General features: G+C 61.1%; 60 protein-coding genes (2 of these 60 cut by a window edge). 39 read left to right on the plus strand and 21 right to left on the minus strand.

Annotated features, from left to right (window positions below; genetic code table 11):
• From ND528_RS05765 to pilG, 4 genes are all read right to left on the minus strand, one after another.
• Positions 1 to 70 carry the beginning of a methyl-accepting chemotaxis protein gene (locus ND528_RS05765; RefSeq protein ID WP_101161207.1) on the minus strand. Its footprint begins 1979 nt before the window's first position, so the window shows 70 of its 2049 coding nt (coding positions 1–70); the start codon lies at positions 68 to 70; its stop codon lies beyond the left edge, outside the window.
• Between the two features lie 141 nt (positions 71 to 211).
• Entirely contained in the window at positions 212 to 751 is a 540-nt protein-coding gene (locus ND528_RS05770) for a chemotaxis protein CheW (RefSeq protein ID WP_130910563.1), read from the minus strand.
• Between the two features lie 10 nt (positions 752 to 761).
• Positions 762 to 1127 carry a twitching motility response regulator PilH gene (gene pilH / locus ND528_RS05775; RefSeq protein ID WP_016772744.1) on the minus strand — a complete coding sequence of 122 codons (366 nt, stop codon included), beginning with the start codon at positions 1125 to 1127 and terminating at the stop codon, positions 762 to 764.
• Between the two features lie 60 nt (positions 1128 to 1187).
• Entirely contained in the window at positions 1188 to 1592 is a 405-nt protein-coding gene (gene pilG, locus ND528_RS05780) for a twitching motility response regulator PilG (RefSeq protein WP_016772743.1), read from the minus strand.
• A 225-nt stretch (positions 1593 to 1817) separates the two neighbouring features.
• Here pilG and gshB point away from each other — a divergent pair, with 225 nt between their 5' ends.
• The 7 genes from gshB (at position 1818) to ND528_RS05815 (ending at position 7896) form a co-directional block, all read left to right on the plus strand.
• Entirely contained in the window at positions 1818 to 2789 is a 972-nt protein-coding gene (gene gshB / locus ND528_RS05785) for a glutathione synthase (RefSeq protein WP_042606571.1), read from the plus strand.
• Positions 2790 to 2928: 139 nt separating this feature from the next.
• Positions 2929 to 3828, plus strand: a complete 900-nt coding sequence (locus ND528_RS05790; RefSeq protein WP_039757551.1) for an energy transducer TonB — start codon at positions 2929 to 2931, stop codon at positions 3826 to 3828.
• A gap of 170 nt (positions 3829 to 3998) precedes the next feature.
• A complete protein-coding gene (locus tag ND528_RS05795) occupies positions 3999 to 4571 on the plus strand; it encodes a YqgE/AlgH family protein (RefSeq protein WP_150636915.1) in 573 nt (190 codons plus the stop codon).
• Positions 4571 to 5008 (plus strand): Holliday junction resolvase RuvX, encoded by a 438-nt coding sequence (gene ruvX, locus ND528_RS05800; RefSeq protein ID WP_016772738.1) that lies wholly within the window; start codon positions 4571 to 4573, stop codon positions 5006 to 5008. The genes ND528_RS05795 and ruvX overlap by 1 nt, the downstream gene beginning before the upstream one ends.
• A gap of 81 nt (positions 5009 to 5089) precedes the next feature.
• Entirely contained in the window at positions 5090 to 5596 is a 507-nt protein-coding gene (pyrR, locus tag ND528_RS05805) for a bifunctional pyr operon transcriptional regulator/uracil phosphoribosyltransferase PyrR (protein ID WP_263469895.1), read from the plus strand.
• Between the two features lie 27 nt (positions 5597 to 5623).
• On the plus strand, positions 5624 to 6628 hold the full coding sequence (locus ND528_RS05810; protein ID WP_263469896.1) for an aspartate carbamoyltransferase catalytic subunit: 1005 nt from the start codon (positions 5624 to 5626) through the stop codon (positions 6626 to 6628).
• Positions 6625 to 7896, plus strand: coding sequence for a dihydroorotase (locus ND528_RS05815; RefSeq protein WP_263469897.1), 1272 nt, complete (start codon positions 6625 to 6627; stop codon positions 7894 to 7896). The genes ND528_RS05810 and ND528_RS05815 overlap by 4 nt, the downstream gene beginning before the upstream one ends.
• 95 nt (positions 7897 to 7991) lie before the next feature.
• Here ND528_RS05815 and ND528_RS05820 read toward each other — a convergent pair whose 3' ends face one another.
• Positions 7992 to 8426 carry an NINE protein gene (locus ND528_RS05820; RefSeq protein ID WP_016772734.1) on the minus strand — a complete coding sequence of 145 codons (435 nt, stop codon included), beginning with the start codon at positions 8424 to 8426 and terminating at the stop codon, positions 7992 to 7994.
• Between the two features lie 248 nt (positions 8427 to 8674).
• Between ND528_RS05820 and ND528_RS05825 the strand changes: the two genes are divergently transcribed.
• Entirely contained in the window at positions 8675 to 9292 is a 618-nt protein-coding gene (locus tag ND528_RS05825) for a C40 family peptidase (protein ID WP_024014657.1), read from the plus strand.
• Positions 9293 to 9386: 94 nt separating this feature from the next.
• Here the strand turns inward: ND528_RS05825 and ND528_RS05830 are convergent, their stop codons facing one another.
• The gene (locus ND528_RS05830; protein ID WP_016772732.1) at positions 9387 to 10421 is read right to left on the minus strand and encodes a type IV pilus twitching motility protein PilT; all 1035 of its coding nucleotides are present in this window, start codon (positions 10419 to 10421) and stop codon (positions 9387 to 9389) included.
• 56 nt (positions 10422 to 10477) lie between these two features.
• On the opposite strand from ND528_RS05830, the gene ND528_RS05835 reads away from it, so the two are divergent.
• The 10 genes from ND528_RS05835 to ND528_RS05880 all read left to right on the plus strand — a co-directional run bounded on the left by ND528_RS05835 (position 10478) and on the right by ND528_RS05880 (position 17871).
• A complete protein-coding gene (locus tag ND528_RS05835; protein ID WP_263469898.1) occupies positions 10478 to 11164 on the plus strand; it encodes a YggS family pyridoxal phosphate-dependent enzyme in 687 nt (228 codons plus the stop codon).
• 23 nt (positions 11165 to 11187) lie between these two features.
• Entirely contained in the window at positions 11188 to 12006 is an 819-nt protein-coding gene (proC, locus tag ND528_RS05840; protein ID WP_016772730.1) for a pyrroline-5-carboxylate reductase, read from the plus strand.
• Between the two features lie 11 nt (positions 12007 to 12017).
• On the plus strand, positions 12018 to 12608 hold the full coding sequence (locus ND528_RS05845) for a YggT family protein (RefSeq protein WP_263469899.1): 591 nt from the start codon (positions 12018 to 12020) through the stop codon (positions 12606 to 12608).
• 205 nt (positions 12609 to 12813) lie between these two features.
• The gene (gene metX / locus ND528_RS05850; RefSeq protein ID WP_130910558.1) at positions 12814 to 13953 is read left to right on the plus strand and encodes a homoserine O-succinyltransferase MetX; all 1140 of its coding nucleotides are present in this window, start codon (positions 12814 to 12816) and stop codon (positions 13951 to 13953) included.
• A 7-nt stretch (positions 13954 to 13960) separates the two neighbouring features.
• Positions 13961 to 14581 (plus strand): methionine biosynthesis protein MetW, encoded by a 621-nt coding sequence (gene metW, locus ND528_RS05855; protein WP_024014659.1) that lies wholly within the window; start codon positions 13961 to 13963, stop codon positions 14579 to 14581.
• Positions 14582 to 14607: 26 nt separating this feature from the next.
• Positions 14608 to 15042: a DUF4426 domain-containing protein gene (locus ND528_RS05860; protein ID WP_016772726.1), complete on the plus strand. Its 435-nt coding sequence runs from the start codon at positions 14608 to 14610 to the stop codon at positions 15040 to 15042.
• The gene (gene rdgB, locus ND528_RS05865) at positions 15039 to 15635 is read left to right on the plus strand and encodes an RdgB/HAM1 family non-canonical purine NTP pyrophosphatase (protein WP_263469900.1); all 597 of its coding nucleotides are present in this window, start codon (positions 15039 to 15041) and stop codon (positions 15633 to 15635) included. Before ND528_RS05860 ends, rdgB begins: the two co-directional genes overlap by 4 nt.
• Entirely contained in the window at positions 15632 to 16837 is a 1206-nt protein-coding gene (gene hemW / locus ND528_RS05870) for a radical SAM family heme chaperone HemW (protein WP_263469901.1), read from the plus strand. The genes rdgB and hemW overlap by 4 nt, the downstream gene beginning before the upstream one ends.
• Before the next feature lie 22 nt (positions 16838 to 16859).
• The gene (locus tag ND528_RS05875; protein ID WP_008083808.1) at positions 16860 to 17183 is read left to right on the plus strand and encodes a DUF3392 domain-containing protein; all 324 of its coding nucleotides are present in this window, start codon (positions 16860 to 16862) and stop codon (positions 17181 to 17183) included.
• 139 nt (positions 17184 to 17322) lie between these two features.
• Entirely contained in the window at positions 17323 to 17871 is a 549-nt protein-coding gene (locus ND528_RS05880) for an RNA 2'-phosphotransferase (RefSeq protein ID WP_130910555.1), read from the plus strand.
• 129 nt (positions 17872 to 18000) lie between these two features.
• On the opposite strand, the gene trmB is transcribed toward ND528_RS05880, so the two are convergent.
• The 4 genes from trmB to ND528_RS05900 form a co-directional block, all read right to left on the minus strand.
• Positions 18001 to 18726, minus strand: a complete 726-nt coding sequence (gene trmB / locus ND528_RS05885; protein ID WP_024014663.1) for a tRNA (guanosine(46)-N7)-methyltransferase TrmB — start codon at positions 18724 to 18726, stop codon at positions 18001 to 18003.
• 9 nt (positions 18727 to 18735) lie between these two features.
• On the minus strand, positions 18736 to 19530 hold the full coding sequence (locus ND528_RS05890) for a thiazole synthase (protein ID WP_007964131.1): 795 nt from the start codon (positions 19528 to 19530) through the stop codon (positions 18736 to 18738).
• Between the two features lie 60 nt (positions 19531 to 19590).
• Complete coding sequence (thiS, locus tag ND528_RS05895) at positions 19591 to 19791, minus strand: sulfur carrier protein ThiS (RefSeq protein ID WP_161984075.1); 201 nt, start codon at positions 19789 to 19791, stop codon at positions 19591 to 19593.
• A 71-nt stretch (positions 19792 to 19862) separates the two neighbouring features.
• Positions 19863 to 20243 (minus strand): DUF423 domain-containing protein, encoded by a 381-nt coding sequence (locus ND528_RS05900; protein WP_016772719.1) that lies wholly within the window; start codon positions 20241 to 20243, stop codon positions 19863 to 19865.
• Between the two features lie 74 nt (positions 20244 to 20317).
• Between ND528_RS05900 and mtgA the strand changes: the two genes are divergently transcribed.
• The gene (mtgA, locus tag ND528_RS05905) at positions 20318 to 21040 is read left to right on the plus strand and encodes a monofunctional biosynthetic peptidoglycan transglycosylase (RefSeq protein WP_016772718.1); all 723 of its coding nucleotides are present in this window, start codon (positions 20318 to 20320) and stop codon (positions 21038 to 21040) included.
• Positions 21041 to 21219: 179 nt separating this feature from the next.
• On the opposite strand, the gene rpoH is transcribed toward mtgA, so the two are convergent.
• The 4 genes from rpoH to ftsY all read right to left on the minus strand — a co-directional run bounded on the left by rpoH (position 21220) and on the right by ftsY (position 25364).
• The gene (gene rpoH, locus ND528_RS05910) at positions 21220 to 22074 is read right to left on the minus strand and encodes an RNA polymerase sigma factor RpoH (RefSeq protein ID WP_016772717.1); all 855 of its coding nucleotides are present in this window, start codon (positions 22072 to 22074) and stop codon (positions 21220 to 21222) included.
• Positions 22075 to 22189: 115 nt separating this feature from the next.
• On the minus strand, positions 22190 to 23215 hold the full coding sequence (ftsX, locus tag ND528_RS05915) for a permease-like cell division protein FtsX (protein WP_053124717.1): 1026 nt from the start codon (positions 23213 to 23215) through the stop codon (positions 22190 to 22192).
• Entirely contained in the window at positions 23212 to 23883 is a 672-nt protein-coding gene (ftsE, locus tag ND528_RS05920; RefSeq protein WP_016772715.1) for a cell division ATP-binding protein FtsE, read from the minus strand. Before ftsE ends, ftsX begins: the two co-directional genes overlap by 4 nt.
• On the minus strand, positions 23880 to 25364 hold the full coding sequence (gene ftsY / locus ND528_RS05925) for a signal recognition particle-docking protein FtsY (RefSeq protein ID WP_263469902.1): 1485 nt from the start codon (positions 25362 to 25364) through the stop codon (positions 23880 to 23882). The genes ftsE and ftsY overlap by 4 nt, the downstream gene beginning before the upstream one ends.
• A 344-nt stretch (positions 25365 to 25708) precedes the next feature.
• Here ftsY and ND528_RS05930 point away from each other — a divergent pair, with 344 nt between their 5' ends.
• From ND528_RS05930 to ND528_RS05955, 6 genes are all read left to right on the plus strand, one after another.
• Positions 25709 to 27064, plus strand: coding sequence for a M16 family metallopeptidase (locus tag ND528_RS05930; protein WP_263469903.1), 1356 nt, complete (start codon positions 25709 to 25711; stop codon positions 27062 to 27064).
• A complete protein-coding gene (locus ND528_RS05935; protein ID WP_263469904.1) occupies positions 27057 to 28547 on the plus strand; it encodes a M16 family metallopeptidase in 1491 nt (496 codons plus the stop codon). The genes ND528_RS05930 and ND528_RS05935 overlap by 8 nt, the downstream gene beginning before the upstream one ends.
• The gene (gene rsmD / locus ND528_RS05940) at positions 28547 to 29149 is read left to right on the plus strand and encodes a 16S rRNA (guanine(966)-N(2))-methyltransferase RsmD (protein WP_212617362.1); all 603 of its coding nucleotides are present in this window, start codon (positions 28547 to 28549) and stop codon (positions 29147 to 29149) included. Before ND528_RS05935 ends, rsmD begins: the two co-directional genes overlap by 1 nt.
• A 110-nt stretch (positions 29150 to 29259) precedes the next feature.
• Complete coding sequence (locus tag ND528_RS05945; protein WP_263469905.1) at positions 29260 to 30603, plus strand: M16 family metallopeptidase; 1344 nt, start codon at positions 29260 to 29262, stop codon at positions 30601 to 30603.
• Positions 30596 to 32068 carry a M16 family metallopeptidase gene (locus ND528_RS05950; protein ID WP_130911988.1) on the plus strand — a complete coding sequence of 491 codons (1473 nt, stop codon included), beginning with the start codon at positions 30596 to 30598 and terminating at the stop codon, positions 32066 to 32068. The genes ND528_RS05945 and ND528_RS05950 overlap by 8 nt, the downstream gene beginning before the upstream one ends.
• A 69-nt stretch (positions 32069 to 32137) precedes the next feature.
• Positions 32138 to 33145, plus strand: coding sequence for a hydrolase (locus tag ND528_RS05955; protein ID WP_137214317.1), 1008 nt, complete (start codon positions 32138 to 32140; stop codon positions 33143 to 33145).
• 252 nt (positions 33146 to 33397) lie between these two features.
• Here the strand turns inward: ND528_RS05955 and ND528_RS05960 are convergent, their stop codons facing one another.
• Positions 33398 to 34252, minus strand: coding sequence for a sulfurtransferase (locus ND528_RS05960; protein WP_263469906.1), 855 nt, complete (start codon positions 34250 to 34252; stop codon positions 33398 to 33400).
• A gap of 31 nt (positions 34253 to 34283) precedes the next feature.
• On the minus strand, positions 34284 to 34955 hold the full coding sequence (locus ND528_RS05965; RefSeq protein WP_016772708.1) for a TetR/AcrR family transcriptional regulator: 672 nt from the start codon (positions 34953 to 34955) through the stop codon (positions 34284 to 34286).
• 147 nt (positions 34956 to 35102) lie between these two features.
• On the opposite strand from ND528_RS05965, the gene ND528_RS05970 reads away from it, so the two are divergent.
• From ND528_RS05970 to ND528_RS05990, 5 genes are all read left to right on the plus strand, one after another.
• Positions 35103 to 36533, plus strand: coding sequence for a coniferyl aldehyde dehydrogenase (locus ND528_RS05970; protein WP_263469907.1), 1431 nt, complete (start codon positions 35103 to 35105; stop codon positions 36531 to 36533).
• Between the two features lie 27 nt (positions 36534 to 36560).
• On the plus strand, positions 36561 to 37106 hold the full coding sequence (locus ND528_RS05975) for a twin-arginine translocation pathway signal protein (RefSeq protein ID WP_263469908.1): 546 nt from the start codon (positions 36561 to 36563) through the stop codon (positions 37104 to 37106).
• A 131-nt stretch (positions 37107 to 37237) separates the two neighbouring features.
• Complete coding sequence (locus ND528_RS05980) at positions 37238 to 38833, plus strand: GMC family oxidoreductase (protein ID WP_263469909.1); 1596 nt, start codon at positions 37238 to 37240, stop codon at positions 38831 to 38833.
• A gap of 115 nt (positions 38834 to 38948) precedes the next feature.
• Positions 38949 to 39428, plus strand: coding sequence for a pantetheine-phosphate adenylyltransferase (gene coaD / locus ND528_RS05985; RefSeq protein WP_003229157.1), 480 nt, complete (start codon positions 38949 to 38951; stop codon positions 39426 to 39428).
• Positions 39429 to 39590: 162 nt separating this feature from the next.
• Positions 39591 to 39842: a YfhL family 4Fe-4S dicluster ferredoxin gene (locus ND528_RS05990; RefSeq protein ID WP_003195146.1), complete on the plus strand. Its 252-nt coding sequence runs from the start codon at positions 39591 to 39593 to the stop codon at positions 39840 to 39842.
• A gap of 125 nt (positions 39843 to 39967) precedes the next feature.
• Here the strand turns inward: ND528_RS05990 and ND528_RS05995 are convergent, their stop codons facing one another.
• From ND528_RS05995 to ND528_RS06005, 3 genes are read right to left on the minus strand one after another with little or no spacing between them, the layout of a single operon-like run.
• Complete coding sequence (locus ND528_RS05995) at positions 39968 to 40291, minus strand: multidrug transporter (protein ID WP_076564452.1); 324 nt, start codon at positions 40289 to 40291, stop codon at positions 39968 to 39970.
• Positions 40292 to 40347: 56 nt separating this feature from the next.
• Positions 40348 to 41160 carry a bifunctional DNA-formamidopyrimidine glycosylase/DNA-(apurinic or apyrimidinic site) lyase gene (mutM, locus tag ND528_RS06000; protein WP_016772703.1) on the minus strand — a complete coding sequence of 271 codons (813 nt, stop codon included), beginning with the start codon at positions 41158 to 41160 and terminating at the stop codon, positions 40348 to 40350.
• A gap of 12 nt (positions 41161 to 41172) precedes the next feature.
• Entirely contained in the window at positions 41173 to 41985 is an 813-nt protein-coding gene (locus tag ND528_RS06005; RefSeq protein WP_178083688.1) for an HDOD domain-containing protein, read from the minus strand.
• A 228-nt stretch (positions 41986 to 42213) separates the two neighbouring features.
• On the opposite strand from ND528_RS06005, the gene ND528_RS06010 reads away from it, so the two are divergent.
• The 6 genes from ND528_RS06010 to ilvD all read left to right on the plus strand — a co-directional run bounded on the left by ND528_RS06010 (position 42214) and on the right by ilvD (position 49948).
• Positions 42214 to 42753: a type 1 glutamine amidotransferase domain-containing protein gene (locus ND528_RS06010; RefSeq protein ID WP_263469910.1), complete on the plus strand. Its 540-nt coding sequence runs from the start codon at positions 42214 to 42216 to the stop codon at positions 42751 to 42753.
• Between the two features lie 177 nt (positions 42754 to 42930).
• Positions 42931 to 44127, plus strand: a complete 1197-nt coding sequence (locus tag ND528_RS06015) for a class I SAM-dependent rRNA methyltransferase (protein ID WP_016772700.1) — start codon at positions 42931 to 42933, stop codon at positions 44125 to 44127.
• A gap of 450 nt (positions 44128 to 44577) precedes the next feature.
• The gene (locus ND528_RS06020; RefSeq protein ID WP_263469911.1) at positions 44578 to 45651 is read left to right on the plus strand and encodes a SagB family peptide dehydrogenase; all 1074 of its coding nucleotides are present in this window, start codon (positions 44578 to 44580) and stop codon (positions 45649 to 45651) included.
• The gene (locus tag ND528_RS06025) at positions 45648 to 46625 is read left to right on the plus strand and encodes a diiron oxygenase (protein WP_130911245.1); all 978 of its coding nucleotides are present in this window, start codon (positions 45648 to 45650) and stop codon (positions 46623 to 46625) included. Before ND528_RS06020 ends, ND528_RS06025 begins: the two co-directional genes overlap by 4 nt.
• A complete protein-coding gene (locus ND528_RS06030) occupies positions 46618 to 47850 on the plus strand; it encodes a multidrug effflux MFS transporter (protein ID WP_263469912.1) in 1233 nt (410 codons plus the stop codon). The genes ND528_RS06025 and ND528_RS06030 overlap by 8 nt, the downstream gene beginning before the upstream one ends.
• A 256-nt stretch (positions 47851 to 48106) precedes the next feature.
• Positions 48107 to 49948 carry a dihydroxy-acid dehydratase gene (gene ilvD / locus ND528_RS06035; RefSeq protein ID WP_263469913.1) on the plus strand — a complete coding sequence of 614 codons (1842 nt, stop codon included), beginning with the start codon at positions 48107 to 48109 and terminating at the stop codon, positions 49946 to 49948.
• 191 nt (positions 49949 to 50139) lie between these two features.
• On the opposite strand, the gene ND528_RS06040 is transcribed toward ilvD, so the two are convergent.
• The gene (locus tag ND528_RS06040) at positions 50140 to 51195 is read right to left on the minus strand and encodes an HAD family hydrolase (RefSeq protein WP_263469914.1); all 1056 of its coding nucleotides are present in this window, start codon (positions 51193 to 51195) and stop codon (positions 50140 to 50142) included.
• Between the two features lie 239 nt (positions 51196 to 51434).
• On the opposite strand from ND528_RS06040, the gene ND528_RS06045 reads away from it, so the two are divergent.
• On the plus strand, positions 51435 to 52826 hold the full coding sequence (locus ND528_RS06045; protein WP_042606536.1) for an L-cystine transporter: 1392 nt from the start codon (positions 51435 to 51437) through the stop codon (positions 52824 to 52826).
• A 94-nt stretch (positions 52827 to 52920) separates the two neighbouring features.
• Here ND528_RS06045 and ND528_RS06050 read toward each other — a convergent pair whose 3' ends face one another.
• Positions 52921 to 53433, minus strand: coding sequence for a dihydrofolate reductase (locus tag ND528_RS06050; protein ID WP_263469915.1), 513 nt, complete (start codon positions 53431 to 53433; stop codon positions 52921 to 52923).
• Positions 53434 to 53518: 85 nt separating this feature from the next.
• On the opposite strand from ND528_RS06050, the gene ND528_RS06055 reads away from it, so the two are divergent.
• Together ND528_RS06055 and ND528_RS06060 are read left to right on the plus strand one after the other, a co-directional pair.
• Complete coding sequence (locus ND528_RS06055) at positions 53519 to 54892, plus strand: DUF2868 domain-containing protein (RefSeq protein ID WP_263469916.1); 1374 nt, start codon at positions 53519 to 53521, stop codon at positions 54890 to 54892.
• On the plus strand, positions 54885 to 55330 hold the 5' portion of the coding sequence (locus ND528_RS06060; protein ID WP_263469917.1) for a GTPase/DUF3482 domain-containing protein. It continues 931 nt past the right edge of the window; only the first 446 of its 1377 coding nucleotides appear in the window; its start codon is at positions 54885 to 54887; its stop codon lies off the right edge, out of view. The genes ND528_RS06055 and ND528_RS06060 overlap by 8 nt, the downstream gene beginning before the upstream one ends.

Genomic DNA, 55330 nt, shown 5'->3' on the forward strand with positions numbered 1-55330 from the left:
TAAACAGCACGATGATCTGCGCACGACTGCGCGATGCTTCTGCCGACTTGCCTGTTTTTGCTGTTGTCATCGGTCCTCGCCTATGAAACCTGCCATGGCCTCTTGTGGGAGCGAGCCTGCTCGCGAAGGCGGTGGGTCAGCCAGCATCAATGTAAAGGGCAGACCGCATTCGCGAGCAGGCTCGCTCCCACAGGGGACGGTGTTGAATCTGTTATATCGCCACACCCATGAATACCGGGGATCTGGCCAGTGCAAACAGGCTGAACACCCGCCAGTTCTGTTCGCGGCGGAAATAGCCTTTGACGAATTCGGCCTTGGAGCCCTGGCGCTTGCTGATCGACAGCGGCTCGAAACTGCCCTGCTCGAAATGCTGCAAGCCGATGACTTCGTCGACCATTACCCCGGCGAACACGTCTTCATGCTCCACCACCAATACCCGCCGTTGTTTGCGCAGCGGCGACAGCTCATGGCCGAAGAAGCCGCACAGGTCCATGATCGGCAGCAGCCGCCCGCGCAGATTGGCCACACCCTTGACCCACGGCTTGACCCCGGGCAACTGGGTGAAGCGCGGTTCATGCAAAACTTCGCTGACTTCGCCCATCGGCGCCACATACCAATGCTCGCCGAGGCGAAAGCCGATGCCGCTCCAGCGATCCGGTCGCGCCGCTTGCGATGGCAGGTCGGCTGCCAGCAGGCGGCAGCGCTGGTCGATCTGCCAGAGCAGTTCGAACGCGGTCAGCGATTCGTTCATGATCGCGCGATCAGCCGTTGAGTACGTTGTTCAGGGTCTTGATCAGGGTGTCTTCGTCGACCGGTTTGGTCAGGTAATCCTTGGCGCCCTGGCGGGTGCCCCAGACTTTGTCGGTCTCCTGATCCTTGGTGGTGATGATGATCACCGGGATGTGCGCGGTATCGGCATCCTTGGTCAACTGGCGGGTCGCCTGAAAACCGTTGAGGCCGGGCATGACGATGTCCATCAGCACCGCGTCGGGTTTTTCCTGACGGGCCAGGGCCACGCCGTCGGCGCCGTTCTCGGCCTTGAGCACTTCATGGCCGTGCTTTTCGAGCATGCCGGTGAGTTTGTACATTTCAGTCGGCGAATCATCGACGATCAGGATACGTGCCATGGTCTTCCCCATTTTTCTGGTCGACTGCCGGCCCGCTGGCCGAGCGTCACTGTGCGTGTCTTACTGCGGCAAAACGGCGGCGAAGCCCGGAACATGGGCCTGGATCGCGTTGAGCAGTTCTTCTTTGCTGAACGGCTTGGTCAGAAATTGATCAGAGCCGACGATCCGCCCCTTGGCCTTGTCGAACAGACCGTCCCTGGACGACAGCATGATCACCGGCGTCGCCTTGAAGGCGCTGTTGTTCTTGATCAGGGCGCAGGTCTGATAACCGTCCAGACGCGGCATCATGATGTCGACAAAGATGATCCCGGGATGGTGGTCGGCAATCTTGGCCAGCGCATCGAAACCGTCGATGGCGGTGATCACTTCGCAACCGACATTCTTCAACAATGTTTCGGCGGTGCGGCGAATCGTTTTCGAGTCGTCGATCACCATGACCTTCAAGGCGCTGGACTGCTGTTCCATAAGAGGGTTCTACCGTCGCCTTTGCGAATCAAATTGTCCGTTTTGCTGTGAATAATGGCCTGAAACCCTTGAAACCCATGGGGCGGCGCGATCTGCCAGCCTTTTTAGCACAGTCTCCAGATGCAATCTATCGACGGGTTTTTCCTTGACCCGAAACCCGCCCGGCGCCACTCTGGCGGCACTTTTTCAATACCGATCCGGTAGCCAAATTTCGAGGAAAACCCAATGAGCGTTCGCGTCGGGATTGTCATGGACCCTATCGCCAGCATCTCCTATAAAAAGGATAGCTCGCTGGCCATGCTGCTGGCCGCGCAGAAGCGCGGCTGGGAACTGTTCTACATGGAACAGAAAGACCTGTATCAGGCCGAAGGCCAGGCGCGGGCGCGGATGAGTCCGCTGAAAGTCTTCGCCAACCCGGACAAATGGTTCGAACTGGACGCCGAACAGGACAAGCTGCTGAGCGACCTGGACGTGATCCTGATGCGCAAGGATCCGCCGTTCGACATGGAATTCGTCTATTCCACTTATCTGCTGGAACAGGCCGAAGCCGCTGGCGTGCTGGTGGTGAACAAGCCGCAGAGCCTGCGCGACTGCAATGAAAAGCTGTTCGCTACGCTGTTCCCGCAGTGCACGCCGCCGACCATCGTCAGCCGCCGCCCGGACGTATTGCGTCAGTTCGCCGACCATCACGGTGACGTGATCCTCAAGCCGCTGGACGGCATGGGCGGTTCGTCGATCTTCCGCCATACCGCCGGCCACCCGAACCTCTCGGTGATCCTCGAAACCCTGACCCTGCACGGCAAGCAGCAGATCATGATTCAGGGCTACCTGCCGGCGATCGTCGATGGCGACAAGCGCATCCTGATGATCGATGGCGAGCCGGTGGATTACTGCCTGGCGCGGATCCCGGCCATGGGCGAAACCCGTGGCAACCTCGCCGCCGGTGGCCGTGGCGAAGCGCGTCCGCTGACCGAGAAGGATCGCTGGATCGCCGCCCAGGTCGGCCCGACCCTGCGCGAGAAAGGCCTGCTGTTCGTCGGCCTCGACGTGATCGGCGAGCACCTGACCGAAATCAATGTCACCAGCCCGACCTGCATCCGTGAAATCGACAATGCGTTCGGCACTGATATCGGCGGCATGCTCATGGATGCTATCGAAAAGCAGCTGCAAGCTTCGAGCCGCAAGCCACAAGCTTGAAGCCGCCCGCGTCAGCTTGAAGCTTGAAGCTTGAAGCTGCCCCTATGCAGCTTGTCGCTTGAAGCTCGTCGCTTGCAGCTAAAAACCAACATTGCGTTATCATGCCGAGCCCAAAAAAACGCGATGTTGGTTTTCTACGATGACTCTGCCGTCCGATCTGCCCGCTGAACTCGCCCATCGTGGCGTGCGCCCGGCCGATCGCCTCGGTTTTACCCTGTTTCTGGCGGCGCTGATTCACCTGGCGCTGCTGCTCGGCGTCGGCTTCACCATGGTCGAGCCGCAGCAGATCAGCAAAACCCTGGAAATCACCCTGGCCACCTTCAAGGCCGAGAAAAAGCCGGAAAAGGCGGATTTTCTCGCCCAGGAAAACCAGGAAGGCAGCGGCACGCTCGACAAGAAAGCCCTGCCCAAGACCACCGAAGTCGCGCCGTTCCAGGACAATCAGGTCAAAAAGGTCACCCCGCCGCCCGCCGCCAAGCCAGTGGTGCAGGAAGCCGCACCCAAGGCAGCGGTGACCACCGTCGCGCCGAAACCGAAAAAGGCGCCGACCAAGAAAGAAGAAAGCAAAACCGAAGTCAAACCGACCGTCGACGCGCCGGTGTTCGACAGCTCGCAGTTGTCCAGCGACATCGCCAGCCTCGAGGCGGAGCTGGCCAAGGAACAACAGCTGTACGCCAAGCGCCCGCGCATCCACCGCTTGAGCGCGGCCTCGACCATGCGCGACAAGGGTGCCTGGTACAAGGACGACTGGCGCAAGAAGGTCGAGCGCATCGGCAACCTCAACTACCCCGAAGAAGCGCGGCGCAAGCAGATCTACGGCAATTTGCGCCTGATGGTCTCGATCAATCGCGACGGCTCGCTGTATGAAGTGCTGGTGCTGGAATCCTCTGGCCAGCCGCTGCTCGATCAGGCGGCGCAGCGCATCGTCCGCCTGGCCGCGCCGTTTGCACCGTTTACCGGCGATCTGTCGGATATCGACCGCCTGGAAATCATCCGCACCTGGAAATTTGCCCGGGGCGACAAGCTCTCCAGCAATTAAAGACCCTGCAAACCCTGTGGGAGCGAGCCTGCTCGCGAATGCGGTGTGTCATTCAATATTAATGTGACTGGTCCACCGCATTCGCGAGCAGGCTCGCTCCCACCTTGGATCGGTGTGTTGCTTACATCTCCAGCTTGTCAGTTCGCCCCTCGAACGCCACACTAGCGCTCATGAAAAACGTCAGCCCCAGCTACCTCAAGCATCACTTCCTGATCGCCATGCCACACATGGCCGACCCGAACTTTGCCCACACCTTGACCTACATCGTCGAGCACACGGCCAATGGCGCGATGGGGCTGGTGGTCAACAGGCCGCAAGAGTTGAATCTGGCCGACATCCTCGAACAGCTGCGCCCGGACATCGAGCCGCCGGCACGCTGCCAGGATGTGCCGATCTTCATCGGCGGGCCGGTGCAGACCGATCGCGGTTTCGTCCTGCACCCGGCGGGCCAGACGTTCCAGGCCACGGCGCAGCTGGACGGCGACCTGGCCCTGTCGACTTCGCAGGACGTGCTGTTCGCCATCGCTGACGGCGTCGGCCCCGCGCAGAGCCTGATCACCCTCGGCTACGCCGGTTGGGAAGCCGGGCAACTGGAAGCCGAACTGGCCGACAACGCCTGGCTGACCTGCCCGTTCAACGCCGACATCCTCTTCAACACTCGCAGCGAATTGCGCCTGGAAGCGGCAGCGCGGCACCTGGGCATCGACCTGAATCTGCTCACCAGCCAGGCGGGTCACGCCTGATGGCCCTGCGCCTGATTCTCGGCTTCGACTACGGCACCAAACAGATCGGCGTCGCGGTCGGCCAGGTCATCACCGGCCAGGCCCGCGAGCTGTGCACCCTCAAAGCACAGAATGGCGTGCCGAACTGGGATCAGGTCGAAGCGCTGATAAAAGAATGGAAACCCGACGCCGTGGTGGTCGGCCTGCCGTTGAACATGGATGGCACGCCCAGCGAGATGTGCGTACGCGCGGAGAAATTCGCCCGCCGCCTCAACGGCCGCTACAACCTGCCCTTCTATACCCACGACGAACGCCTGACCACCTTCGAAGCCAAGGGCGAGCGACTGGTGCGTGGCGGGCAGAAAGGCAGTTACCGCGACAACCCGGTGGACGCCATCGCCGCCGCCCTGCTGCTGCAGGGCTGGCTCGATGAAAACACTGCATTGTTTGAATCCTGACAAGCGCTTCGGCGCTTTTCTTTTGGTTATAAACCGAGCTTCGTCCGGCAGGACGCAGCGCGGATTCACGAAGGAGCAACCATGAGCCTGCCCAATCCCGCCGATCTGATCAGCCAGATGGCGACCCGCCTCAAGGCGCACCTTGCCCAGCGTGACATCAGCGAACCGCGTTACATCGGCATCCGCACCGGCGGCATCTGGGTCGCGCAGGCGCTGCTCAAGGAACTGGCCAGCGATGCGCCACTGGGCACGCTGGATGTGTCCTTCTACCGCGATGACTTCAGCCAGAACGGCCTGCACCCGCAAGTGCGCCCGTCCGCCCTGCCCTTCGAGATCGAAGGCCAGCATCTGGTGCTGATCGACGACGTGCTGATGAGCGGTCGGACCATCCGCGCCGCCATGAATGAATTGTTCGATTACGGCCGCCCGGCCAGCGTCACCCTGGTCTGCCTGCTGGACCTGGACGCCGGCGAGCTGCCGATCCGCCCGAACGTGGTCGGCGCCACCCTGACCCTGGCCGGCAACCAGCGGGTCAAGTTGTCCGGCCCCGAGCCGCTGTCGCTCGAACTGCAAGACGTCACCCTTTAATCCGCCCTATTGAGAGTCCCCCTCGCGATGACGCCTCTAGATACCAAGCGCCCGCTGCAGCTCAATGATCAGGGCCAGCTGCGCCACTTCCTCTCGCTCGACGGCCTGCGCCGCGAGTTGCTGACGGAAATCCTCGACACTGCCGACTCGTTCCTTGAAGTCGGTGCCCGGGCGGTGAAGAAAGTCCCGCTGCTGCGCGGCAAGACCGTGTGCAACGTGTTCTTCGAGAACTCCACGCGCACCCGCACCACGTTTGAACTGGCGGCCCAACGGTTGTCGGCAGACGTGATCACCCTGAACGTGTCGACATCGTCGGCGAGCAAGGGTGAAACGCTGCTCGATACCCTGCGCAACCTTGAAGCGATGGCCGCCGACATGTTCGTCGTGCGCCACGGCGACTCGGGCGCGGCGCACTTCATCGCCGAGCATGTCTGCCCGCAAGTGGCGATCATCAACGGCGGCGACGGCCGGCATGCGCACCCGACCCAGGGCATGCTCGACATGCTCACCATCCGTCGGCACAAGGGCGGTTTCGAAAACCTTTCGGTCGCCATCGTCGGCGACATCCTGCATTCGCGGGTGGCGCGCTCGAACATGCTCGCGCTGAAAACCCTTGGCTGCCCGGACATCCGCGTGATCGCGCCGAAAACCCTGCTGCCGATCGGCATCGAGCAATACGGCGTCAAGGTCTACACCGACATGGCCGAAGGCCTGAAAGACGTCGACGTGGTGATCATGCTGCGTCTGCAACGTGAGCGCATGACCGGCGGCCTGCTGCCCAGCGAAGGCGAGTTCTATCGCCTGTTCGGCCTGACCACCGCGCGTCTGGCCGGGGCCAAACCCGATTGCATCGTCATGCACCCGGGGCCGATCAACCGTGGCGTGGAGATCGAGTCGGCAGTGGCCGACGGCCCGCACTCGGTGATCCTCAATCAAGTGACCTACGGCATCGCGATTCGTATGGCCGTGCTGTCCATGGCCATGAGCGGGCAGACTGCGCAACGTCAATTCGAGCAGGAGACCGCCCAGTGAAGCTCAGCATTCTCGGCGCACGCGTCATCGATCCCAGCAGCGGCCTGGATCAAATCACCGACATCCACGTTGAAGCCTGCAAGATCGTCGCCCTCGGCGCCGCGCCGGCCGGTTTTAGCGCAGTGGAAACCATTGATGCCCAAGGTCTGGTCGCCGCGCCTGGCCTGGTCGATCTCAACGTTGCCCTGCGCGAGCCGGGCTACAGCCGCAAAGGCTCGATCGTCAGCGAAACCCGCGCCGCCGCTGCCGGTGGCGTGACCAGCCTGTGCTGCCCGCCGAAGACCAAACCGGTGCTCGACACCTCCGCCGTGGCCGAACTGATCCTCGACCGCGCCCGCGAAGCCGGCAACACCAAGGTGTTCCCGATCGGCGCGCTGAGCAAAGGCCTCGACGGCGAACAACTGGCCGAACTGGTCGCGTTGCGCGACGCCGGTTGCGTGGCGTTCGGCAACGGTCTGGAGAGCTTCCGCAACAGCCGCACCCTGTGCCGGGCGCTGGAATACGCGGCGACTTTCGACCTGACAGTGATCTTCAACTCGCAGGATCACGATCTGGCCGAGGGCGGTCTCGCCCACGAAGGCGCGGTCGCCAGTTTCCTCGGCCTGCCGGGCATCCCGGAAACCGCCGAAACCGTGGCGCTGGCTCGCGATCTGCTGCTGGTCGAGCAGACCGGCGTGCGTGCGCATTTCAGCCAGCTGACCAGTGCACGGGGTGTGGCGCTGATTGCTCAGGCGCAGGCCCGTGGCTTGAAGGTAACGGCGGATGTTGCGTTGTATCAGCTGATCCTGACTGACGAAGCGCTGATCGACTTCAACAGCCTTTATCACGTGCAACCACCGCTGCGCACCCGTGCCGACCGCGATGGTCTGCGTGAAGCGGTGAAATCCGGGGTGGTTTCGGCGATCTCCAGCCATCACCAGCCCCACGAGCGTGACGCCAAACTGGCCCCGTTCGGCGCCACCGAGCCGGGCATCAGCAGTGTTGAGTTGCTGCTGCCCTTGGCAATGACCCTGGTCGAGGATGGTTTGCTCGACTTGCCGACGCTGCTGGCACGTCTCAGCGCAGGCCCGGCCGAAGCCCTGCGCCTGCCGGCGGGCAAACTGGCGGTGGGCGGTGCGGCGGATATCGTGCTGTTCGATCCGAAGTCTTCGACGGTGGCCGGTGAACACTGGCTGTCGAAGGGCGAGAACTGCCCTTTCATCGGGCACAGTCTGCCGGGTGTCGTTCGCTATACGCTGGTGGATGGGCGGATTACTCACAAGGCCTAAAAAGCAAAAGATCGCAGCCTTCGGCAGCTCCTACTTTGGAATGCATTTCCCTGTAGGAGCTGCCGCAGGCTGCGATCTTTTGATCTGGCAAAAACTTACTGGAAGGCGCCGCGATTCTGCGCGTTGCGCACCGACACCTGATCGTTCAGGGTCCAGAAGTCATACAGCACGCCAATAAAGAACAACCCGCCGGTCAGCAGATACAGCAGGCCGCTGATCCATTTGCCCTGATACATCCGGTGTACGCCGAACACACCGAGGAAAGTCAGCAGAATCCACGCGACGTTGTACTCGATCGGCCCGGCAGCAAAGCGCAAATCCGCTTCGCGATCCATCGCCGGGATCAGAAACAGGTCGATCAGCCAGCCAATCCCCAGCAAACCGAAGGTGAAGAACCAGATCGTCCCGGTCACCGGTTTGCCGTAATAAAAGCGGTGCGCGCCAGTGAATCCGAAAATCCACAGCAGGTAGCCGATGACTTTGCTGTGAGTGTCTTTTTCTTTCACGCGGGGGAGCTGATAGCTGTTCATTAAGACCTCATTGCACTCGATAGATAAATATTCTTCATTTCTTTGTGACTTTTTTACAGGTGGCCGACGTATGGCAAATGTTACCGTTGCTAGCGCGAAACCCTTGTAGAACCTGACTTCTGTCGGACAATTGCGTACTTTTTGAGCGTTTTTGGTTCCGTAGCCGGCGGAATGAATCGATGAACGGCCTCGGAACGGCAAAAAAAGCTGTTATAAAGTTGCGCGCTATCACTTATGAGCCACGCCTAATGCGACCATTTTTCAAGACATGGCTGACTATTTGCCTATTAATGCCACTGGCCGCCCACGCCACCAATCGTGAGCAACGTCTTCCCAACGTCAACGGCTTCACCCCTAAATCCCATGCTTCGGCTCCATCGAGCAAAAGCAGCAAGAGCAAGACCACCACGCTGAGCAGCAAGAGCCGCAGCAAGCTGGTGCCACCGATGGCGAGCAAGGAAAGCAGCAATGTGCTGAGCCGTGCGGTAAACGTCCTCGGTACACCTTATCGTTGGGGCGGCAGCAGCCCAAGTAAAGGCTTCGATTGCAGCGGTCTGGTGAAATACGCGTTCAACGACGCTACTTTCGACCTGCCACGCACCTCCAACGCCATGGCCAGCGGTCACGGCGAGAAAGTCGAGCGCAAGGATCTGAAGCCGGGCGATCTGATTTTCTTCAACATCAAGAGCCGTCGGGTCAACCACGTTGCCATCTACCTGGGCAACGACCGCTTCATCCACGCCCCGCGCCGTGGCAAAGCGGTGAGCATCGACACGCTGAACAAGCCGTACTGGGAAAAGCATTACGTCGTCGCCAAGCGCGTGTTGCCGAAAGAACAACAGCAACTGCGCGTAGTCCAGCGTTAAAGATCAAAAGATCGCAGCCTTCGGCAGCTCCTACATTGGGATCAGCGTTTCCCTGTAGGAGCTGCCGAAGGCTGCGATCTTTTGCTTTTGGTGGTTAAAAATTATCCGGCGTACGCGCTTTCTCGCGGGCATGCTCGCGGCTGATCAAGCCCTTGGTCACCAGATCCTTCAGGCACATGTCCAGTGTCTGCATCCCCAGCGACCCACCGGTCTGAATCGCCGAATACATCTGCGCCACCTTGTCTTCGCGGATGAGGTTACGGATCGCCGACGTCCCGAGCATGATTTCATGCGCCGCCACCCGCCCGCCGCCGATCTTCTTGATCAACGTCTGCGACACCACCGCCAGCAACGACTCCGACAGCATCGAACGGACCATCGACTTCTCGTCGCCGGGAAACACGTCGACCACGCGGTCGATGGTCTTCGCCGCCGAGGTCGTGTGCAGCGTGCCGAACACCAGATGCCCGGTCTCGGCGGCGGTCAGAGCGAGGCGAATGGTTTCCAGATCACGCATTTCGCCAACCAGAATCACGTCCGGGTCTTCACGCAGGGCCGAGCGCAGTGCGGTGGCGAAGCTGCGGGTATCGCGGTGCACTTCGCGCTGATTGATCAGGCATTTGCGCGATTCGTGGACGAACTCGATGGGATCTTCAATAGTGAGGATGTGGTGATGGCGATGGGTGTTGAGGTAATCGATCATCGCCGCCAGCGTGGTGGATTTGCCGGAGCCGGTCGGCCCGGTGACCAGCACCAGCCCGCGCGGCGCATCGGTGATCTTGCGGAAAACATCGCCCATGGCGAGGTCTTCCATGCTCAGCACTTTCGACGGAATGGTGCGGAACACCGCGCCGGCACCACGATTCTGGTTAAAGGCGTTGACCCGAAAGCGCGCCACGCCGGGTACATCGAAGGAAAAATCCGTTTCCAGATTTTTCTCGAATTCGATGCGCTGGGTGTCGTTCATGATGTCGTAGATCAGATCGTGCACTTGCTTGTGATCCAGCGCCGGCAGATTGATCCGTCGCACGTCGCCATCGACACGGATCATCGGCGGCAGGCCGGCCGACAGGTGCAGGTCGGAAGCGCCCTGTTTGGCGCTGAAGGCCAGCAGTTCAGTGATATCCATAGCGTCCCTCAATTCCAGTAGAATGCCGCGAACCTACAGACCGCCGGCGCCTCTTGATGTCCACGATAGCAGACAACATCCTTCAGGTTAGTTCGCGCATCCAGGCAGCGGCCAAAGCTGCGCACCGCGACGAAAACAGCATCCATTTGCTCGCCGTGAGCAAGACCAAACCCGCCCAGGCCCTGCGTGAAGCCTATGCCGCCGGCCTGCGCGACTTCGGCGAGAACTACTTGCAGGAAGCCTTGGGCAAACAGCTGGAGCTGGCCGACCTGCCCTTGATCTGGCACTTCATCGGCCCCATTCAATCGAACAAGACTCGCGCGATTGCCGAGCATTTCGACTGGGTGCACTCCGTGGATCGTCTGAAAATTGCCCAACGCCTGTCCGAACAACGCCCGGCCGAACTGCCGCCCCTGAACATCTGCATTCAGGTCAATGTCAGTGGCGAGGCGAGCAAATCCGGTTGCACCCCGGCCGATCTGCCGGCGCTGGCCGAGGCCATCAGCGCGTTGCCACGCTTGAAGCTGCGCGGACTGATGGCGATTCCCGAGCCGACCGAGGAGCTCGCCGAACAGGACGCTGCCTTCGCCGCCGTACAGGCACTGCAGGCGAGCCTCGCTCTGCCGCTCGACACACTGTCCATGGGCATGAGCCACGACCTCGAGTCGGCCATCGCCCAAGGCGCCACCTGGGTGCGGATCGGTACCGCGCTGTTTGGCGCCAGAGATTATTCCCAGTCTTGAACGTTTCCAGATAAGGACCACACATGAGCAACACACGTATTGCGTTTATCGGTGCGGGCAACATGGCGGCCAGTCTGATTGGCGGCTTGCGCGCCAAAGGTCTGGAAGCGGCGCAGATCCGCGCCAGCGATCCGGGCGAAGACACTCGCGCCAAGGTCAGCGCCGAACACGGCATCGAAACCTTCGCTGACAACGCCCAGGCCATCGACGGCGTCGATGTCATCGTCCTGGCGGTCAAGCCACAGGCGATGAAAGCCGTGTGCGAGGCGATTCGCCCGAGCCTCAAACCGAACCAACTGGTGGTATCGATCGCTGCCGGCATCACCTGCGCGAGCATGACTGCATGGCTCGGCGAACAGCCGATCGTGCGCTGCATGCCGAACACTCCGGCGCTGCTGCGTCAGGGTGTCAGCGGTCTGTACGCGACCAGCGAAGTGAGCGCCGAGCAGCGCCAGCAAGCCGAAGAGCTGCTGTCCGCCGTCGGCATCGCCCTGTGGCTGGAAGAAGAACAGCAACTGGACGCAGTCACCGCAGTGTCCGGCTCCGGCCCGGCGTACTTCTTCCTGCTGATCGAAGCGATGACCGCCGCCGGCGTCAAACTTGGCCTGCCAAAAGAGATCGCTGAGCAACTGACCGTGCAGACCGCCTTGGGCGCCGCGCACATGGCGGTGTCAAGCGATGTCGATGCAGCCGAACTGCGCCGCCGCGTGACCTCGCCGAATGGCACTACGGAAGCAGCGATCAAATCATTCCAGGCTGGCGGCTTCGAAGCGCTGGTTGAAACCGCACTCGGCGCCGCCGCGCACCGCTCGGCCGAAATGGCCGAACAACTGGGCAAATAAAGGAGCCTTACATGATCGGATTGAACACCGCAGCGGTTTACGTGCTGCAAACCCTCGGCAGCCTGTACCTGCTGACCGTGCTGCTGCGCTTCGTCCTGCAACTGGTGCGGGCGAACTTCTACAACCCGCTGTGCCAGTTCGTGGTCAAGGCCACCCAGCCGCTGCTCAAGCCTTTGCGCCGGATCATCCCGAGCCTGTTCGGCCTCGACATGTCGTCGCTGGTACTGGCGATTCTGGTGCAACTGCTGCTGATGGCGCTGACCCTGCTGCTGACCTACGGCACCACTGGCAACCCGCTGCAACTGGTGATCTGGTCGCTGATCGGCGTCACCGCGCTGTTCCTGAAGATCTTCTTCTTCGCCCTGATCATCAGCGTGATCCTGTCGTGGGTCGCACCGGGCAGCCACAATCCGGGCGCTGAACTGGTCAACCAGATCTGCGAACCGGCGCTGGCACCGTTCCGCCGCTTCCTGCCGAACCTCGGCGGCCTGGACCTGTCGCCGATCTTCGCCTTCCTTGCACTGAAATTGATCGACATGCTGGTGATCAACAATCTGGCGGCGATGACGATGATGCCGGAGATTCTGCGTTTGCTGATGTAACCGAGTGCGTTCGGTCTGACTGACCGAGTCGCCTTTTTCGCGAGCAGGCTCGCTCCCACATTGGAATGCATTTCAACTGTGGGAGCGAGCCTGCTCGCGAATGGCTGCACCTCGATTCGAAGCGAAAACGCCGGACCTGATCGTTGCTTGCCGCTAACCCCCCCGGTCTTTAGACTTACGCCTCATTTCAACGAGAGCAGGGTCGATGCCAACTGCCTTTCCCGCCGATTCTGTTGGTCTGGTAACGCCGCAAACCGCGCATTTCAGCGAACCGCTGGCGCTGGCCTGTGGGCGTTCGCTGGCCGCCTATGACCTCATCTACGAAACCTACGGCACGCTGAACGCCCAGGCGAGCAACGCCGTGCTGATCTGCCACGCCTTGTCCGGCCACCACCATGCTGCCGGCTATCACAGCGTCGACGACCGCAAGCCCGGTTGGTGGGACAGCTGCATCGGTCCCGGCAAGCCGATCGACACCAACAAGTTCTTCGTGGTCAGCCTGAACAACCTCGGCGGCTGCAACGGCTCCACCGGCCCGAGCAGTATCAACCCGGAGACCGGCAAGCCGTTCGGCGCCGATTTCCCGGTGCTCACCGTGGAAGACTGGGTGCACAGCCAGGCGCGTCTGGCTGACCTGCTCGGCATCAGCCAGTGGGCAGCGGTGATCGGCGGCAGCCTCGGCGGCATGCAGGCGCTGCAATGGACCATCACCTACCCGGATCGCGTGCGGCACTGCCTGGCGATCGCCTCGGCGCCTAAATTGTCTGCGCAGAACATCGCCTTCAACGAAGTCGCGCGCCAGGCGATCCTCACCGATCCGGAATTCCACGGCGGCTCGTTCCAGGAAGCCGGCGTGATCCCCAAGCGCGGGCTGATGCTGGCGCGCATGGTCGGGCACATCACCTATCTGTCCGACGACTCCATGGGTGAGAAATTCGGCCGTGGCCTGAAGAGCGAAAAGCTCAACTACGACTTCCACAGCGTCGAGTTCCAGGTCGAAAGCTACCTGCGTTATCAGGGCGAAGAGTTCTCCGGGCGCTTCGATGCCAACACCTATCTGTTGATGACCAAAGCGCTGGATTACTTCGATCCGGCGGCTAACTTCGACGATGATCTGGCGAAAACCTTTGAAAACGCCACAGCCAAATTCTGCGTGATGTCGTTCACCACCGACTGGCGCTTCTCCCCGGCTCGCTCGCGAGAACTGGTGGATGCGCTGATGGCTGCGCGCAAGGACGTCAGTTATCTGGAAATCGACGCGCCCCAGGGCCACGACGCCTTCCTGATTCCGATCCCGCGTTACTTGCAGGCGTTCGGCAATTACATGAACCGCATTTCGTTGTGAGAAAGCCATGAGAGCTGATCTGGAAATCATCCAGGAATGGATCCCCGCCGGCAGCCGCGTCCTCGACCTGGGTTGCGGTGACGGCGAGCTGCTGACCTGGCTGCGCGACAACAAGAATGTCACCGGTTATGGCCTGGAAAACGACGCCGACAACATCGCCGAGTGCGTGGCCAAGGGCATCAACGTCATCGAGCAGGATCTGGACAAAGGCCTGGGCAATTTTGCCAGCAACAGTTTCGACATCGTCGTCATGACCCAGGCCCTGCAAGCGGTGCATTACCCGGACAAGATCCTCGACGAAATGCTCCGGGTCGGCCGGCAGTGCATCATCACCTTCCCCAACTTCGGCCACTGGCGCTGCCGCTGGTATCTGGCGAGCAAGGGCCGCATGCCGGTCTCGGAATTCCTGCCCTACACCTGGTACAACACGCCGAACATCCACTTCTGCACCTTCGAGGATTTCGAAGAACTGTGCCGCGAACGTGATGCGAAGGTCATTGATCGGCTTGCCGTGGATCAACAGCACCGGCACGGGTGGGCCAGTAAGCTATGGCCTAATCTGTTAGGTGAAATCGGTATCTACCGCGTCAGCAGTCCGCAACTGGCGGACCACCGGGTCGCGGTCTGAGCCTGGGCAATTGAAGGAGCACGAACATGAGTCGTCTAGCGTTGCTGTTACTCACCGCCTGCCTGAGCGCCAGCGCCATGGCGGCGGACGTCATCAAAGGTGAGCGCAAGGAAACCTTCGGCGACATCACGGTGCACTACAACACCTTCAACTCGACGTTCCTGCAACCGGATATCGCCAAGGCTGCCGAGCTGATCCGCAGCAAGAACCAGGGCGTGATCAACGTCTCGGTGGTCAAGGACGGCAAACCGGTGATCGCCAGCGTCACTGGCACGATCAAGGACCTGACCAGCAACAGCGTGGCGCTGAAATTTCGCCAGGTCACCGAACAGGGCGCGATCTACTACATCGCCCAGTACCCGGTGCCGCAGCAGGAAACCCGCACCTTTGAAATCAAAGTGCAGAACGGCGACAAGATCAACACTATCAATTTCAACCAAGAACTCTTTCCCGGCGAATGATGAACATCAAGCAGCTCGTACTGGCCAGCCATAACGCCGGCAAACTCAAAGAACTCCAGGCCATGCTCGGCGACTCGGTGCAACTGCGCTCGATTGGCGAATGGAGCAAGGTCGAGCCGGAAGAAACCGGCCTGTCGTTTGTCGAGAACGCGATCCTCAAGGCCCGCAACGCCGCGCGCATTTCCGGGCTGCCGGCACTGGCCGACGACTCCGGACTGGCAGTGGACTTCCTCGGCGGCGCACCGGGCATCTATTCGGCGCGTTACGCCGACGGCCAGGGCGATGCGGCGAACAACGCCAAACTGCTCGATGCGCTGAAGGACGTGCCGCAAGCCGAGCGCGGCGCGCAGTTCGTCTGCGTGCTCGCGCTGGTGCGCCACGCCGATGATCCGCTGCCGATCCTCTGCGAAGGCCTGTGGCACGGGCGCATTCTGACCGCTGCCAGCGGCGAACACGGTTTCGGTTACGACCCGCTGTTCTGGGTGCCGGAGCGCGAGTGCTCCAGCGCCGAGCTGAGCCCGGCCGACAAAAACCAGATCAGCCACCGCGCCCGTGCAATGGATCTGCTGCGCCAGCGTCTGGGCTTGAAATGACCACTGATTCTTCCGCGTCGTCGCTGATCATCGGCGGCGCCGCGTCCTCGCCTCGGGCACCGCTGCCAACCCTGCCGCCCCTGGCGCTGTACATCCACATTCCGTGGTGTGTACGCAAATGCCCGTATTGCGATTTCAACTCGCACACCGCCAGCCCGGTGCTGCCTGAGCAGGAATACGTCGACGCGCTGCTGGCCGATCTCGATCAGGATCTGCATGCAGTGTATGGCCGTGAGCTGACTTCGATTTTCTTCGGTGGCGGGACGCCGAGCCTGTTCAGCGCCGAAGCCCTCGGGCGGTTGTTGAAGGGTGTCGAGCAACGCATCCCGTTCGCAGCCGATATCGAAATCACCCTTGAGGCCAATCCGGGCACCTTCGAGCAAGAGAAGTTTGTTGCTTATCGCAAGCTGGGGATCAATCGCCTGTCGATCGGTATCCAGAGCTTCCAGCAGGAAAAGCTTGAAGCCCTCGGCCGCATTCACAACGGTGACGAAGCCGTGCGTGCCGCAGGCATGGCGCGGCAGGCCGGGTTCGATAACTTCAACCTCGACTTGATGCACGGTTTGCCCGATCAGTCGCTGGACGATGCCCTGAGCGATCTGCGCCAGGCCATCGCGTTGAAGCCGACGCACATTTCCTGGTATCAACTGACGCTGGAGCCGAACACGGTGTTCTGGAATCAGCCGCCAGTGCTGCCGGAAGACGACACGCTGTGGGACATTCAGGAAGCCGGCCAGACGCTGCTGGCCGAGCACGGTTACGCGCAATACGAAGTCTCGGCGTACGCCCAGGTCGGGCGACCAGCGCGGCACAACCTCAATTACTGGAGTTTTGGCGACTTCATCGGCATCGGCGCCGGCGCCCATGGCAAGTTGAGCCACCCGGACGGGCGCATCGTGCGCACATGGAAAACCCGCTTGCCGAAGGACTATCTGAACCCGGCGAAGAGCTTTCAGGCTGGCGAGAAATCGCTGAGCAATGACGAGATGCCGTTCGAGTTCCTGATGAACGCCCTGCGCCTGACTGCCGGGGTCGAATCGCGCCTGTATCCGGAACGCACCGGTCTGTCGCTGGAGACCCTCGCCGAAGGCCGCCGCGAGGCCGAACAAAGCGGCCTGTTGCAGGTCGAACCGTCACGCCTGGCGGCGACCGAACGCGGCCAGCTGTTCCTCAACGACTTGCTGCAACAATTTCTGAACTGACTTCAGCTCAAAGGGAAAACGCATGGATTTGATACTCGACCTGCTGGCCACCGTCTCCCGCTGGAGCCGCAGCAATCTCTCGGAAATCGCCCTGGCGCTGGTCGGTTGCCTGCTGGTGCTGTTCGGCGCTGACTTCAAAGGCTGGGTCGAACAACGGCTGGGCAGCATCGCCGGCGCCCTGCGCGTGCCTTTGATGGCCCTGCTCTGCCTGATAGGCAGCGGCGCCGCGCTGATCTACGCCACGCCATGGGTGATCAAAGGCCTGAGCCAGTTCAACAACTACAGCCTGGCGCCGGTGCTGCTGGTGGTACTGGTGCTGATCGGCGTCGTCGCCGACCGCCGCTGAGTCCGCAAACACCCCGAAACGAAATGTGGGAGCGAGCCTGCTCGCGAATACGTCATGACATCCAACATCATCGTTGATTGTCAGACCGCTTTCGCGAGCAGGCTCGCTCCCACAGTTGATCGCAATGAAAGGGAAGTTCATGAGTAAAAAACTACTGGATGAGACGAGCAAATTTCTCAGCTTCGTGTTGCGTCACCAGCCTCAAGCGATCGGACTGAATCTGAATTCGGAAGGCTGGGCAAATATCGATGCACTGATCAGCGGCGCGGCGCGTGATGGCAGACATTTAAGTCGTGAGCTGATTGAAAACGTCGTGACCAGCAGTGACAAGAAGCGTTTTACGATTTCCGCTGATGGCCACTGTATACGCGCTGTTCAAGGCCACTCGACGAAAAGCGTTGATCTGCAATTCGAGCAGAAACAGCCACCGCAAACGCTCTACCACGGAACAGCGACGCGTTTTCTCGACTCGATCCACGAACAAGGCTTGATTCCAGGACAACGCCATCAGGTGCATCTGTCCGATGAGATCGCCACCGCGTCGGCCGTGGGTCAACGCTACGGAACGCCAGTCGTTCTGAAGGTTGCCGCGAAGCAGATGGAAGAACAGGGCTTCAAGTTCTATCAGGCCGAAAATGGCGTCTGGTTGACAGAGCTGGTGCCCGCTCGATTTCTTGCCCCCCTGTAATCTCCTCATACACAAAACAATTGTGGGAGCGAGCCTGCTCGCGAAGGCGTCTTAACATCCAACATCATCGTTGATAGTCAGACCGCTTTCGCGAGCAGGCTCGCTCCCACAGTTTTTGTTGCGTGATGCTTAAGCGATCTTTTCGAACTTCAGATCCCACACGCCATGGCCCAGACGTTCGCCGCGGCGTTCGAACTTGGTGATCGGGCGTTCGGCCGGGCGTGGGACGCATTTGCCGTCTTCGGCGAGGTTGCGGTAGCCCGGGGCGACGTTCATCACTTCCAGCATGTACTCGGCGTACGGTTCCCAGTCGGTGGCCATGTGCAGAATGCCGCCGACCTTCAACTTGCTGCGCACCAGTTCGGCGAACGAGGCCTGGACGATGCGGCGCTTGTGGTGGCGGCTCTTGTGCCACGGATCCGGGAAGAACAGCATCAGGCGATCGAGGCTGTTGTCGGCGATGCAGCGGTTGAGCACTTCGATCGCGTCGCAATCGTAGACCCGCAGGTTGGTCAGCCCTTGGGTCAGCACGCCATTGAGCAGCGCGCCGACACCCGGACGGTGCACTTCAACACCGATGAAATCCTGCTCTGGAGCAGCAGCGGCCATTTCCAGCAGCGAGTGGCCCATGCCGAAACCGATTTCCAGCGAGCGCGGCGCCGAGCGGCCGAACACCTGGTCGTAATCGACCGGCGCATCGGCCAGCGGCAGCACGTACAGCGGCGCGCCCTGGTCCAGGCCGCGTTGCTGGCCTTCGGTCATGCGCCCGGCGCGCATCACGAAACTCTTGATGCGGCGGTGTTGGCGCTCGTCGCCTTCGTCCGGCTGGACAGGCGTGTCGTTCGATTCAGTCATCAATGGCTCTTACTTGATCAGACCATCCAGCGGCGAAGAGGCGCTGGCATAGAGTTTTTTCGGCATGCGGCCGGCGAGGTACGCCAGGCGACCGGCGACGATGGCGTGCTGCATGGCTTGCGCCATCATGACCGGTTGCTGGGCGTGGGCGATGGCCGAGTTCATCAGTACGGCGTCGCAACCCAGCTCCATGGCGATGGTCGCGTCGGAAGCGGTACCGACACCAGCATCCACCAGCACCGGGATCTTGGCTTCTTCGAGGATGATCTGCAGGTTGTACGGATTGCAGATGCCCAGACCGGAGCCGATCAGACCGGCCAGCGGCATCACGGCGATGCAGCCGATTTCGGCCAACTGGCGAGCGATGATCGGGTCATCGCTGGTGTAGACCATCACGTCGAAGCCTTCCTTGACCAGGGTTTCGGCGGCCTTGAGGGTTTCGATCACGTTGGGGAACAGGGTTTTCTGGTCGGCCAGCACTTCCAGCTTCACCAAGTTGTGGCCGTCGAGCAGCTCACGCGCCAGGCGGCAGGTGCGCACGGCTTCGATGGCGTCGTAGCAACCGGCAGTGTTCGGCAGGAAGGTGTAGCGATCCGGCGACAGCACTTCGAGCAGGTTCGGCTCGCCTTCGATCTGGCCCAGGTTGGTGCGGCGCACGGCGAAGGTGACGATCTCGGCACCCGAGGCTTCGATGGCCTGGCGGGTTTCTTCCATGTCACGGTACTTGCCGGTACCGACCAGCAAACGCGACTGGTAAGTACGACCGGCCAGCACAAAAGGCTTGTCGCTACGAACGATGCTCATGGGGAATCCTCTTTAGGGGTGAGGGTCTTGCAGAATTCTGTGCCCTCGCGGGCCGGGCGATCAGCCGCCACCGATGGCGTGCACCACTTCGACGTTGTCGCCGTCGTTCAATGTGGTATCGGCATGCTGGCTGCGCGGGACGATGTCCAGATTGAGCTCTACGGCCACACGGCGCCCGGTCAGCTCCAGACGAGTGATCAGGCCCGCAACGGTTTCACCGTCGGGCAATTCAAAGGACTCACCGTTCAACTGAATGCGCATGCACAACGCCGCCATCATTTTTAGGGGCTGGCATTCTAGCCCGATCATGACCTAAAGGTCAGTACCAAGCGTCAAGCGGTTAGCTGCAAGCGCCAGGCGGCGAGGCCGAGGCAAACCCAACCGATGAGAAACGCGAGGCCACCAAACGGCGTGATGATGCCGAGTTTGCTGATGCCGGTCATGGTCAGCAGATACAGGCTGCCGGAGAACAACACAATGCCGACGGTGAAGGACAGGCCGGCCCAAGTAATCAGGCGCCCTTGAATCTGCGTGGCCAGCAGCGCTACGCCGAACAGCGCGAGTGTGTGCACCAGTTGGTAGGTGACGCCGGTGTGGAAAATCGTCAGGTATTCCGGCGTCAGACGGTTTTTCAGGCCATGGGCGGCGAACGCACCCAGCGCAACACCGGTGAATCCGAAAAAAGCGGCCAGCATCAAAAAGCCACGCAGCATGGGGAACTCCAGTCAGACGCCATCGGCAGGGTCTGTATAATGGCCCGCTCCACGGGTTCGGCCAAGCCATCTCTATGCTGCGTTCAATTTTCCGTCGTCTCACGAAGGCTCTGCTCTGGTTCGCCGGCGGCAGCGTCTTGCTGGTGCTGGTGTTCCGCTTCGTGCCACCGCCGGGTACGGCGTTGATGGTCGAGCGCAAGGTCGAATCCTGGGTCGACGGCGAGCCGATCGACCTGCAGCGCACCTGGAAGCCGTGGGACGAGATTTCCGACGACCTGAAAGTGGCGGTGATTGCTGGCGAAGACCAGAAATTCCCCGAGCACTGGGGCTTCGATCTGCGCGCGATTCAGGCCGCTCTGGCCCACAACGAACTGGGCGGTTCGATTCGCGGCGCCAGCACTTTGAGCCAGCAGGTGTCGAAAAATCTCTTTCTCTGGTCCGGCCGCAGCTATCTGCGCAAGGGTTTGGAAGCGTGGTTTACCGCGCTGATCGAGGTGTTCTGGCCCAAGCAGCGGATTCTTGAGGTGTATCTGAACAGCGTCGAGTGGGATGACGGCGTGTTTGGCGCTGAAGCCGCGGCCCGCCACCACTTTGGCGTGAGTGCGAAGTCATTGTCGCGTCAGCAGGCGAGTTATCTGGCGGCGGTACTGCCCAATCCACGGGTGTGGAGCGCGAGTCATCCGACCGGTTATGTATCGCGCCGGGCTGGGTGGATTCGGCAGCAGATGAGTCAGTTGGGCGGGGACAGTTATTTGCTGGGTCTGAATGATTCGCGGCGGGCGCCTTGGGCTGAATAACACCGAAATACCAATGTGGGAGCGAGCCTGCTCGCGAAAGCGGTGTGTCAGCCTGTGTTGATGTCACTGATAAACCGCATTCGCGAGCAGGCTCGCTCCCACAGGGATTTGTGTTGAAACAGAAATGAAAACGCCCCGATCATCGCTGATCGGGGCTTTTTTTATTGCTGATGCGCCGGTTACGCGGCGATCGACAACTTGAGCTTGTTCATCGCGCTCTTTTCGAGCTGACGGATTCGCTCGGCCGACACGTTGTACTTCTGCGCCAGGTCGTGCAGCGTGGCTTTTTCTTCCGCCAGCCAGCGCTGGTAGAGGATGTCACGGCTGCGTTCGTCCAGCACTTCCAGTGCTTCGTGCAGGTTGGTGTTGGAGTTGTCGCTCCAGTCGGCATCTTCCAGTTGACGCGCCGGGTCGTACCGGTGGTCTTCCAGGTAGTTGGCCGGCGACTGGAAAGCACTGTCGTCGTCGGCTTCGGCAGCCGGGTCGAAGGCCATGTCATGGCCGGTCAGGCGACTTTCCATCTCGCGCACTTCACGTGGTTCGACGCCAAGGCTTTCCGCCACACGGTGGACTTCCTCGTTGTTCAGCCACGCCAGGCGCTTCTTCTGACTGCGCAGGTTGAAGAACAGCTTGCGCTGGGCCTTGGTGGTCGCGACTTTCACAATGCGCCAGTTGCGCAGGATGAACTCGTGAATTTCCGCCTTGATCCAGTGCACAGCGAACGACACCAGACGCACACCCATTTCCGGGTTGAAGCGCTTGACGGCCTTCATCAGGCCGACGTTGCCTTCCTGGATCAGGTCAGCCTGGGCCAGACCGTAGCCGGAATAGCTACGGGCAATGTGTACGACAAAACGCAGGTGGGCGAGCACCATCTGCCGAGCCGCCCCCAAATCCTGCTCATAGTAGAGACTCTCGGCCAGTTCACGCTCCTGCTCCGGCGTCAGCAATGGAATGCTGTTGACGGTGTGCACATAGGCTTCCAGGTTCGCACCCGGAACCAGCGCATACGCAGGTTGCAAAGAATTGGTCATACGAAAAAACCTCCCACTTACATACTCGTGCCTCTCGGCACTGCGAAAAATTGACCGGGAACTCAGGTACAAGTTCCCATAAAAACCGCAAGGTCAATCATGCGCAAAAAAGATTCTACTTCGGCGCCAGCTCCCTGAGATGACGTGCGACTGCAATCCATGCACCGATATAACCCAACAGCACCGCGCCAAGCAAGAGCGACAGACCGTCGGCCACTGGCACACCGGCCAGGGCGAAATCACTGCCGTACAAGCCGGCCAATCCAACCACCGCATCGTTCAGCCAGTTCAGGCCGAACGCCAATACACCCCACGACAACAGCCCTGCACCGAAGCCATACAACGCGCCCATATAAAGGAAAGGACGACGCACATAACTGTCAGTGCCGCCGACGAGTTTAATCACTTCTATCTCGGTGCGGCGGTTTTCAATATGAAGACGAATGGTATTGCCTATCACCAAAAGTAATGCAGACACCAACAACACCGTCAGACCGAAGACAAAGCGGTCGCCAAGCTTGAGGATGGCGGCCAGACGCTCGACCCAGACTAGATCAAGTTGCGCCTGTTGTACCTTGGGCAGCTCGGAAAGTTTTTGTCTTAATGCTTCGAGTGTCGGCTTGTCGACTTCGTTCGGTGTGACCAGCACCACACCCGGCAACGGGTTCTCGGGCAGCTCACGCAGGGCTTCGCCCAGGCCGGACTGCTGCTGGAACTCCTCCAGCGCCTGATCGCGGCCGACATATTCGGCATCAGCGACGCCGGGCATGCCTTTGATCTGCTCGCGCAGCGACTCGCCCTGTTCCGGGCTGGCATCGAGTTGCAGGTACAGGGAAATCTGCGCCGCGCGCTGCCAGGAACCGCCAAGACGCTCGACGTTGTTGAGCAACAGCGACAAGCCCATCGGCAGACTCAACGCCACCGCCATCACCATGCAGGTGAAGAAGCTGCCGATCGGCTGTTTGCCGAGACGGCGCAGGCTGTCGAGCAGACTGGCGCGATGGCTTTCGATCCAGGCGCGAAACAGCGTGGCGAAGTCCGGGCCGTCGTCATCGTCGTGCTTTTTCTTTTTCTGCGGTTGCGGATCGGCGGCCTTCGGGGCCACGCGCTCGGATACCTTCGGACTGCGTGTCGCACTCATACCCCGGCCTCCCCGTCGCCGATCAAGCGGCCGCGTTGCAGGGTCAGCATGCGGTGACGCATGCGCGCGATCAGCGCCAGGTCGTGACTGGCAATCAGCACACTGGTGCCCAAACGGTTGATGTCTTCAAACACACCCATGATTTCAGCGGCCAGACGCGGGTCGAGGTTACCGGTCGGCTCGTCCGCCAGCAGCAAGGCCGGGCGATGGACGATGGCGCGGGCGATGCCGACGCGTTGTTGCTGACCGGTGGACAGGTCGCCCGGGTACAGATCGGATTTGTCCGACAGTGCCACGCGTTCCAGCGCCGAATCGACGCGCTTGGCGATCTCGACCTTGGACAGGCCGAGGATCTGCAGCGGCAAGGCGACGTTGTTGAACACCGTGCGATCGAACAGCAACTGGTGATTCTGGAACACCACGCCGATCTGTCGGCGAAGGAACGGAATCTGCGCATTGCTGATGGTGCTCAGGTCTTGCCCGGCGAGCAGCAATTTGCCGCTGGTCGGCCGTTCCATTGCCAGCAACAGGCGCAACAGCGTGGATTTACCGGCACCGGAGTGGCCGGTGACAAACAAGAACTCGCCACGACGGACTCGAAAGCTCAGCTCATGCAAGCCGACGTGACCGTTCGGGTAGCGTTTACCGACCTGTTCGAAACGAATCATGAACGCTCCCGCTCGGCAAACAGTGCCTGGACAAAGGGTTCGGCTTCAAAGGTACGCAAATCGTCGATGCCTTCACCGACGCCGATGTAGCGGATCGGCAAGCCGAACTGCTTGGCCAGGGCGAAAATCACCCCGCCCTTGGCGGTGCCGTCGAGCTTGGTCAGGGCCAGGCCGGTCAGTTCGACGGTCTGGTTGAACTGTTTGGCCTGGTTGATGGCGTTCTGGCCAGTACCGGCGTCGAGCACCAGCAGCACTTCGTGCGGCGCGTCAGCGTCGAGCTTGCCGATCACCCGGCGAACCTTTTTCAGCTCTTCCATCAGGTTGTCTTTGGTGTGCAGGCGACCGGCGGTGTCGGCGATCAGCACATCGATGCCACGGGCCTTGGCTGCTTGCACCGCGTCGAAGATCACCGAAGCCGAATCAGCGCCGGTGTGCTGAGCGATCACCGGAATCTTGTTGCGCTCGCCCCAGACCTGCAATTGTTCTACCGCCGCAGCACGGAAGGTATCGCCGGCGGCGAGCATGACTTTCTTGCCTTCCAGTTGCAGTTTCTTCGCCAGTTTGCCGATGGTGGTGGTTTTGCCGGCGCCGTTGACGCCGACCACCAGAATCACGAACGGCTTGTTCTGCGAGGCTATTTTCAGTGGCTGCTCAACCGGTTTGAGCATCGCTGCCAATTCGTCCTGCAGAGATTTGTACAGGGCGTCGGCGTCTGCCAGTTCCTTGCGTGCGACCTTCTGGGTCAGGCGCTGGATGATCTGCGTGGTGGCTTCAACGCCGACGTCGGCGGTGAGCAGACGGGTTTCGAGGTCGTCGAGCAACTCATCGTCGATGGTCTTGCGCCCGAGGAACAGGCTGGCCATGCCCTCGCCGATGCTGGCGCTGGTCTTCGACAGGCCTTGCTTGAGACGGGCGAAGAAACCGGCTTTGGTTTCCTCGGCGCGCGGGGTTTCGACGGGCGCCTCTACAGGTGCTTCGACCGGTACGATCGGAGCGACAACTGGCGCAGCGGCAAGCGGTGCGGGCTCAGGCGCGGACGGCGGAACAACCGGGGCGGCGGGTTCAGAAATGATCGGCGCTGGCTCGACAACCGGCTCAGGCACAGGCTGCGCAGCCACTTCGGCAACCGGCGCAGGAATCACTGGCGTCACATGAGGCGCTGCTTCTTCAACCAGCGCGACCGGTTCTTCTGCCACTGGCAAGGTCAGCCACGGCTCGGCGGCGGGCGTCAGCGGCAACTCGGCAGCGGCCGGCGTTTCGGGCTCGGCCTCAACCTCCGGTTGCAGCACCGGTTCGGCGATCGGCAGCACAATCGGCGCCGGCTCTTCTTCTATTACAGGTGCTGGCGCGGGGGCCGGCTCAGGAATCGCGGCCGGCTGTTCGACGACGGGTTCCTGCGGTTTCTTCCGCAGCCATCCGAACAGGCTTTTCTTCTCGCCAGCCGCAGCTGGGCTCTTCTTGTCGTCGTTGGAACCAAACATGGAGGACGGCTATCTCACGGTAGCGACGCGCCAACAGGGCGCCCCGGCAAATAAATATTCGATGCAGAACAGACTGTGTTTCACCCAGCTTGTTCACGCGCAACATTTTGTCGAGGCACTGAAGGCACCTCAAGGATCGTTTTTACGATGATCTAAACCGGCAAAAATCGGCGAAAACGCAGGGTCTGGTTGCCAAACCGCTGCCTTGTGCCGCAAACCCATTCAGCCTTATCAGGTTGCAGAACCTCATAGACGTGGTCGCCAGTAAAACGGATCAGTATCCTAGCACCCTCTCGCCCGCTGACGCTAAGACCAAGCGGGCAGCCCAACAGGTTGAAAAACGAATGAATGCTCTAGCCCGCCGCGCTGCTGGCCTGCTGCTCAGCGCAGTCTGCCTGCCCCTTTCGGTCCTGGCGGCCGACCCGCAACCGACCCATGAATTCACCCTCGACAACGGCCTCAAGGTCGTCGTGCGCGAAGACCATCGCGCGCCTGTCGTCGTTTCGCAGATCTGGTACAAGGTCGGTTCCAGCTACGAGACTCCGGGCCAGACCGGTCTGTCCCACGCGCTCGAGCACATGATGTTCAAGGGCAGCGAAAAAGTCGGCCCCGGCGAAGCCTCGCTGATCCTGCGCGACCTCGGCGCCGAAGAAAACGCCTTTACCAGCGACGACTTCACGGCTTATTACCAGGTGCTGGCCCGTGATCGTCTCGGCGTGGCCTTCGAGCTGGAAGCCGACCGCATGGCCAACCTGCGCCTGCCGGCCGACGAGTTCGCCAAGGAAATCGAAGTCATCAAGGAAGAGCGCCGCCTGCGCACCGATGACAAGCCGATGTCCAAGGCCTATGAGCGCTACAAGGCCATGGCCTACCCGGCCAGCGGTTATCACACGCCGACCATCGGCTGGATGGCTGACCTCGACCGCATGAAAGTCGAGGAACTGCGCCACTGGTACCAATCCTGGTACGCGCCGAACAACGCCACGCTGGTGGTGGTCGGTGACGTCACTCCAGACGAAGTGAAAACCCTCGCCCAGCGCTATTTCGGCCCGGTCGCCAAACGCGACGTGCCACCGGCGAAAAAACCGCTGGAACTGGCCGAGCCCGGCGAACGCCAGATCACCCTGCGCGTGCAGACCCAACTGCCGAGCCTGATGCTTGGCTTCAACGTGCCGAGCATTGCTACCGCTGAAGACAAACGCTCGGTCAACGCCTTGCGCTTGATCTCGGCGCTGCTCGACGGCGGCTACAGCGGACGCATCCCGACGCAGCTGGAACGCGGCGAAGAGCTGGTCTCCGGCGGCTCGTCGGACTACGACGCCTATACCCGTGGCGACAGCCTGTTCACCCTGTCGGCCACGCCAAATACGCAGAAGAAAAAGACCATCGCCCAGGCCGAAGCCGGTTTGTGGAAACTGCTCGAGCAGCTGAAAACCACCGCGCCGTCTGCCGAAGAGCTGGAACGCGTCCGCGCTCAAGTCATCGCCGGCCTGGTCTACGAGCGCGACTCGATCACCAGCCAGGCCACCGCGATCGGTCAACTGGAAACGGTCGGTCTGTCGTGGAAACTGATGGACACCGAACTGGCCGATCTGGAGAGCGTGACCCCGCAAGACATCCAGAACGCCGCGAAAAAGTACTTCACCCGCGAACGTCTCAGCGTCGCCCACGTCCTGCCTTTGGAGACGACTCATGAGTGAGCGCAAAACCCCACGCCTGATGCTGCTTGGCCTGATTGCTGTCGCGGTGATCGGCTCGGCAGCGGTTTATCTGTCTCCAAGCGCTGACAGCCATGCCAGCGAAGCCCTGGATAACGCAAAAACCAGCCAAAAGTTGCAATCGCTGGCAGAACTCGACGGCAAGGCCCCGGCCAGCCGCAAGCTCGATGTGCAGACCTGGAACACCGCTGAAGGCGCGAAAGTGCTGTTCGTCGAAGCCCATGAACTGCCGATGTTCGACATGCGCCTGATCTTCGCCGCTGGCAGCAGCCAGGACGGCAACGCGCCCGGCCTCGCGGTGCTGACCAACGCCATGCTCAACGAAGGCATCGCCGGTAAAGACGTCGGTGCGATCGCGCAGGGGTTTGAAGGCCTCGGCGCCGACTTCGGCAACGGTGGGTTCAAGGACATGGCGCTGGCTTCGCTGCGCAGCCTCAGCGCACCTGAGCAGCGTGAACCGGCGTTGAAGCTGTTCGCCGATGTGGTCGGCAAACCGACCTTCCCCGCCGATTCCTTCGCGCGCATCAAGAACCAACTGCTCGCCGGTTTCGAATACCAGAAACAGAACCCCGGCAAACTCGCCAGTCTGGAGCTGATGAAGCGCCTGTATGGTGATCATCCGTACGCGCATTCCAGCGACGGCAATCCGCAAAGCGTGCCGAAGATTACCGTCGCGCAATTGCGCGAGTTCCACGCTAAGGCCTACGCCGCCGGCAATGCGGTGATTGCACTGGTCGGTGATCTATCGCGAGCCGAAGCCGAGGCGATCGCCAATCAGGTTTCCTCTGCCCTGCCGAAAGGTCCGGCACTGGCGAAAATCGCCGCACCTCAGGAACCGAAGGCCAGCGTCAACCACATCGAGTTTCCGTCGAAACAGACCAACCTGATGCTCGCGCAACTGGGCATTGATCGCGACGATCCGGATTACGCCGCGCTGTCGCTGGGCAACCAGATCCTCGGCGGCGGTGGTTTCGGTACGCGCCTGATGAGCGAAGTGCGCGAGAAGCGCGGCCTGACATACGGCGTGTATTCGGCGTTCAGCCCGATGCAGGCCCGTGGGCCGTTCATGATCAATCTGCAGACCCGCGCCGAGATGAGCGAAGGCACGCTGAAACTGGTGCAGGACGTGCTCGCCGACTTCTTGAAAACCGGGCCGACACAGAAAGAACTCGACGATGCCAAGCGCGAACTGGCCGGCAGCTTCCCGCTGTCCACCGCGAGCAACGCCGACATCGTTGGCCAGCTCGGCGCGATGGGCTTCTATAATCTGCCGCTGAGCTATCTCGACGATTTCATGCGTCAGTCACAGAGCCTGACCGTAGAGCAAGTCCGCGCTGCGCTTAACAAACACCTGAGCACGGAGAAAATGGTCATCGTCACCGCTGGCCCGACCGTGCCGCAAAAGCCGTTACCGGCCCCATCTGATAAACCTGCCGAGCAACCGCTCGGGGTTCCGGAGCATTAATGGCGACTCGAGCACCGAAAAAACCTGTGCAAAACGTGCACAACGGCGTCAATCAGCTGCGCATCATTGGCGGCCAGTGGCGCAGCCGCAAGCTGAGCTTTCCCGACGCACCGGGCCTGCGCCCGACCCCGGATCGCGTGCGTGAAACCCTGTTCAACTGGCTGGCGCCGTATGTCGAAGGGGCGAAAGTGCTCGACCCGTTCGCCGGCAGCGGTGCGCTGTTTCTCGAAGCCCTGTCCCGTGGCGCGGCCACGGCCCAGGCGCTGGACGCCAGCAACGTTGCGGTTTCCAGCCTGAAAGAACACCTCGGCACCCTGCGTTGCAGCAACGGCCAGGTGCAAACCGCCGATGCGCTGCGCTACCTGGAAACCCAGACCGCGACGCCGTTCGATCTGGTGTTTCTCGACCCACCATTCAACCAGAACCTGTTGCCAGCGGTTTGTACTTTGCTGGAAGAGCGCCAATGGCTGGCGGCCGATTCGTGGATCTACACGGAAAGCGAAACAGCGCCATCGACGCTGGGCCTGCCGGGCAACTGGCGCCTGCACCGCGAACAGAAATCCGGTCGCGTGTATTACGCGTTGTGGCAACGCAGCGCCTGACCCTGCCTGCACTGGGTTGAGAGTGCGGTAAATAGTTACCGCACCCTGCCCCTCGCAAATCGCCACAGTGGTTGCCGCAATCTGCGTTAACCACTGAGGACATTTCGCGTATGGATACGCTCTGCAGCCGGATGCTGCTTTTTCTTGGCCTGGCGCCGTTCATGACGCTGGCCGCCACGCCCCCGCCGACTCATCAATTCACCCTGGAAAACGGTTTGCAGGTGTTGGTCCGTGAGGACCACCGCGCGCCGCTGGTTACTTCGCAGCTGTGGTTCAAGGTTGGCCCGGCTGACGAAGCGCCAGGGCAGACCGGGCTCTCCCACGTTCTGGAACATATGCTGTTCAAAGGCAGCAGCAAGACCTGCGCCGATGAAGCATCGCGGATTCTGGAATCCATTGGTGCCGAAGAAAGTGCTTTTACCTACGCGGATGCCACGAGCTACCAACAGACCCTGGCGCCGCGCTATCTGGGCGTCGTCTTCGAACTGATGGCCGACCTGATGTCGACCGCTCATCTGCATGCCGATGACCTGAGCACCGAAATGGCGGTGATCCGCGAAGAGCGCCATTTGCGTACTGACGACAATGTCAATGCTGCCGTTCTTGAGCACTTCTCTGCCCTGGCCCACTTCGCCAACAGCTACCGCACTCCAGTTATTGGCTGGATGCATGACTTGCAGCAGGTAGACGCCGGCGAACTTCGTCACTGGTATGAAAGCCGTTATGCACCAGGCAATGCCGTACTGGTGATCGTCGGCGACGTCACCCTCGCACAGGTGCAGCCGCTGGCCGAGCGCTATTTTGGCGTCCTTGCAAAACGCTCCGTGCCGCTCCTGCCAAGTCCCGTGGAACTGAAAGTGCCGGGCGAGCGCCAATTGACCTTGCACCGCGAAGTCCCCGCCGCGCAGTTGCTGATGGCGTTCAATGTTCCCGGACTGGCCACTGCGAAAGATCCGCGCACCGTGCACGCCTTGCGTCTGATCAACGCGATACTGGGCGGCGCCAACGGCGCGCGGCTGCAACAGAAGCTGATGTTTACCGATCGCGTGTTCAATCGCATCGACACCGTTTACAACCAAATGACGCGCGGCGACAGCCTGTTGCTGTTGACCGCCGAATTGGCCGATCCACCGCTGACCGATCTGGCAGGTGCGCAAGCGCGGGTGTGGGCGCAAATCGATGCATTGCGCACCACGCCGCCGTCGCTGGAGGAGCTGGAGCGGGCACGTACGCAACTGATCGCGCAGCAGGTGTATGCCAGCGATTCGATACAGCAACAGGCCCGTCAGCTCGCCTCGTACCCGACCATCGGCTTGCCCTGGCGCCTGCTGGATGATGATGCCGAAACGTTGGCGAAAGTGACGCCGGAGCAGATTCGCGACGCGGCCGCCCTCTGGCTGACCCGCGAGCGTCTGGGTGTTGCCCACGTGCACAAGGCGGCCGCCAATGAATAGTCTTTCACTGCTCACAGGATTCGTGCTGATCTGCCTGACCGCAGCGGCTTGCGCTGATGGCCAGCCTGCGCAGAAGCGGACCTCACGCCTGCAATCGCTCGGTGAAGTCAAAGCGCTGGAAATCAAACCGCGTGCATTGAAGATCAGAGGCTGGAAAACCCGCAACGATACCAAGGTGCTGTTCGTACGCACGACCGACCTGCCGATGTTCGATATTCACGTCAGCTTCGCGGCGGGCAGTGCTCGGGACGGTGATCGGTCGGGCCTGGCAGCCACGACATTTTCCCTGCTCAACGAGGGGGTACCGGGCAAGGACCTGTCCGCCGTCATGGCAACCTTCGACGGGCTGGGCGCGCAATGGGATATGGAAATCGATCATGACCGCGCCATGTTCTCCTTGCGCAGCCTCAGTGATCCGGCAAAACGCCTGCCGGCCATCAGCCTGCTGACACAAATTCTCAGCGAGCCACTGTTGAGCGAGGAGCGCCTGGCGCCGGTCAAGCACGAACTGCGCGCCGCGCTCTCCGCGGAGCAAGCCGAAGCCGGTTATCAGGCTTTGCAACGAGTCAAGACATTGCTGGCGCCGGACAGCCCTTACAGTCTCCCGGTCTACGGCACCGAGTCGGGGCTCAGTGCCGTGACGCGTGCTCACGTGGAGGATTTCCACCGCCGCTATTACGCTGCCCGCCATGCGCAAATCACTCTGGTCGGCGATCTCACTGTGGCGCAGGCGCAGGCGATCAGCCTGCAAATCAGCGATGCCCTGCCCACGCCACCCGACGCGTTTTTGGCTTCAGCGACTGCCAGCCCGAGCGCCTTACAGACCGGCCACCTCGAATTGGCGCAGCAGCAGCAGACACACATCGTTTTCGCCCAGACCAGCGTACCGCGTCGCCATGCCGATCATGCCGCCCTGTACGCCGCCGGTCAGATTCTCGGTGGTGGCAGCAACAACCGTCTGATGAACGAATTGCGGCACAAGCGCGGAAGGGTCTATGACGTCTACGGCGCCAACATCAATTGGGCCGGCGGCGCTGGATTAGTGACCTTCACCTTGCAGACCGGCAATTCAGTCAGCGCTGGCACCGCTGCGCTGGTGCGCGACATGCTCAATGAGTTTCTCCGGGATGGGCCGACCACGCTGGAGCTGGAGCATCTCAAGCGCAGGCTGGCCAACAGGAACGTGCTGGACAGCGCCAGTAATCGGCAGATTCTCGCCAGACTAGTGGAAATCAACCGCTACGACCTGCCGCTCGATCTCGATTACACAGTGCAGCAGGTGCTCAGACTGACAGTGGCCGATGTTAAAAACGCGATGGACCGGCATCTGTCGGCAGATCGCTGGGTGTCGGTCACCGCAGGTGCCACTGTCGAACAGCAGCCATTACCTGAGCCAGAGGCTGCACCGGTCAGCGAGGCTGATGAGAGCATGTGTCGCGCCGACACCGGCTTTGTGGCAAGTTAGGCGCTTCATTGAGAAGCGGCTGGCGCACCGGGCGCCTGCCGCTTTACGCAAGACCTGTCGAGATTTGCCGTGCAACCACCGTCCGCGCTTCCTGCCTCCCGCTTCGTTCCGGCTTTCGGCCTCGGCAATCCGCACCTGCAAACCCTCTGGGGTCCTTTGTGGCGCAAGACCGTGCACATCGAGCGCGAACGCGAACGCCTGTGGCTCGAGGACGGCGACTTCCTCGACCTCGACTGGCACGGCCCGCACAGTGCCGAGGCGCCGTTGGTGCTGGTACTGCACGGTTTGACCGGCTCATCCAATTCGCCCTACGTGGCGGGCATTCAGAAGACGTTGGCCGAGCAGGGCTGGGCCAGCGTCGCGCTGAACTGGCGCGGTTGTTCCGGCGAGCCGAATCTGTTGCCGCGCAGCTACCACTCCGGCGCCAGCGAAGACCTTGCCGAAGCCATCCAGCACCTGCGCGCGAAACGCCCGTTGGCACCTTTGTATGCGGTCGGCTATTCACTGGGCGGCAACGTGCTGCTCAAACATCTGGGTGAAACTGGTAGCAATAGCGGCTTGCTCGGCGCGGTGGCAGTCTCGGTGCCGTTTCGCCTCGATCAATGCGCCGATCGCATCGGCCAGGGATTTTCGCGGGTTTATCAGGCGCATTTCATGCGTGAGATGGTTGCCTACATCAAGAACAAGCAGCGCCAGTTCCAGCATGACGGGCGCGAAGACGGCCTGGCGAAACTGGCCGCGCTGGGTTCGCTGGAGAACATGCGCACATTCTGGGATTTCGATGGCCGGGTCACCGCGCCGCTGCATGGCTTCAATGATGCCGAGGATTACTACCGCCGCGCCTCGAGCCGCTACTACCTCGGCGAAATCCGCACGCCGACGCTGATCATTCAGGCGGCGGACGATCCTTTCGTATTTCCCCACAGCTTGCCGCAGGCCGATGAGTTGTCAGCCTGCACCCAATTCGAATTGCAAACGCGTGGTGGTCATGTCGGTTTCGTCGACGGCTCGGTGCGCAGGCCCGGGTATTACCTGGAGCGGCGTATCCCGCAATGGCTGGCCGCACTCGGTCATTGAGCACCGCATATTCCTTGCAGGAGTGAGCCTGCTCGCGATGACGGTGTGTCAGTCTGGAGATTCAATGCCTGACAGGACGCCTTCGCGAGCAGGCTCGCTCCCACAGGGATTTGTGTCGGCATGAAAATGCATGGCACAACCTGGTTCAATGTGGGAGCGAGCCTGCTCGCGAAAGCGGTGAGTCAGTTGGCATTTAACTCACAGACATACCGCCATCGCGAGCAGGCTCACTCCTACAGGAGATCGCTGTGTTTATTCGCCGGTGGCAATGCCGCGCGACGGTTCGTTGATCCACTCGCTCCACGATCCGGCATACAGCGCCCCCAGCGGATAACCGGCCAGGCACAGTGCGAACAGGTTATGACACGCCGTCACTCCGGAGCCGCAGTAGGCGACCAGTTCCGACGGTGAGCGATCGCCCAGTTTCGCCGCAAAGCGCTGGTTGAGCTGCTCTGCCGGCAAAAACCGTCCATCACTGCCGAGGTTGTCGGTGAACGCCGCACACTGCGCGCCGGGAATATGCCCGGCCACCGGATCGATCGGTTCCACTTCGCCCTTGAAGCGCGGCAAGGCGCGGGCGTCGAGCAGGGTCAGGGTTGGCTGGCCGAGGCGCTGCTGCAATTGCTCGGCGCTGAGCAACAGGCTCATGTCCGGCTGACCACTGAAGTTACCCGGCGTCACGCTAGGCGGATCCAGACTCAGCGGCAGGCCAGCCGCGTGCCAGGCCTTGAGCCCGCCGTCGAGAATGAACACGCCGTCGCGCTTGCCCAGCCATGCCAGCAACCACCACGCCCGCGCCGCGTACGCACCCGGGCCGTCGTCATACAAAACCACATCGCTGTCGTTGCTGATGCCCCAGGCTTGCAGGCGTTCGTTCAGCGCCGCCGGCTCGGGCAACGGATGACGCCCGGTCACGCCCTTCTCGACTTTACCGCTCAGATCCCGTTCCAGATCGGCGAAACTCGCCCCGGCAATGTGCCCTTCGGCATAGCTGCGCTGGCCGTAATCCGGATCTTCTAGGGCGAAACGACAATCGAGAATCACCAGCCCCGGCTGCTCTTTGCGAGCGTCCAAAGCTTGTGGGCTGATCAACTGCGCAATCGACATAACGGGCTCCTGTGGAATTCGGCTGAACGGTTTATTTCACGTCTTCAAGGGCCTGCGCCAGCGGCACGTAGAACTCGTCGAACAATGCGTTGACCTCATCCCGCGCCTGATCGGTGACGAACCCCGCTTCCAGCACCAACACCTGATACACGCCACGCTTAACGGCCTGTTCGCTGAGGTGGTTGGAGTTTTCCCGCGTGGTGCACAGAAAACGCACCCACGAGGTCAGGATGATCCACGCATTGAGGGTCAGCGATTCGATCTGCACGCGATCCATTTTCAGGATGCCGGCGGCGACAAAACCTTCGTAGATTGCGGCCCCCTGGATCACGCAGCGCTGGGAAAAGCGCCGATAACGCGCGGCCAGCTCCGCATCGCTGTCGAGCAAATGCTCGAGGTCGCGATGCAGAAAGCGGTAGCGCCACATGGCCGAAAGCAGTTCCTTCAAATAGAACCGCTTGTCTTCGACGGTCGCCGGACGGCCCTGGGGCGGACGCAAAAAGCTGTCCACCAGGGCTTCGTACTCACTGAACAACACGGCGATGATCGCCTGCTTGTTGGGGAAGTGGTAGTACAGGTTGCCCGGAGAAATCTCCATGTGCGCGGCGATGTGATTGGTGCTGACGCTGCGCTCGCCCTGCTGATTGAACAGCTCCAGGCTGTTCTGAACGATGCGCTCGCTGGTTTTTATTCGTGGGGCCATGGCTTGAGCTTTAATTCAGAGTGCGTTGACGGCGCATCTTACGACCTAACCGGAAGTGGATAAAACACTGACGTGCGCGGAAGTCGTTTGACTTTCTAGAGCATAGACTCTAAAAAGTGCCCACTACAATAAAATCCGGAGCCTGCGATGACTGCCGACATTGCCTATTTGCAAACACTGCAACAGCCTCTTGAAACCCTCGATCGGCAGTTCCAGGCACAACGGGCCGCGTACGCCGCCAACCCGATGCCGCCGGCCGCGCAACGTCAGCAGTGGCTCAAGGCGCTGCGCGATCTGCTCAGCGCTGAGCGGCAGGCATTGATCGACGCGATCGGTGCCGATTTCAGTCACCGCAGCGCCGACGAAACCCTGCTCGCCGAGCTGATGCCGAGCCTGCACGGCATTCATTACGCCAGCCGTCACCTGAAAAACTGGATGAAGCCCTCGCGGCGCAAGGTCGGCGTGGCGTTCCAGCCGGCTTCGGCGAAGGTGGTTTATCAGCCATTGGGCGTGGTCGGTGTGATCGTGCCGTGGAACTACCCGTTGTATCTGGCCGTAGGGCCGATGGTCGGCGCCCTGGCTGCCGGCAATCGGGTGATGCTCAAGCTCAGCGAATCGACCCCGGCCACCGGGCTGCTGCTCAAAGAACTGCTGGCGCGGATCTTTCCCGAAGACCTGGTCTGTGTGGTGCTGGGTGAGGCGGATGTCGGCGTGGCCTTCTCGCGCCTGCCTTTCGATCATCTGCTGTTCACCGGCTCCACCAGCGTCGGCAGGCACGTCATGCGCGCTGCCGCGGAAAACCTCACGCCGGTCACCCTGGAACTGGGCGGCAAGTCGCCGGCCATCGTCTCCAGAGACGTACCGCTCAAGGACGCCGCCGAACGCATCGCCTTCGGCAAGACCCTCAACGCCGGGCAGACCTGCGTCGCGCCCGACTATGTGCTGGTGCCGGAAGACCGCGTCGGCGCTTTCGTCGAGGCCTATCGTCAGGCTGTGAAAGGCTTCTACCCGACCCTGGCCGACAACGCCGACTACACCGCGATTATCAATGAGCGCCAACTGGCCAGGCTCAACAGTTATGTCAGCGACGCGACCAGCAAGGGCGCGCTGCTGATCCCGCTGTTCGAGCAAGGCCAGGGCCGACGCATGCCACACAGCGTGCTGCTCAATGTCAGCGATGAGATGACCGTGATGCAGGACGAAATCTTCGGCCCGTTGCTGCCAATCGTGCCTTACCGCGATCTGGAGCAGGCATTCGCTTACATCAATCAGCGGCCTCGTCCTCTGGCTCTTTACTACTTTGGCTACGACAAACGCGAACAGCATCGCGTACTGCACGAGACCCATTCCGGCGGCGTATGCCTGAACGACACTTTGTTGCATGTCGCTCAGGACGACATGCCCTTCGGTGGCATCGGTCCCTCGGGCATGGGCCATTACCACGGCCACGAAGGTTTCCTGACGTTCAGCAAGGCCAAGGGCGTGCTGATCAAACAGCGCTTCAACGCGGCGCGACTGATCTACCCGCCCTACGGCACATCGATTCAGAAACTGATCCAAAAACTGTTCATCCGCTAAACGCTGTCGACCCGGGTAATAACAACAATGCACCCAAGCCTGACCGAAACACCTGCCCTGTCGCGCCGTGGCCTGCTGAAATTCAGCCTCGGCGCCACCGCGTTTCTCGCCACCGCCGGCCTTGGCGCCAGCCTCACTGGCTGCTCGTCGGGCGTCAGCGCCAACGGCTTTGTCGTTTTGCGCGACGGCGATCTGCTGTTCCTGCGCGCGCTGATCCCGGTGATGCTCGACGGCGCCGTTGCCGCCGGGGAAATGCCCGCAGCGGTCGACGGCACGCTGAAGTCGCTGGACTACAGCCTCGATCACGTGTCGCCGGAAATGCTCAAGCTCACTCGGCAACTGTTCGACGTGCTGGGCATGGCCGTGACCCGTGGCCCGCTCACCGGCATCTGGGGCAGTTGGGAAAACGCCAGCCCTGAAGCGATGCGGCATTTCCTCGAACGCTGGGAGAACAGTTCATTGAGCTTGCTGCGCATGGGCCATAGCTCATTGCAGCAGATGGTGATGATGGCCTGGTACACCCGCGCCGAGTCTTGGGCTCATTGCGGTTATCCCGGGCCGCCGAAGGTCTGAAACCGGGGCGCGGCCTTCGCGAGCAGGCTCGCTCCCACATTTGAAATGCATGTCCCTGTGGGAGCGAGCCTGCTCGCGAATGGGCCAACTGCATCACCTCAGCATCCAGAATAATAAAGAGAACCTGACCGATGCCCGTACCCGATCCCTTCCGCGAAGGCCTCGCCCGAGGCTGGAAAACCTACAACGGCGCGCAACTGAGCGACGACCTCACCCTTGAAGCCGACGTGGCGATCATCGGCAGTGGCGCCGGTGGCGGCACCACGGCGGAAATCCTCAGCGCAGCCGGTTATAAAGTCCTGCTGATCGAAGAAGGCCCGCTGAAGACCAGTTCGGATTTCAAACTGCTCGAAGACGAGGCCTACAGCAGCCTCTATCAGGAAGGCATCGGGCGCATGAGCAAGGACGGCGCGATCACGATCCTGCAGGGCCGCGCGGTCGGCGGCACGACGCTGATCAACTGGACCTCGAGCTTCCGCACACCCGAGCCGACCCTTGAACACTGGGCCAGCGAGCACAACGTCACAGGCCATAGTCCGGCAGAGATGGCGCCGTGGTTCGAAAAAATGGAGCAGCGCCTCGGGGTCGCGCCGTGGATGGTGCCGCCCAATGCCAACAACGATGTGATCCGCAAAGGCTGCGAGCAACTCGGCTACAGCTGGCACGTGATCCCGCGCAACGTTCGCGGTTGCTGGAATCTCGGCTATTGCGGCATGGGCTGCCCGAGCAACGCCAAGCAATCGATGATGGTCACGACCATCCCGGCGACGCTGGAAAAGGGCGGCGAGCTGCTGTATCTGGCGCGGGTGGAGAAGCTGCTGATCAGCGGCGACAAGGTTACCGGGCTGCATTGCGTAGCGATGGACGACCGCTGCGTCGAGCCGACCGGGCGCAGCATCACCGTCAAGGCGCGGCATTACGTGCTGGCCGGCGGCGGCATCAACAGCCCGGCGCTGTTGCTGCGCTCCGACGCGCCGGATCCGCATGAGCGCGTGGGCAAGCGCACCTTTCTGCACCCGGTGAACATGTCCGCCGCGCGTTTCGCCGAGGTGGTCAATCCGTTTTACGGCGCGCCGCAGTCGATCTATTCCGACCATTTTCAATGGAAGGACGGCACCACCGGGCCGATGGCGTTCAAGCTCGAAGTGCCGCCGCTGCACCCGGCGCTGGCGGCCACGCTGCTGGGTGGTTTCGGCAAGGAAAACGCCCAGCATATGGCCGACCTGCCGCACACCCACGCGATGCTGGCGCTGCTGCGCGATGGCTTCCACCCGGACAGCAGCGGTGGCTCGGTGGAGCTGCGCGGTGATGGCTCGCCCGTGCTCGACTATCAGGTTTCGCAGTACGCCTGGGACGGTTTGCGCCGGGCCTTTCACGTCATGGCCGAAATTCAGTTCGCCGGCGGCGCGCAGTCGGTGATGCCGATGCATGCCGACGGTCGTTATGTGAAGACATTGGCCGAAGCGCGCTCGCTGATCGATGGTCTGAGTCTGGAGTTGTACCGTACGCGACTGGGCAGTGCCCATGTGATGGGCGGCTGTGCGATGGGTGAAGATCCGAAAAGCGCGGTTGCCGACAGCCTCGGTCGCCATCATCAACTGAGCAATCTGTCGATTCACGACGGCTCGCTGTTCCCCACCAGCATCGGCGCCAACCCGCAGCTGTCGGTGTATGGCCTCACCGCGCAACTGGCGACAGCGTTGGCTGATCGGCTGAAAAACCCATGAAAAAGCAGAATATTCCTATCGTCTATAGTGCTTTCTTACCCAACAGGCGACTTGGCCGACCGGGAAGGCTGCGATACCATCCGACTCCCCAACGGACTCCCGCCAGGACGACGCGATGAACCGAGTGTTGTACCCAGGTACCTTCGACCCTATTACCAAGGGCCATGGCGATCTGGTCGAACGCGCCTCGCGCCTGTTCGATCACGTGATCATTGCGGTCGCCGCCAGCCCGAAAAAGAACCCGCTGTTCCCGCTGGAACAACGGGTCGAACTGGCTCGCGAGGTCACCAAACACCTGCCGAACGTGGAAGTGGTCGGTTTCTCCACATTGCTTGCGCATTTCGCCAAAGAGCAGAACGCCAACGTGTTCCTGCGTGGTCTGCGCGCGGTGTCGGACTTCGAATACGAATTCCAGCTGGCCAACATGAACCGCCAACTGGCGCCGGATGTGGAGAGCCTGTTTCTCACGCCGTCGGAGCGTTATTCGTTCATTTCCTCGACGCTGGTGCGGGAGATTGCCGCGCTGGGCGGTGATATCAGCAAGTTCGTCCACCCGGCCGTGGCCGACGCGCTGACCCTGCGCTTCAAAAAGTAGGAGCTGCCGCAGGCTGCGATCTCTGTTTGTAGGAGCTGCCGAAGGCTGCGATCTCTGTTTTGCAGCCCTTGATCGCCCCCGCGTGCACTGCAAGCGCCAATGCGGCACAATTGCGCGCATTGATTTATAGCGCCCGGGCCTGCCGCCCCGGCTGGAGTTAGCATGTCCCTGATCATCACCGACGATTGCATCAACTGCGACGTCTGCGAACCCGAGTGCCCGAACGCCGCCATTTCCCAAGGCGAAGAGATCTACGTGATCGACCCGAACCTGTGCACCCAGTGCGTCGGCCACTACGACGAGCCGCAGTGCCAGCAGGTCTGCCCGGTGGATTGCATTCCACTGGACGAAGCCCATCCGGAGACTGAAGAACAGTTGATGGAGAAGTACCGCAAGATCACCGGCAAGGCCTGATCTCTTCAGCCCTGTGCCGCCCTCTTCGCGAGCAGGCTCGCTCCCACATTTGCAATGCATTCCCCCTGTGGGAGCGAGCCTGCTCGCGAATGGGCCATCAGCCACACCACTGAAACCCGATCAGCTCACTCGCGCTGCTCAAACCCCTCCCCTGTACACCCCAGACACCGCACAAACGCTGCTTTCGCCGGGTCGACCACCAGCGCCTGACCGGCATCGCCAACACCGCCGCCCAGTGCGGTAAACGGCAACGACACCACGAACGCCCCCGCACCGATCACCGTGGCCACCACCAGCAAGGGCCGGGCAATCAGCAGGTCGCCAAGCATGGCGTAGGCCGGGGGATTCTGGATGGTGTAACGCGGATCACCGCTGCCGGTTTCCGAGGCCTGAACGGCCAGGCTGGAACACAACAGCAGCGTGACGAAGAAGACTTGCAGGACTTTCATGGCACGATCCTTCGGGCTGAGCAGTGAGACTTCTCACTATAGACCGAAGGATTTCTTCAGGTCTGGCAGCGCGGGCAAAACACGCTGGCGCGCTGGCCCAGCTTCACTTCGCGCAAGCCGGTGCCGCAGACCTTGCAATGCTGACCGCCGCGGCCGTAGACAAACAGTTCCTGCTGGAAGTATCCCGGCTGACCGTCACCGCCAATGAAATCGCGCAACGTCGTGCCGCCACGCTCGATGGCGGCGGCGAGGATGCGTTTGATCTCGATTGCCAGTTTCAAGTAACGCCCGCGGGAGATGCCCCCGGCTTCGCGGCGCGGATCGATGCCGGCGGCGAACAGCGCTTCGGTCGCATAGATATTGCCGACCCCGACCACCACCGCGTTGTCCATGATGAACGGCTTGACCGCCATCGAGCGCCCGCGCGACAGCTGGAACAGGCGCTCGCCATCGAACAGATCGGTCAGCGGCTCCGGCCCGAGGCGAATCAGCAACTCGTGATTGAGCGGGTCGTTGCTCCACAGCATCGCACCGAAGCGTCGCGGGTCGGTGTAGCGCAGGGCCAGTCCCGATTCCAGTTCAATGTCGACGTGTTCGTGCTTCAACGCCGGCAACCCGGCCTCGACCAGGCGCAGATTGCCGGACATGCCCAGATGGCTGATTAGCGTGCCGATCTCGGCGTTGATCAAAAGGTACTTGGCGCGGCGCTCGACCAGCACGATGCGCTGCCCGGACAAACGCACATCGAGGTCTTCGGGGATCGGCCAGCGCAGGCGCCGGTCGCGGACGATGACCCGGCTGACCCGCTGGCCTTCCAGGTGCGGGGCAATTCCGCGACGGGTGGTTTCGACTTCCGGCAGTTCAGGCATGGTGTCCTCGGATCAATGCGCGCCGAGGTCGCGAATCGTTTGTTTGAGTGTTTCGAAGTCGTAGTCCGACAGACCGACGTAATCGAGCACCAGTGGGCCAACCGCATTCCACTCGAAATCTTCGCTCTGGTTGCCCAGCACCCGGTAGGAGGCGCAGATGTGCTCGGCCATTTTCAGAATCGCCAGCAAGTTTTTCAGCTGGCTGTTTTTCGACGATTCGTCGCTGAAAATCGCCAGCGCATTGTGGTGATTGGCGATGGCGGCGCTGACATGCTCCGGCAGGCGCCAGGACTTGGCCGTGTAATAACCGACCACGGCGTGGTTGGTGTTGAACACACGGTTTTCCGTATCGACCACGCGGCATTCCGGGCTGGCGCTGGCGTAGGCCTCTTCCAGCACGGTCATATAATTGGGGAAACGCTGCAGCATCAATGGCACGCCGCAATCGTGGAACAGGCCCAACGCATAGGCTTCGTCACCGGCCTGGGTGCCGATGCGCTTGGCCAGGGTCAGGCAGGTCATCGCCACATCCTGCGCGGTGTCCCAGAAACGGTTGAGGGTGACGATGGTGTCATCGTTCATCTCGCCCTTGATCGACTGCGCGTTGATCAGGTTGATGATCGAACGGCTGCCCAACAGGTTCACCGCACGCTGGATCGAGGTGATCTTGTTGCTCAGGCCGTAATACGGCGAGTTGACGATCTTCAACAGCGCGCCGGACAGACCGGGATCCTGGGAGATCAGCCTGGCGATCACCTCCAGGTCCGGGTCGGGCATGTACTGCTCCATTTGCAGATCCACCATGATCTGCGGTTGCGCCGGCACACTGATGCCTTGCAGCGATTGTTGAATCTGTTCGGTGGTCAGCTCTTGGGACATAAGTACACACTCTGGGACAGGCGGCGATTCTAACCGCTGAAACGGCAGGGCGACACACCGATGGGCACATCGCCGGAACTTTCATCTGTGCACAGGCTTCGGACTCTGTAGGGCGCATCGGACCTCAATGGTCCGCTGCGATGGCAAAATCTCCACAGACTCAGGAGCTTACCGATGGCAACTTCCCTCAATGGCAAACGCGTCGCTATTTTGGTTACCGATGGTTTCGAACAGGTCGAAATGACCGGCCCCAAGGATGCCCTCGAGCAGGCCGGCGTGCAGGTCGATATCCTCTCGGCCGAGGCCGGCACCGTCAAAGGCTGGAACCATGACAAACCGGCCGACGACTTCCCCGTCAGCAACACTTTCCAGGCTGTGAGCGTCGATCAATACGATGCCGTGCTGCTGCCCGGCGGTGTGCAGAATTCCGACACCATCCGTATCGATCAGGATGCTCAGCATCTGGTCAAGACTGCCGCTTCGGCGGGCAAGCCGATTGCCGTGATCTGCCACGGCAGCTGGTTGCTGATCTCGGCGGGACTGGTCAACGGCAAGACCATGACCAGCTACAAAACGGTCAAGGACGATCTGGTCAATGCCGGTGCGAACTGGGTCGATCAGGAAGTGGTCAAGGACGGCAACCTGATCAGCAGCCGCCAGCCGGATGATGTGCCGGCGTTCAGCCAGGCGCTGATTGACGCACTGGCTGCGTAAGCGCCGAAATCCTTTCGCGAGCAGGCTCGCTCCCACAGGTGAATGCATTCCAAGTGTAGGAGTGTGGGAGTGTGGGAGCGAGCCTGCTCGCGAAGGGGCCATCCGCTTTTCATCGCAGGCCAGACCGGAGCACGCCTCAACACGCTATACTCCCGCTCTTTTTTCCGGAGCGACGTCATGTCCCTGCCTAGCCTGCGCCTCAAAGCCAACGCCGACCGTCGCCTGCGCAACGGCCACTTGTGGGTCTACAGCAACGAAATCGACGTGGCCGCCACGCCTCTGCACGGCTTCAAGGCCGGCGATCAGGCGGTGCTCGAAGCCGCTGGCGGCAAGCCGTTGGGCATCGTCGCCATGAGCCCGAACAACCTGATCTGCGCGCGCCTGCTGTCGCGCGACATCAAACTGGCATTGGACAAGTCGCTGCTGGTGCATCGCCTGAATGTCGCACTTTCGTTGCGCGAGCGTCTGTTCGACAAGCCGTTCTATCGTCTGGTCTACGGCGACTCCGACCTGCTGCCGGGTCTGGTGGTCGATCGTTTCGGCGACATCCTCGTGGTGCAGATCGCCTCGGCGACCATGGAAGCGCATAAAGACGACGTGATCGCCGCGTTGACTCAGGTGCTCAAGCCAAGCGGCATTCTGTTCAAGAACGACTCCGCCGCCCGCGACGCCGAAGGCCTCAACCGTTACGTCGAAACCGTGTTCGGTCTGGTGCCGGAATGGGTCGCGCTGGAAGAGAACGGCGTCAAGTTCGAAGCGCCGGTCATTCAAGGCCAGAAAACCGGCTGGTTCTACGACCACCGCATGAACCGCGCGCGCCTGGCACCTTACGCCAAAGGCAAACGCGTGCTCGACCTCTATAGCTACATCGGTGGCTGGGGCGTGCAGGCCGCTGCGTTCGGCGCCAGCGAAGTGTTCTGCGTCGACGCCTCTGCGTTCGCCCTTGACGGTGTCGAGCGCAACGCTGCACTGAACGGCTTCGCGGACAAGATGACCTGCATCGAAGGCGATGTCTTCGAAGCCTTGAAGGAACTCAAAGCCAGCGAAGAACGTTTCGACGTAATCGTTGCCGATCCGCCGGCCTTCATCAAACGCAAGAAAGACATGAAGAACGGCGAAGGCGCCTACCGTCGTCTGAACGAGCAAGCCATGCGCCTGCTGACCAAGGACGGCATTCTGGTCAGCGCTTCGTGCTCCATGCACCTGCCGGAAGACGATCTGCAGAACATCCTGCTGACCAGCGCCCGTCATCTGGACCGCAACATCCAGATGCTCGAACGTGGCGGCCAGGGTCCGGATCATCCGGTGCATCCGGCCATTGCTGAAACCCGCTATATCAAAAGCATCACCTGCCGTCTGCTGCCCAATAGCTGATTGCGGTTGAACACGGGGAGCCACAGGCTCCCCGTTTCATTTGCGACGCCCTTCCCTCGCTTATTCACACTCACCATGAGTGCTAGAAACTTTTCCTACAATAATTTCCGTCGGCTTTGCAGGACGTTTCTTTGTGTCCGCTATTTATGGAAAATTAACCTACACAATAAGTCATTAGCACAAGATCACTCCGACAAAATTACTGGAATATTCCTACTTAATATCCTCTTGCCAATATTCGATTACAAACTATTATGAAGTTGTCGCCATGAAGCGACTTCAACTTTCTATGAACAAGGAGTTCACATCATGAAAACCATTTATCTGGAAACAAATAAAATCGCCAACCTCGCCTTTCTGGTTGCAGCCAACGTACGTTAAGTAAGTCTGGACGCCGCAGAATGCCGGCACTGCGGCGTCCTTCAGACTACTCCTGAGTGACCTGAACAAATGTATATCAATCCTTTTCTATTTATATTGCCGCGCCCACCTGGCCAAGTTGTGTGGAATTACAAAAACCACACTCAACACGAGCTTGGCCTTGAATACTCCAATCGCCTCGCGAAACTTATAGACAACCCTGACCTTTTTGACCCAGGCAACATAATAGACAAACAACTTCTGGACGCAGACATTCTAACCATTGCAAAAATAGACAGCCCGGAATGGGGTTGGGATGAACTATCCAGGATCTATCACATCGGCACACAAAATATTCCTTGTGAGTATATTCCACAGAACATTCACGAGTGGTCGAGGCAATATCTGGCGCATTGCAGCGAAGTGCTGGCAAAGCCGGAACCTGCACACTCCAGGTCGCCGCAGCCTGTGGAGGCCCTCATCTCCCTGCCTGCGCCGGGCGCCGTCAACGATGACAGCCTGACTGGGGCATTGCTCAAGCGCAAAACCTGCCGTTCCTACACCGGTGCGGCGGTGACACTGGACGAGGTGGGCAAGCTGCTGTATTTCACCCTCGGCTATCTGCCACCGCGCGAAAATGCCCACGATGATCCTGTCGCGCCAGGACTCGAGGCCCGCCGAAGCTGCCCGTCCGGTGGCGGACTGAATGCCTGTGAGGGCTTTCTTCTGGCGCAGAATGTCAGCGGGCTGGAACCCGGCGTCTACGCTTACCACCCTGCCGAACACGCTCTGAGTCGGATCAATGCGCTGCCCGATCCGCAACTGGGTCAATTGCTCGGTGGCCAGCATTTCATCAATAACCTGCCGCTGGGCGTCTTCATTACTGCAAGGTTTGATCGTCTCTGGTGGAAGTACGAGCACTCACGCGCCTACCGCATGGCATTCATCGAGGCCGGCCATCTCTCGCAGACATTTCAACTGGTCGCAACAACGCTGGGGCTCAATACCTGGCTGACCGGCGCGTTCGCCGACGCGCAGGTTGAAACCCTGCTCGGCATCGCGGGCAGCGCCGAGCAACCGTTGTTCTTCGTCGGCTGCGGAGAAAGCGATGGCCAGGCCATGTGCCAGGAAATGCGTGATCTGCTGAGCGGGGTAGCGTCATGATTTCCCCGACGATGGATGAGAGCGAAGCGCCGGTTTCATGGTCGCTCAAATTTACCCTTCCAGACTGGGACAACCGTGCATCGGTGCGCTGCAGTACCCATGACTATCGACTACCAGGCGATGTCGAGCAGCAACTGCAGACACGCTACTGGTTCCCCCCGGCGTTTCTTCCCTATCTGACGCACCCGGCCATTCAGGCCAAGGGTCGGGACACCCTGCATCGCCTGACGGCCAATCATCTGGTGTACTTCCTCGACTACACCACCCTGCTTGAACACCGCATCGTCAACCGCGCAGTGGAAGTCATCGTGCATCGCGAACTGCCCATCTACATTCCGCTGCCGATGAAACATGCAGCGCTGCAGCTGTATACCGACGAGGGCTATCACGCGTTGTTTTCCAACCAGATTGCCGAGCAGATCGCCGCGTTCTACAGCATCACCCGGCGCCCCGTCATTCCGAGGCGGATCACCCGCATGAACGCCTTGATCGCGCGCACGCCGGAGAAGAACCGCGCACTGGCCTGGTTCCTGCTTGGGTTCGTTTCGGAAACGATCATTGCCCGTGAGTTGCTGGAGGCCTGCCGCGATACTTTGGTCAGCAGCGTGAACGACATGTTGCGCGATCACCTGGCCGACGAAGCCAGGCACAGCCGCTATTTCGCCGAAGCTTTCCATTATTTCTGGATCGCGATGAACAGTCGCCAGCGGTTGTTCGCCAGCAAGACGCTGGTGGAGATCATTTCGATTTTCTTTGAAGCCGATGAAAGCTGGCTGCAACAAAGCCTGCGCTCGGCCGGTATTGCCGATAGCGACGCGCTCGAGATTGTCGCCGGCATGACCACGATGCAGGCCAGGCGCGCCCGCGCCCGTGCTGGCTCCAGGCCCACGCTTGAAGCCCTGCACAAAGCAGGTTTTTTTGCACTGCCTCATAACCGGACACTTTTCGCCAAGGCAGGATTGATCGATGGATAAACACAACCCTGTAGTTACCCGTCGACAACAGCGCGCAGCCGTCAGCCTGCTGCTGGCGATGACCCTGCTTGGCGTGTTTCCACTGGATGTGCTGCTGCCTTCCTTTCCGGCATTGGCAGCACATTTTGGCCGATCGCCAAACGACATCGCCCTGTCGATCAGTCTGTTTGCCGTGGGCATCGCATTTGCCCAGCTATTGATCGGCCCGTTGTCCGATGTGATCGGGCGCAAAGGTCTGCTGCTTGCCGGCATGAGCGTGTCGCTGCTCGGCGCGCTTGGCTGCGCGCTGAGCAGTGACTACACGCTGTTCCTGATTTTCCGGGTGATGCAGGCACTGGGATGCGGTTGCTTCGTGCTGTCCCAGGCTCTGGTGCAGGATCTGTTCGAAGGCAACGAGCGCGATCGCCTGCGAATCCTGATGGTCACCGCAACAGGCATCTTCATTTCGGTATCGCCACTGGCGGGTACGTTTCTGCAAGCCACGCTCGGCTGGCGCGGCAGCTTCTGGGTCTTCATCGCCCTGGCCGCAGCAGTTCTGATCAAGACCTGGCGATTGCTCGATAACAGCCGTCCTCCTCATGATCCCAGCCGCCTTGGCTTCCTCCAGTCCTATCAGCGCGTCCTGAGCAATTTCGAATTCGTCGGCTGCTGGCTGATTTCCGCCTTCGCTTTCGCCTGCCACTTTTCCTTCATTGTCATTTCGCCGCTGATCTTCATGGAGCAGCTGCAGATGGCACCTTACGATTTTGCCTTGATCCTGCTGATCTACGGCGCCGCCTATGTCTTTGGCGGCCTGTTCGCCAGCGTGCTGAATCGGCATATCAATGCGCAACAGCAGATTTTCACCGGGCTGAGTCTGATCCTGCTCTCGGGGCTGGTGATGCTCTATCTGGCGGCCAATCATGATCTGTCAGCGGCGACGGTGCTGATTCCAATGCTGATCTGCACGGTAGGCACGACCATTTCAAGACCACCGGCCACCTCCCGCGCCATGAGCCTGTTCGCCGAAAATGCCGGCGCATCGGCGTCCGCCGGCAGCACCATCATCTTTATCTGTGGCGGGCTGGTCAGCGCCTTGATCAGCCTCGGCCCGGCCAACCTGCAGGCGACATTGGGTTACGGCTTCGTGGTGTTGAGCGGCGTATCGCTGTTGCTCAACAGCGTGATAGGCCGTCGCGTCAGCAACCTGCGCAGCAATCCGGTGATGCCGGGAGGCGACCACTGATCCTGCCAGTCGTCATCCCGCGTGCCTCTTCAGCGGGGGAACAACGCTTTGCGCCATTCCCTCGCGACGCCAGCGGTGTAGAATCGCCTCATTCATCGCCATTCATCCCCGGCGGGTTTATGAGCTCAGGCTGAGACCAGCGGCGATCCCGCAACGTCATCGGCAGCTTCCGGACACACGGCCATTTTTCGGGTGTTTCAGAGGTCAACAGAAGCTCACTCCCCTTTAGTACGTGATTAGCCGCCCGGAGTGCTCCATGCCAGATTACCGCTCGAAAACATCCACCCACGGCCGCAACATGGCCGGCGCCCGCGCACTGTGGCGCGCCACCGGCATGAAAGATGACGACTTCAAGAAGCCGATCATTGCCATCGCCAACTCGTTCACCCAGTTCGTCCCGGGGCATGTGCACCTGAAGGACCTGGGTCAACTGGTCGCCCGCGAAATCGAACGCGCCGGTGGCGTGGCCAAGGAATTCAACACCATCGCCGTCGATGACGGCATCGCCATGGGCCACGACGGCATGCTGTATTCGCTGCCGAGCCGCGAGATCATCGCCGACTCCGTCGAATACATGGTCAATGCCCACTGCGCCGACGCCATCGTGTGCATTTCCAACTGCGACAAGATCACCCCGGGCATGCTGATGGCCGCGCTGCGCCTGAACATCCCGGTGATCTTCGTTTCCGGTGGCCCGATGGAAGCCGGCAAGACCAAACTCGCTTCCCACGGTCTCGACCTCGTCGACGCCATGGTCATCGCCGCCGACTCCAGCGCTTCTGACGAGAAAGTCGCCGAGTACGAGCGTAGCGCCTGTCCGACCTGCGGTTCGTGCTCCGGCATGTTCACCGCCAACTCGATGAACTGCCTGACCGAAGCACTGGGTCTGGCCTTGCCGGGCAACGGTTCGACTCTGGCCACCCACAGCGACCGCGAACAGCTGTTCCTCCAGGCCGGTCGCACCATCGTCGAGCTGTGCAAGCGTTACTACGGCGAGGACGATGACTCCGTGCTGCCGCGCAACATCGCCAACTTCAAGGCGTTCGAGAACGCGATGATGCTCGATATCGCCATGGGCGGTTCGACCAACACCATCCTGCACTTGCTCGCAGCTGCCCAGGAAGCCGAGATCGATTTCGACCTGCGCGACATCGACCGTCTCTCGCGCAGCGTGCCGCAGCTGTGCAAAGTCGCACCGAACATCCAGAAGTACCACATGGAAGACGTGCACCGCGCCGGCGGCATTTTCAGCATCCTCGGTTCGCTGGCCCGTGGCGGCCTGCTGCACACCGACTTGCCGACCGTGCACAGCCGCAGCATGGAAGAAGCCATCGCCAAGTGGGACATCACCCAGACCAGCGACGAAGCCGTGCATCACTTCTTCAAGGCAGGTCCTGCGGGCATTCCGACCCAGACCGCATTCAGCCAGTCGACCCGTTGGGAAACCCTCGACGACGACCGTGAAAACGGCTGCATCCGCAGCTTCGAGCACGCCTATTCGCAAGAAGGCGGCCTCGCCGTGCTGTACGGCAACATCGCGCAGGACGGTTGCGTGGTGAAAACCGCCGGGGTTGATGAGTCGATCCATGTCTTCGAAGGCAACGCGAAAATCTTCGAAAGCCAGGACAGCGCCGTGCGCGGCATCCTCGCTGACGAAGTGAAGGAAGGCGACATCGTCATCATTCGCTACGAAGGCCCGAAAGGCGGCCCGGGCATGCAGGAAATGCTCTACCCGACGTCCTACCTGAAATCCAAAGGCCTGGGCAAAGCCTGTGCGCTGCTCACCGACGGGCGTTTCTCCGGCGGTACTTCCGGCCTGTCGATCGGTCACGCTTCGCCAGAGGCTGCGGCCGGTGGCGCGATCGGTCTGGTGCAGGATGGCGACAAGGTGCTGATCGACATTCCGAACCGCTCGATCAACCTGTTGGTCAGCGACGAAGAACTGGCGGCACGCCGCGCCGAGCAGGACAAGAAAGGCTGGAAACCGGTTGAAGTGCGCCCACGCAAAGTAACCACTGCGCTCAAGGCCTACGCCCTGCTGGCGACCAGTGCCGACAAGGGTGCTGTGCGCAACAAGGCGATGCTCGACGGGCTGTAAGGCTTAACCGTCGTACAAAAAAATGCCCCGCCATGTGCGGGGCATTCTTTTGTCTGGCCAAAATCCGAAACTCACCGAAAATCAAACTTTGGGAGCGAGCCTGCTCGCGAATGCGGTATGTCAGAAACGGAGAGGGTGGCTGACATTACGCTTTCGCGAGCAGGCTCGCTCCCACCTTGAATCGGGGTGGCTTACTGGATTTCCTCAGGCTTGACGATCACCCAGTTCTTGTCCGCCGTCACCGGCAGGCCTTCCTTGGCCTGCGCCGCCGCGTGCTTGGCCATCATGCCGTTGATTTGCGTCAGGTACTTGTCCTTGCGGTTGATCCACAAGTGGATGCCGCCCTTGGCCACGTCGACATCATGGAACAGCATGTAGCCGTCGCTGGTCGGGGTATCGCCACCGACCAGTACCGGTTTTTTCCATTCATCGATGTAGGTGAGGATTGCCGCGTGCTTGCCGGCCATCCAGGTTGCCGGGGTCCACAGGTACGGCGTCAGTTCGAGGCCGAGGTTGGCCTTCTCGTCATATTTGCCGGCAGTGATCTGTTTGCGCGCGGTGGTCAACTCGCCGGTCTTCTGATCCTTGAGCAGCAGTGAAACGCCGATGACGTTCTGCGGTTTGACGTTGTAGCCATACTTGGGATCCGCCGCGACCATACGCACCAGTTCCTCTGAAGCGGCGGTCATCACGTAGACCTCGATGCCGTTCTCCATCAGCTTGTTATACAGCTCCTGCTGGCCAGTGAAGATCCTCGGCGGATTGACGTCGAGTTTCTTCACCACATCGCCTTCGTAATACGTCGCCGGCACCGGCTTGCCCGAAGCCATCAGCTCATCGACGTAGCCCTTGAGCTCCTTGAGGGTGAAGCCGGAGAACACCTGCGCCACCCACGGGTAGCAGACCATGTCGTCGACTTCGCAGAGCCGGTAGTAATAACTGAACAGGCTTTCCTTGTGCTCGGCGGTGTCCTTGAAGGGCATCAGTTTCAGCGACGGATCGAGCTTGTCACGGGTGATCAGGCCCTTGTTTTCCATGAACGGCAGCAAGGATTCTTCGAGGTCGTAGCGGTAACTGGTGTTGTCCATGTCGAACACCGCGTAATTACCCTTGTTGGCGTTGGCGGCAATCATTGCGTCCAGCGCCTTGGCCTGATCTGCCGGCCAATGCTTGAGGTCCGTGGCAAATGCCTGGCCGGCGAGGCCAGCCGCCAGTGCCACAGCCAACAACGTGCGTGCAATTCTCATAGCGCTACTCCCCGATGCAAAGAGTTCGACGCTAACAAATCAATGTGACAACCCTCGCCTGTCAGCGACCGCTGACGTCCCCTGCGCGTCAGTTGCATTGCCGACAGCGACACGCTCTTATTCCAAAAACGACGGACGCCCTGCCATTTCGTTATTAAATCATTGCAAATCAAGCTGTTAGGCTTGCCGGTTCGCAGCAGCCCCGGATGGCTGTTGGCACAGTCTTTACTGGAGTCCTCATGAATCTACCGTTGATTCTCAACCTGCTGGTGTTCCTCGCCCTGCTCTTCGGTCTGGCGCAAACCCGCCACACCACTTGGAGCCTGGCGAAAAAAGTCCTGCTCGCACTGGTCCTCGGCGTGGCGTTCGGCGTTGCCCTGCACACGATTTACGGTGCCGGCAATCCGGTGCTGAAAGCCTCGATCGGCTGGTTCGATCTGGTCGGCAACGGTTACGTGCAGTTGCTGCAAATGATCGTGATCCCGCTGGTGTTTGCTTCGATCCTCAGCGCCGTGGCACGCCTGCACAACGCTTCGTCGCTGGGCAAAATCAGTTTCCTGACCATCGGCACGCTGCTGTTCACCACCGCCATCGCGGCGTTGATCGGCATCGGCCTGACCAACCTGTTCGGCCTTACCGCTGAAGGTCTGGTCGCCGGCACTCAGGAAATGGCGCGCCTGCAAACCATTCAGAACGACTACGCCGGCAAGGTCGCCGACCTCAATGTGCCGCAACTGCTGCTGTCGTTCATTCCGCAGAACCCGTTCGCCGACCTGGCCCGGGCCAAGCCGACCTCGATCATCAGCGTGGTGATTTTTGCCGCGTTCCTTGGGGTTGCTGCACTGCAACTGCTCAAGGACGACGTCGAGAAAGGTCAGAAAGTGATCAACGCCATCGACACCCTGCAAGCCTGGGTGATGCGTCTGGTGCGGCTGGTGATGAAGCTGACCCCGTACGGCGTGCTGGCGCTGATGACCAAAGTGGTCGCCGGCTCCAACCTGCAGGACATCATCAAGCTCGGCAGTTTCGTCGTGGTGTCGTATATCGGCCTGGGCCTGATGTTCGTCGTGCACGGCGTGCTGGTGTCGGCCGCCGGGATCAACCCGCTGCGCTTCTTCCGCAAGATCTGGCCGGTGCTGACCTTCGCCTTCACCAGCCGCTCCAGCGCGGCGACCATTCCGCTGAGCATCGAAGCGCAGACCCGTCGTCTGGGCATTCCGTCGTCGGTCGCCAGTTTCGCTGCCTCGTTCGGTGCGACCATTGGCCAGAACGGTTGCGCAGGCCTGTACCCGGCGATGTTGGCGGTGATGGTCGCGCCAACGGTCGGCATCAACCCGCTGGATCCGCTGTGGATCGCGACGCTGGTGGCGATTGTCACGTTGAGTTCGGCCGGTGTCGCCGGAGTTGGCGGCGGCGCAACGTTCGCCGCCCTGATCGTGCTGCCAGCAATGGGCTTGCCGGTGTCACTGGTGGCGTTGCTGATTTCGGTGGAGCCGCTGATCGATATGGGCCGCACCGCGTTGAACGTGAGTGGCTCGATTACCGCTGGGGCGATAACCAGTCAGGTCATGCAGCAGACGGATAAAGCATTGCTGGATGCTGATGAACACGCAGAGTTGGCGCAGGCTTAAAGCTTCTCAGCGACTGAGCGGGCCTCTTCGCGAGCAGGCTCGCTCCCACACTGAAATGCGTTCCCCTGTGGGAGCGAGCCTGCTCGCGAAGCTGTTAGGCTTTCTCCCAAACCTCAAAGCTATATGCAGGTTTATCGCCCTCTGCCGGATTCGGTACATTCGACACCAGCTTCCATTCACTCCGATCAAACTCCGGAAACCACGCATCCCCTTGCGGGCTCAGCGCCACGCGGGTCAGGTACAGCCGATCGGCCTGCGCCAGCCCTTGCGCATACAACTGCGCGCCGCCAATCAGCATCAGTTCATCAACGCCCTGGGCTTTCGCCCATTCCTCGGCGCGGGCCACGGCAGCTTCCAGCGACGGATAGACCTCGGCGCCTTCGAGTTGCAGATCAGGCTGGCGGCTGACCACGATGTTCAAGCGCCCCGGCAGCGGCCGGCCGAGCGAATCCCAGGTCTTGCGGCCCATGATGATCGGCTTGCCGAGCGTGGTCGCCTTGAAGTATTTGAAGTCCCCCGGCAGGTGCCAGGGCATGCTGTTGTCGACGCCGATCACGCGGTTTTCACCGAGGGCTGCGATCAGGCTGAGGGGCAGTGATTTAGTCATGGCGGCGAGGATACCAGAGCCGCGCTTACCCCGATAAGCGCCACAGCGGTTATGCTCAGCGCTCGATTTAGCGACGGGACGCCGCGTGACTGAACTGACTCCACTGCAAAACCTCTGGCTCAGCGAAACCATCCGCCTGCGCGAAGAACACGCGGGGCCGCTGGATGACCTGGAAGCCAATCGTCTGGCCCGCGCCGCTGGCGGCGATCTGCCGAGCCGCATTGCGCGCCGGGCGCTATGGCTGGCCGAACGCGACGGGCTGACCGCCGCGCTCAGGCACTGGCTGCAAGGCGCGCGTCTGGCGCTGATATTGTTGATGATTTTCGCCGTGCTCAGCGGCGCCGGTCTGGCTTTCGCCGCACTTGGCCAGACGCCGGTAAATGTCTTCTGGGCGCTGGGCAGCCTGCTCGGGATCAACCTGATTTTGCTGTTGAGCTGGGCGCTGGGTTTGATCTTCGCTGGCGAACACGGCGCCGCCCTCGGGCGTTTGTGGCTGTGGCTCAGTGAAAAACTCGCCCGCGACGCCAAAGCCGCGCAACTGGCGCCGGCCCTGCTGTTGTTGCTGCAACGCAAGAAACTCAACCGCTGGGCACTCGGCGCGTTGGTCAATGGCTTGTGGCTGCTGGCAATGCTCAGCGCGCTGATCCTGCTGCTGACGCTGATGGCCACGCGGCGCTACGGCTTTGTCTGGGAAACCACGATCCTCGGCGCCGACACTTTCATCCACGTCACCCAGGCCCTTGGCTATCTGCCGTCGCTGCTCGGCTTCAACGTGCCGACCGAGGAAATGATCCGCGCCAGCGGCGACGGTGCCCTCGACATCGAAAGCGCACGACAGGCCTGGGCGACCTGGCTGGTCGGTGTACTGGTGGTTTACGGCGTGCTGCCGCGCCTGCTGCTCGCGCTGTTCTGCCTGTGGCGCTGGAACAGCGGCAAAGCCGCGCTGCGTCTGGATCTGAATCTGCCCGGCTACGCGCAACTGCGCGAACGGTTGATGCCAACCAGCGAACGCCTCGGCGTCAACGACCCGGAGCCGGCGCAACTGCATCGCGTCGAAAGCAACGTCGGCGAACTCGCCAGTGAAGGCGCGCTGCTGGTGGCGATCGAGTTGGACGAACAGCGCCCATGGCCACCCGCGCTGCCGAAAAACGTCAGCAACGCAGGCATCCTCGACAGTCGCGAATCGCGGCACAAACTGCTCGAACAACTCAGTCGCTTCCCGCCGGCGCGGCTGGCCATCGCTTGCGATCCACGACGTTCGCCGGATCGCGGCAGCCTCGCATTGATCGCCGAACTCGCGCGCAACGCCGGCGCCACTCGGATCTGGCTGCTGCAAGCGCCGCCTGGCGAAGCGCTGGACGGGCAACGTCTGGGTGACTGGCACGCGGCGCTGCAACAGCTGGAACTGCCATTTGCCGATTGCGCGCCGATGAACTGGCTGGAGAGCGGACATGACTGATGCACGCAAGGCCCCGCTGAAACTCGCGGTGGTCGGCCACACCAACGTCGGCAAGACCTCGCTGCTGCGCACGCTGACCCGCGATGTCGGCTTCGGCGAAGTCTCGCACCGGCCGAGCACCACCCGACATGTCGAAGGCGCGCGGTTGTCGGTGGATGGCGAGCCGTTGCTCGATCTGTACGACACGCCGGGGCTGGAAGATGCGATCGCCCTGCTGGATTTTCTCGAGCGTCTGGAACGCCCCGGCGAACGTCTCGACGGCCCGGCGCGGCTGGCGCGGTTTCTCGACGGCAGCGAGGCGCGCCAGCGTTTCGAACAGGAAGCCAAGGTACTGCGGCAGTTGCTCGCCTCCGACGCCGGTCTGTATGTGATCGACGCCCGTGAACCGGTGCTGGCCAAGTACCGCGACGAACTGGAAGTGCTCGCCAGTTGCGGCAA

Source organism: Pseudomonas mercuritolerans (genome assembly GCF_025706525.1).
Lineage (GTDB): Bacteria > Pseudomonadota > Gammaproteobacteria > Pseudomonadales > Pseudomonadaceae > Aquipseudomonas > Aquipseudomonas mercuritolerans.

Bases quoted from the DNA above. Each gene is read 5' to 3' on its own strand.
- ftsY (WP_263469902.1), bottom strand. From the start codon at position 25,364: ATGTTTGGTTCCAACGACGACAAGAAGAGCCCAGCTGCGGCTGGCGAG.
- pyrR (WP_263469895.1), top strand. From the start codon at position 5,090: ATGAGCCTGCCCAATCCCGCCGATCTGATCAGCCAGATGGCGACCCGC.
- rsmD (WP_212617362.1), top strand. From the start codon at position 28,547: ATGGCGACTCGAGCACCGAAAAAACCTGTGCAAAACGTGCACAACGGC.
- ND528_RS05795 (WP_150636915.1), top strand. From the start codon at position 3,999: ATGAAAAACGTCAGCCCCAGCTACCTCAAGCATCACTTCCTGATCGCC.
- ftsX (WP_053124717.1), bottom strand. From the start codon at position 23,215: ATGAGTGCGACACGCAGTCCGAAGGTATCCGAGCGCGTGGCCCCGAAG.
- ND528_RS06020 (WP_263469911.1), top strand. From the start codon at position 44,578: ATGTATATCAATCCTTTTCTATTTATATTGCCGCGCCCACCTGGCCAA.
- ND528_RS05965 (WP_016772708.1), bottom strand. From the start codon at position 34,955: ATGGCCCCACGAATAAAAACCAGCGAGCGCATCGTTCAGAACAGCCTG.
- pilH (WP_016772744.1), bottom strand. From the start codon at position 1,127: ATGGCACGTATCCTGATCGTCGATGATTCGCCGACTGAAATGTACAAA.
- ND528_RS06045 (WP_042606536.1), top strand. From the start codon at position 51,435: ATGAATCTACCGTTGATTCTCAACCTGCTGGTGTTCCTCGCCCTGCTC.
- ND528_RS05790 (WP_039757551.1), top strand. From the start codon at position 2,929: ATGACTCTGCCGTCCGATCTGCCCGCTGAACTCGCCCATCGTGGCGTG.
- ND528_RS05820 (WP_016772734.1), bottom strand. From the start codon at position 8,426: ATGAACAGCTATCAGCTCCCCCGCGTGAAAGAAAAAGACACTCACAGC.
- gshB (WP_042606571.1), top strand. From the start codon at position 1,818: ATGAGCGTTCGCGTCGGGATTGTCATGGACCCTATCGCCAGCATCTCC.
- ND528_RS05835 (WP_263469898.1), top strand. From the start codon at position 10,478: ATGTCCACGATAGCAGACAACATCCTTCAGGTTAGTTCGCGCATCCAG.
- ND528_RS06050 (WP_263469915.1), bottom strand. From the start codon at position 53,433: ATGACTAAATCACTGCCCCTCAGCCTGATCGCAGCCCTCGGTGAAAAC.
- ND528_RS05945 (WP_263469905.1), top strand. From the start codon at position 29,260: ATGGATACGCTCTGCAGCCGGATGCTGCTTTTTCTTGGCCTGGCGCCG.
- ftsE (WP_016772715.1), bottom strand. From the start codon at position 23,883: ATGATTCGTTTCGAACAGGTCGGTAAACGCTACCCGAACGGTCACGTC.
- ND528_RS06010 (WP_263469910.1), top strand. From the start codon at position 42,214: ATGGCAACTTCCCTCAATGGCAAACGCGTCGCTATTTTGGTTACCGAT.
- ND528_RS05935 (WP_263469904.1), top strand. From the start codon at position 27,057: ATGAGTGAGCGCAAAACCCCACGCCTGATGCTGCTTGGCCTGATTGCT.
- ilvD (WP_263469913.1), top strand. From the start codon at position 48,107: ATGCCAGATTACCGCTCGAAAACATCCACCCACGGCCGCAACATGGCC.
- ND528_RS05900 (WP_016772719.1), bottom strand. From the start codon at position 20,243: ATGCTGCGTGGCTTTTTGATGCTGGCCGCTTTTTTCGGATTCACCGGT.
- pilG (WP_016772743.1), bottom strand. From the start codon at position 1,592: ATGGAACAGCAGTCCAGCGCCTTGAAGGTCATGGTGATCGACGACTCG.
- ND528_RS05950 (WP_130911988.1), top strand. From the start codon at position 30,596: ATGAATAGTCTTTCACTGCTCACAGGATTCGTGCTGATCTGCCTGACC.
- proC (WP_016772730.1), top strand. From the start codon at position 11,188: ATGAGCAACACACGTATTGCGTTTATCGGTGCGGGCAACATGGCGGCC.
- trmB (WP_024014663.1), bottom strand. From the start codon at position 18,726: ATGACTGAATCGAACGACACGCCTGTCCAGCCGGACGAAGGCGACGAG.
- ND528_RS05890 (WP_007964131.1), bottom strand. From the start codon at position 19,530: ATGAGCATCGTTCGTAGCGACAAGCCTTTTGTGCTGGCCGGTCGTACT.
- rpoH (WP_016772717.1), bottom strand. From the start codon at position 22,074: ATGACCAATTCTTTGCAACCTGCGTATGCGCTGGTTCCGGGTGCGAAC.
- ND528_RS05990 (WP_003195146.1), top strand. From the start codon at position 39,591: ATGTCCCTGATCATCACCGACGATTGCATCAACTGCGACGTCTGCGAA.
- ND528_RS05830 (WP_016772732.1), bottom strand. From the start codon at position 10,421: ATGGATATCACTGAACTGCTGGCCTTCAGCGCCAAACAGGGCGCTTCC.
- ND528_RS05980 (WP_263469909.1), top strand. From the start codon at position 37,238: ATGCCCGTACCCGATCCCTTCCGCGAAGGCCTCGCCCGAGGCTGGAAA.
- mtgA (WP_016772718.1), top strand. From the start codon at position 20,318: ATGCTGCGTTCAATTTTCCGTCGTCTCACGAAGGCTCTGCTCTGGTTC.
- ND528_RS05860 (WP_016772726.1), top strand. From the start codon at position 14,608: ATGAGTCGTCTAGCGTTGCTGTTACTCACCGCCTGCCTGAGCGCCAGC.
- coaD (WP_003229157.1), top strand. From the start codon at position 38,949: ATGAACCGAGTGTTGTACCCAGGTACCTTCGACCCTATTACCAAGGGC.
- mutM (WP_016772703.1), bottom strand. From the start codon at position 41,160: ATGCCTGAACTGCCGGAAGTCGAAACCACCCGTCGCGGAATTGCCCCG.
- ND528_RS05825 (WP_024014657.1), top strand. From the start codon at position 8,675: ATGCGACCATTTTTCAAGACATGGCTGACTATTTGCCTATTAATGCCA.
- ND528_RS05875 (WP_008083808.1), top strand. From the start codon at position 16,860: ATGGATTTGATACTCGACCTGCTGGCCACCGTCTCCCGCTGGAGCCGC.
- ND528_RS05810 (WP_263469896.1), top strand. From the start codon at position 5,624: ATGACGCCTCTAGATACCAAGCGCCCGCTGCAGCTCAATGATCAGGGC.
- ND528_RS05930 (WP_263469903.1), top strand. From the start codon at position 25,709: ATGAATGCTCTAGCCCGCCGCGCTGCTGGCCTGCTGCTCAGCGCAGTC.
- ND528_RS05995 (WP_076564452.1), bottom strand. From the start codon at position 40,291: ATGAAAGTCCTGCAAGTCTTCTTCGTCACGCTGCTGTTGTGTTCCAGC.
- thiS (WP_161984075.1), bottom strand. From the start codon at position 19,791: ATGCGCATTCAGTTGAACGGTGAGTCCTTTGAATTGCCCGACGGTGAA.
- ND528_RS05970 (WP_263469907.1), top strand. From the start codon at position 35,103: ATGACTGCCGACATTGCCTATTTGCAAACACTGCAACAGCCTCTTGAA.
- hemW (WP_263469901.1), top strand. From the start codon at position 15,632: ATGACCACTGATTCTTCCGCGTCGTCGCTGATCATCGGCGGCGCCGCG.
- ND528_RS06030 (WP_263469912.1), top strand. From the start codon at position 46,618: ATGGATAAACACAACCCTGTAGTTACCCGTCGACAACAGCGCGCAGCC.
- ND528_RS05975 (WP_263469908.1), top strand. From the start codon at position 36,561: ATGCACCCAAGCCTGACCGAAACACCTGCCCTGTCGCGCCGTGGCCTG.
- ND528_RS05770 (WP_130910563.1), bottom strand. From the start codon at position 751: ATGAACGAATCGCTGACCGCGTTCGAACTGCTCTGGCAGATCGACCAG.
- metW (WP_024014659.1), top strand. From the start codon at position 13,961: ATGAGAGCTGATCTGGAAATCATCCAGGAATGGATCCCCGCCGGCAGC.
- rdgB (WP_263469900.1), top strand. From the start codon at position 15,039: ATGATGAACATCAAGCAGCTCGTACTGGCCAGCCATAACGCCGGCAAA.
- ND528_RS05960 (WP_263469906.1), bottom strand. From the start codon at position 34,252: ATGTCGATTGCGCAGTTGATCAGCCCACAAGCTTTGGACGCTCGCAAA.
- ruvX (WP_016772738.1), top strand. From the start codon at position 4,571: ATGGCCCTGCGCCTGATTCTCGGCTTCGACTACGGCACCAAACAGATC.
- metX (WP_130910558.1), top strand. From the start codon at position 12,814: ATGCCAACTGCCTTTCCCGCCGATTCTGTTGGTCTGGTAACGCCGCAA.
- ND528_RS05880 (WP_130910555.1), top strand. From the start codon at position 17,323: ATGAGTAAAAAACTACTGGATGAGACGAGCAAATTTCTCAGCTTCGTG.
- ND528_RS05845 (WP_263469899.1), top strand. From the start codon at position 12,018: ATGATCGGATTGAACACCGCAGCGGTTTACGTGCTGCAAACCCTCGGC.
- ND528_RS06040 (WP_263469914.1), bottom strand. From the start codon at position 51,195: ATGAGAATTGCACGCACGTTGTTGGCTGTGGCACTGGCGGCTGGCCTC.
- ND528_RS06015 (WP_016772700.1), top strand. From the start codon at position 42,931: ATGTCCCTGCCTAGCCTGCGCCTCAAAGCCAACGCCGACCGTCGCCTG.
- ND528_RS06025 (WP_130911245.1), top strand. From the start codon at position 45,648: ATGATTTCCCCGACGATGGATGAGAGCGAAGCGCCGGTTTCATGGTCG.